Annotated in this window: 47 protein-coding genes and 2 pseudogenes (2 of these 49 running past the window's edge); 24 read left to right on the plus strand and 25 right to left on the minus strand. The window is 72.6% G+C overall.

Going from position 1 to position 56948, the window contains the following annotated elements; genetic code table 11:
- Window positions 1–693 carry the 3' portion of an alpha/beta hydrolase gene (locus tag AC07DW_RS07380; protein WP_478856637.1) on the plus strand. It extends 261 nt beyond the left edge of the window, so only the last 693 of its 954 coding nucleotides appear in the window; its start codon lies beyond the left edge, outside the window; the stop codon is at window positions 691–693.
- Window positions 694–729: 36 nt separating this feature from the next.
- On the opposite strand, the gene AC07DW_RS07385 is transcribed toward AC07DW_RS07380, so the two are convergent.
- Window positions 730–1380, minus strand: coding sequence for an HAD family hydrolase (locus AC07DW_RS07385; protein ID WP_478856638.1), 651 nt, complete (start codon window positions 1378–1380; stop codon window positions 730–732).
- Window positions 1381–1388: 8 nt separating this feature from the next.
- A complete protein-coding gene (locus tag AC07DW_RS07390; protein WP_478856639.1) occupies window positions 1389–2147 on the minus strand; it encodes a DeoR/GlpR family DNA-binding transcription regulator in 759 nt (252 codons plus the stop codon).
- Window positions 2148–2220: 73 nt separating this feature from the next.
- Here AC07DW_RS07390 and AC07DW_RS07395 point away from each other — a divergent pair, with 73 nt between their 5' ends.
- From AC07DW_RS07395 to AC07DW_RS07405, 3 genes are all read left to right on the plus strand, one after another.
- Window positions 2221–3510: an MFS transporter gene (locus AC07DW_RS07395; RefSeq protein WP_478856640.1), complete on the plus strand. Its 1290-nt coding sequence runs from the start codon at window positions 2221–2223 to the stop codon at window positions 3508–3510.
- Window positions 3511–3727: 217 nt separating this feature from the next.
- A complete protein-coding gene (locus AC07DW_RS07400) occupies window positions 3728–4027 on the plus strand; it encodes a hypothetical protein (protein WP_478856641.1) in 300 nt (99 codons plus the stop codon).
- 75 nt (window positions 4028–4102) lie between these two features.
- Window positions 4103–4996, plus strand: a complete 894-nt coding sequence (locus AC07DW_RS07405; protein WP_478856642.1) for a Crystal protein ET79 — start codon at window positions 4103–4105, stop codon at window positions 4994–4996.
- Here AC07DW_RS07405 and AC07DW_RS07410 read toward each other — a convergent pair.
- Together AC07DW_RS07410 and AC07DW_RS07415 are read right to left on the minus strand one after the other, a co-directional pair.
- Window positions 4983–7772, minus strand: a complete 2790-nt coding sequence (locus AC07DW_RS07410; protein ID WP_478856643.1) for an AAA family ATPase — start codon at window positions 7770–7772, stop codon at window positions 4983–4985. The genes AC07DW_RS07405 and AC07DW_RS07410 overlap by 14 nt on opposite strands.
- Before the next feature lie 204 nt (window positions 7773–7976).
- Window positions 7977–8798, minus strand: coding sequence for a DUF817 domain-containing protein (locus AC07DW_RS07415; RefSeq protein ID WP_478856725.1), 822 nt, complete (start codon window positions 8796–8798; stop codon window positions 7977–7979).
- A gap of 210 nt (window positions 8799–9008) precedes the next feature.
- Here AC07DW_RS07415 and AC07DW_RS07420 point away from each other — a divergent pair, with 210 nt between their 5' ends.
- The gene (locus AC07DW_RS07420) at window positions 9009–9503 is read left to right on the plus strand and encodes a peptidylprolyl isomerase (RefSeq protein ID WP_478856644.1); all 495 of its coding nucleotides are present in this window, start codon (window positions 9009–9011) and stop codon (window positions 9501–9503) included.
- Window positions 9504–9660: 157 nt separating this feature from the next.
- On the opposite strand, the gene AC07DW_RS07425 is transcribed toward AC07DW_RS07420, so the two are convergent.
- The gene (locus AC07DW_RS07425) at window positions 9661–10128 is read right to left on the minus strand and encodes a DUF6003 family protein (protein WP_478856645.1); all 468 of its coding nucleotides are present in this window, start codon (window positions 10126–10128) and stop codon (window positions 9661–9663) included.
- Between the two features lie 392 nt (window positions 10129–10520).
- Between AC07DW_RS07425 and AC07DW_RS07430 the strand changes: the two genes are divergently transcribed.
- The 3 genes from AC07DW_RS07430 (at window position 10521) to AC07DW_RS07440 (ending at window position 12966) form a co-directional block, all read left to right on the plus strand.
- The gene (locus AC07DW_RS07430) at window positions 10521–11120 is read left to right on the plus strand and encodes a hypothetical protein (protein ID WP_478856646.1); all 600 of its coding nucleotides are present in this window, start codon (window positions 10521–10523) and stop codon (window positions 11118–11120) included.
- Window positions 11121–11668: 548 nt separating this feature from the next.
- Window positions 11669–12418, plus strand: a complete 750-nt coding sequence (locus tag AC07DW_RS07435) for a ZIP family metal transporter (protein ID WP_478856647.1) — start codon at window positions 11669–11671, stop codon at window positions 12416–12418.
- A 155-nt stretch (window positions 12419–12573) separates the two neighbouring features.
- Complete coding sequence (locus AC07DW_RS07440; protein ID WP_478856726.1) at window positions 12574–12966, plus strand: hypothetical protein; 393 nt, start codon at window positions 12574–12576, stop codon at window positions 12964–12966.
- A gap of 71 nt (window positions 12967–13037) precedes the next feature.
- Here AC07DW_RS07440 and AC07DW_RS07445 read toward each other — a convergent pair whose 3' ends face one another.
- The gene (locus AC07DW_RS07445; RefSeq protein ID WP_478856648.1) at window positions 13038–13559 is read right to left on the minus strand and encodes an SRPBCC family protein; all 522 of its coding nucleotides are present in this window, start codon (window positions 13557–13559) and stop codon (window positions 13038–13040) included.
- A 776-nt stretch (window positions 13560–14335) separates the two neighbouring features.
- Here AC07DW_RS07445 and yicI point away from each other — a divergent pair.
- A complete protein-coding gene (gene yicI / locus AC07DW_RS07450; RefSeq protein WP_478856649.1) occupies window positions 14336–16621 on the plus strand; it encodes an alpha-xylosidase in 2286 nt (761 codons plus the stop codon).
- 112 nt (window positions 16622–16733) lie between these two features.
- On the opposite strand, the gene AC07DW_RS07455 is transcribed toward yicI, so the two are convergent.
- Window positions 16734–19565, minus strand: a complete 2832-nt coding sequence (locus AC07DW_RS07455) for a glycoside hydrolase family 3 C-terminal domain-containing protein (protein WP_478856650.1) — start codon at window positions 19563–19565, stop codon at window positions 16734–16736.
- A gap of 421 nt (window positions 19566–19986) precedes the next feature.
- Here AC07DW_RS07455 and AC07DW_RS07460 point away from each other — a divergent pair, with 421 nt between their 5' ends.
- The 6 genes from AC07DW_RS07460 to AC07DW_RS07485 all read left to right on the plus strand — a co-directional run bounded on the left by AC07DW_RS07460 (window position 19987) and on the right by AC07DW_RS07485 (window position 30770).
- Complete coding sequence (locus AC07DW_RS07460; RefSeq protein ID WP_478856651.1) at window positions 19987–21654, plus strand: extracellular solute-binding protein; 1668 nt, start codon at window positions 19987–19989, stop codon at window positions 21652–21654.
- A 33-nt stretch (window positions 21655–21687) separates the two neighbouring features.
- On the plus strand, window positions 21688–22926 hold the full coding sequence (locus tag AC07DW_RS07465; protein ID WP_478856652.1) for an ABC transporter permease: 1239 nt from the start codon (window positions 21688–21690) through the stop codon (window positions 22924–22926).
- The gene (locus tag AC07DW_RS07470) at window positions 22923–23855 is read left to right on the plus strand and encodes a carbohydrate ABC transporter permease (protein WP_478856653.1); all 933 of its coding nucleotides are present in this window, start codon (window positions 22923–22925) and stop codon (window positions 23853–23855) included. Before AC07DW_RS07465 ends, AC07DW_RS07470 begins: the two co-directional genes overlap by 4 nt.
- A 235-nt stretch (window positions 23856–24090) precedes the next feature.
- Window positions 24091–26337, plus strand: a complete 2247-nt coding sequence (locus AC07DW_RS07475) for a WD40/YVTN/BNR-like repeat-containing protein (protein WP_478856654.1) — start codon at window positions 24091–24093, stop codon at window positions 26335–26337.
- A gap of 45 nt (window positions 26338–26382) precedes the next feature.
- Entirely contained in the window at window positions 26383–28353 is a 1971-nt protein-coding gene (locus tag AC07DW_RS07480) for a beta-galactosidase (RefSeq protein ID WP_478856655.1), read from the plus strand.
- Window positions 28350–30770 carry a glycosyl hydrolase family 95 catalytic domain-containing protein gene (locus tag AC07DW_RS07485; RefSeq protein WP_478856656.1) on the plus strand — a complete coding sequence of 807 codons (2421 nt, stop codon included), beginning with the start codon at window positions 28350–28352 and terminating at the stop codon, window positions 30768–30770. Before AC07DW_RS07480 ends, AC07DW_RS07485 begins: the two co-directional genes overlap by 4 nt.
- A 22-nt stretch (window positions 30771–30792) precedes the next feature.
- Here the strand turns inward: AC07DW_RS07485 and AC07DW_RS07490 are convergent, their stop codons facing one another.
- Window positions 30793–31815: a LacI family DNA-binding transcriptional regulator gene (locus AC07DW_RS07490; protein ID WP_478856657.1), complete on the minus strand. Its 1023-nt coding sequence runs from the start codon at window positions 31813–31815 to the stop codon at window positions 30793–30795.
- 287 nt (window positions 31816–32102) lie between these two features.
- Here AC07DW_RS07490 and AC07DW_RS07495 point away from each other — a divergent pair, with 287 nt between their 5' ends.
- Window positions 32103–32762 carry a LysE family translocator gene (locus AC07DW_RS07495; RefSeq protein ID WP_478856658.1) on the plus strand — a complete coding sequence of 220 codons (660 nt, stop codon included), beginning with the start codon at window positions 32103–32105 and terminating at the stop codon, window positions 32760–32762.
- A 49-nt stretch (window positions 32763–32811) separates the two neighbouring features.
- Here AC07DW_RS07495 and thpR read toward each other — a convergent pair whose 3' ends face one another.
- The 3 genes from thpR to AC07DW_RS07510 all read right to left on the minus strand — a co-directional run bounded on the left by thpR (window position 32812) and on the right by AC07DW_RS07510 (window position 34374).
- Window positions 32812–33396 carry an RNA 2',3'-cyclic phosphodiesterase gene (gene thpR / locus AC07DW_RS07500; RefSeq protein ID WP_478856659.1) on the minus strand — a complete coding sequence of 195 codons (585 nt, stop codon included), beginning with the start codon at window positions 33394–33396 and terminating at the stop codon, window positions 32812–32814.
- 69 nt (window positions 33397–33465) lie between these two features.
- Window positions 33466–34002, minus strand: a complete 537-nt coding sequence (locus AC07DW_RS07505; RefSeq protein WP_478856660.1) for a 2'-5' RNA ligase family protein — start codon at window positions 34000–34002, stop codon at window positions 33466–33468.
- 42 nt (window positions 34003–34044) lie between these two features.
- Window positions 34045–34374: a hypothetical protein gene (locus AC07DW_RS07510; RefSeq protein WP_478856661.1), complete on the minus strand. Its 330-nt coding sequence runs from the start codon at window positions 34372–34374 to the stop codon at window positions 34045–34047.
- A gap of 515 nt (window positions 34375–34889) precedes the next feature.
- Between AC07DW_RS07510 and AC07DW_RS07515 the strand changes: the two genes are divergently transcribed.
- Window positions 34890–35636 carry a hypothetical protein gene (locus AC07DW_RS07515; RefSeq protein WP_478856662.1) on the plus strand — a complete coding sequence of 249 codons (747 nt, stop codon included), beginning with the start codon at window positions 34890–34892 and terminating at the stop codon, window positions 35634–35636.
- Window positions 35637–35709: 73 nt separating this feature from the next.
- Here AC07DW_RS07515 and AC07DW_RS07520 read toward each other — a convergent pair whose 3' ends face one another.
- A complete protein-coding gene (locus AC07DW_RS07520) occupies window positions 35710–36840 on the minus strand; it encodes a carboxylate-amine ligase (RefSeq protein ID WP_478856663.1) in 1131 nt (376 codons plus the stop codon).
- A 425-nt stretch (window positions 36841–37265) separates the two neighbouring features.
- Window positions 37266–37649, minus strand: a complete 384-nt coding sequence (locus AC07DW_RS07525; protein ID WP_478856664.1) for a VOC family protein — start codon at window positions 37647–37649, stop codon at window positions 37266–37268.
- Window positions 37650–38020: 371 nt separating this feature from the next.
- Here AC07DW_RS07525 and AC07DW_RS07530 point away from each other — a divergent pair, with 371 nt between their 5' ends.
- Window positions 38021–39097 (plus strand): hypothetical protein, encoded by a 1077-nt coding sequence (locus AC07DW_RS07530; protein ID WP_478856665.1) that lies wholly within the window; start codon window positions 38021–38023, stop codon window positions 39095–39097.
- A gap of 356 nt (window positions 39098–39453) precedes the next feature.
- On the opposite strand, the gene AC07DW_RS07535 is transcribed toward AC07DW_RS07530, so the two are convergent.
- The 3 genes from AC07DW_RS07535 to AC07DW_RS07545 form a co-directional block, all read right to left on the minus strand.
- Window positions 39454–39672 (minus strand): hypothetical protein, encoded by a 219-nt coding sequence (locus AC07DW_RS07535; RefSeq protein WP_478856666.1) that lies wholly within the window; start codon window positions 39670–39672, stop codon window positions 39454–39456.
- Between the two features lie 252 nt (window positions 39673–39924).
- The gene (locus tag AC07DW_RS07540) at window positions 39925–40965 is read right to left on the minus strand and encodes a vWA domain-containing protein (protein ID WP_478856667.1); all 1041 of its coding nucleotides are present in this window, start codon (window positions 40963–40965) and stop codon (window positions 39925–39927) included.
- 130 nt (window positions 40966–41095) lie between these two features.
- Window positions 41096–41890 (minus strand): alpha/beta fold hydrolase, encoded by a 795-nt coding sequence (locus tag AC07DW_RS07545; protein WP_478856668.1) that lies wholly within the window; start codon window positions 41888–41890, stop codon window positions 41096–41098.
- Window positions 41891–42299: 409 nt separating this feature from the next.
- Here AC07DW_RS07545 and AC07DW_RS07550 point away from each other — a divergent pair, with 409 nt between their 5' ends.
- Complete coding sequence (locus tag AC07DW_RS07550; RefSeq protein WP_478856669.1) at window positions 42300–42962, plus strand: NADPH-dependent FMN reductase; 663 nt, start codon at window positions 42300–42302, stop codon at window positions 42960–42962.
- A 262-nt stretch (window positions 42963–43224) separates the two neighbouring features.
- Here AC07DW_RS07550 and AC07DW_RS07555 read toward each other — a convergent pair whose 3' ends face one another.
- From AC07DW_RS07555 to AC07DW_RS07565, 3 genes and pseudogenes are all read right to left on the minus strand, one after another.
- Window positions 43225–44754, minus strand: a complete 1530-nt coding sequence (locus AC07DW_RS07555) for a non-reducing end alpha-L-arabinofuranosidase family hydrolase (protein WP_478856670.1) — start codon at window positions 44752–44754, stop codon at window positions 43225–43227.
- Between the two features lie 414 nt (window positions 44755–45168).
- The gene (locus AC07DW_RS07560) at window positions 45169–46134 is read right to left on the minus strand and encodes a glycoside hydrolase family 6 protein (protein WP_478856671.1); all 966 of its coding nucleotides are present in this window, start codon (window positions 46132–46134) and stop codon (window positions 45169–45171) included.
- A gap of 264 nt (window positions 46135–46398) precedes the next feature.
- Window positions 46399–47897, minus strand: a pseudogene (locus tag AC07DW_RS07565) (glycoside hydrolase family 43 protein).
- Window positions 47898–48215: 318 nt separating this feature from the next.
- On the opposite strand from AC07DW_RS07565, the gene AC07DW_RS07570 reads away from it, so the two are divergent.
- Together AC07DW_RS07570 and AC07DW_RS07575 are read left to right on the plus strand one after the other, a co-directional pair.
- Window positions 48216–48464, plus strand: coding sequence for a hypothetical protein (locus AC07DW_RS07570; RefSeq protein WP_478856672.1), 249 nt, complete (start codon window positions 48216–48218; stop codon window positions 48462–48464).
- Between the two features lie 243 nt (window positions 48465–48707).
- The gene (locus AC07DW_RS07575; RefSeq protein ID WP_478856673.1) at window positions 48708–49463 is read left to right on the plus strand and encodes a dienelactone hydrolase family protein; all 756 of its coding nucleotides are present in this window, start codon (window positions 48708–48710) and stop codon (window positions 49461–49463) included.
- Between the two features lie 154 nt (window positions 49464–49617).
- Here the strand turns inward: AC07DW_RS07575 and AC07DW_RS07580 are convergent, their stop codons facing one another.
- The 3 genes from AC07DW_RS07580 to AC07DW_RS07590 all read right to left on the minus strand — a co-directional run bounded on the left by AC07DW_RS07580 (window position 49618) and on the right by AC07DW_RS07590 (window position 51729).
- Window positions 49618–50037, minus strand: a complete 420-nt coding sequence (locus tag AC07DW_RS07580; protein WP_478856727.1) for a transposase — start codon at window positions 50035–50037, stop codon at window positions 49618–49620.
- A gap of 216 nt (window positions 50038–50253) precedes the next feature.
- Entirely contained in the window at window positions 50254–50769 is a 516-nt protein-coding gene (locus tag AC07DW_RS07585; protein ID WP_478856674.1) for a helix-turn-helix domain-containing protein, read from the minus strand.
- A gap of 51 nt (window positions 50770–50820) precedes the next feature.
- Complete coding sequence (locus AC07DW_RS07590; protein ID WP_478856675.1) at window positions 50821–51729, minus strand: aldo/keto reductase; 909 nt, start codon at window positions 51727–51729, stop codon at window positions 50821–50823.
- Window positions 51730–51796: 67 nt separating this feature from the next.
- Between AC07DW_RS07590 and AC07DW_RS07595 the strand changes: the two genes are divergently transcribed.
- Window positions 51797–52795, plus strand: coding sequence for an ArsR/SmtB family transcription factor (locus tag AC07DW_RS07595; RefSeq protein WP_478856676.1), 999 nt, complete (start codon window positions 51797–51799; stop codon window positions 52793–52795).
- A gap of 80 nt (window positions 52796–52875) precedes the next feature.
- Window positions 52876–53058 (plus strand): annotated as a pseudogene (locus AC07DW_RS07600) (ricin-type beta-trefoil lectin domain protein); the annotation flags it as partial.
- Window positions 53059–53250: 192 nt separating this feature from the next.
- On the opposite strand, the gene AC07DW_RS07605 reads toward AC07DW_RS07600, so the two are convergent.
- Both AC07DW_RS07605 and AC07DW_RS07610 read right to left on the minus strand, forming a co-directional pair.
- Window positions 53251–53466, minus strand: coding sequence for a ferredoxin (locus tag AC07DW_RS07605; RefSeq protein WP_478856677.1), 216 nt, complete (start codon window positions 53464–53466; stop codon window positions 53251–53253).
- A gap of 5 nt (window positions 53467–53471) precedes the next feature.
- Window positions 53472–54665: a cytochrome P450 gene (locus tag AC07DW_RS07610; protein WP_478856678.1), complete on the minus strand. Its 1194-nt coding sequence runs from the start codon at window positions 54663–54665 to the stop codon at window positions 53472–53474.
- Window positions 54666–54780: 115 nt separating this feature from the next.
- On the opposite strand from AC07DW_RS07610, the gene AC07DW_RS07615 reads away from it, so the two are divergent.
- Window positions 54781–55518, plus strand: a complete 738-nt coding sequence (locus tag AC07DW_RS07615) for a TetR/AcrR family transcriptional regulator (RefSeq protein WP_478856679.1) — start codon at window positions 54781–54783, stop codon at window positions 55516–55518.
- Between the two features lie 215 nt (window positions 55519–55733).
- Here the strand turns inward: AC07DW_RS07615 and AC07DW_RS07620 are convergent, their stop codons facing one another.
- Window positions 55734–56948, minus strand: the 3' portion of a protein-coding gene (locus AC07DW_RS07620) for a pectate lyase family protein (RefSeq protein WP_478856680.1). The gene runs 342 nt beyond the window's last position; the window shows 1215 of its 1557 coding nt (coding positions 343–1557); the start codon falls outside the window, past its right edge — the gene reads right to left on this strand; its stop codon occupies window positions 55734–55736.

Below are 56948 nucleotides of genomic sequence, written 5' to 3' on the forward strand. Positions count from 1 at the left end.
TGGACCCTGGGCAGCATCGAGACGAGTGACGCGATCTGCCGCAGCCTGACCAATGCCGCAGGCTGCCTCACCGTCGCGGTGGGATACCGCCTGGCCCCGGAGAACAAGTTCCCCGCCGCGGTCCAGGACTGCTTCACGGGTCTGCGCTGGGTCGCCGAGCACGCCGCCCGCCTGGGCGGTGACGCCTCGCGCATCGCCGTCGGCGGCGACAGCGCCGGAGGCAACCTCGCCGCCGCCACGACCCTCATGGCACGGGACGCGGGCGGCCCCGCCCTCCTCGCCCAACTGCTCGTCTATCCCAACACCGACTACTTCGCCGACACCCCGTCCCGCCGCGAGAACACCGATCCGCTGCTCTTCAACGACAAGTCCGTGCAGTGGTACTGGGACAACTACCTGTCGTCGCCCGAGGACGCGAAGAACCCCCTCGTGTCCCCGTTGCGCGCCTCCTCGCACGCGGATCTGCCACGCGCTCTCGTCATCACCGCCGAGCACGACCCGCTGCGCGACGAGGGCGAGGAGTACGCCCGGCGCCTGCGCGACAGCGGTGTGCCGGTCGAGTCGACGCGCTACCAGGGGGTTGCCCACGGCTTCTTCGCCATGGCCGGCACCCTCGACGCGGGCGGCCGCGCCATCGGGCAGGCGGCCGCCTTCCTGCGCGCCGCGTTCACCGGTGCTGCCGCCGGCACCTGACCGCCGCACGTGGGCGAAGGGCGGGCGCCCCGGAGGTCAGGCGCCGGCCCGGCCGCCGGGTTCGGTGACCACGCCGTACCGGTGGTCGCGCAGCGCCGCGCGCAGCCCGGCCGCGCCGGTGAACAGCAGCCCGCGCAGCCCGGCCGCGCGCGCCGCGACCACGTTCTCCTCACGGTCGTCCACGAAGAGGACGTCCGCCGGCTCCTCCGCGAGCGCCCGCAGACACCACGCGTACGCGCCGGGCTCGGGTTTGGCGTGGCCGATCCGGCAGGAGAACCCGCGCACCGCGAAGTGGCTCAACCAGGCCGCGTGCCGCGCCTCGTAATGTGCGGTCAGTTCCGGGGGGATGTTGGAGAGCAGGCCGAGGCGCCGGCCCGCCGCGGCGAGTTCGCCGACGAGCGTCACCATCTCCTCGTCGACCGCGCTCCAGCCCGCGACATCGGCCGCGATGAGCGCTTCGGTCCGCGCGGCGCCGAAGCGCGTGCCCAGTGCCGTACCCACCTCGCGCCAGTAGGCCGGCCCGGTCACGTCGCCCCGGTCGTACGCCGGCCGCAGTCGCCAGTAGGCGTCCCAGAAAGCGGGCGCGGGCACCCCGGCGGTCGCGACGAGCGTGGTGCTCGCCTCGGGGGACTGGTGCCGGGCGATGACGCCGAACAGGTCGAAGAGGACGGTGCCCCGGGATGCCATGGCTCGCCTCACACCTTCCGTACGGTGACGCCGGCCGCGGCCAGCGCCTCGGTCGCCTCGTCGGGGGCCGTCTCGTCGGTGACGACGGCGTCGAGCGCGGTGGGCGGCGCCACGAACGCCAGCGCGGTGCGGGAGAACTTGGCCGCCTCGGCCACGGCGATCGTGCGCCGGGCGGACGCCATCGCCGCGCGTTTGACGGCCGCGTCGGCGAGGTCGTAGGCGGTCAGGCCGTCGTCGGCGGTCAGGCCGCAGCAGCCGATGACGGCGGTGTCGAAGCGGACCGCCGCGAGGGACGCCTCCGCGAGGGGGCCGGTCATCGCCAGTTCGCCCGGCCTCGGCTCACCGCCGGGGAGAAGCAGCCGCACGGACGGGGCGCCGGCCAGCGCGTTGGCGGCGTGCAGCGACAGCGGCATGACGGTGACGCGGCGGTCGCGCAGGGCCCTGGCGACCTCCAGGCACGTCGTCCCGCTGTCGACGACGACGGACTCGCCGTCGGCGATCAGCGCGGCGACGTCCGCCGCGATCCTGCGCTTGACCTCCTCCCCCTCCCGTGCCCGCAACCCGAACGGCGGTTCCACGCCCCGCAGAAGCAGGGTGCGGGCACCGCCGCGGAACCGTTCGAGCACGCCCTGTCCGGCGAGGATCTCCAGGTCGCGGCGCACCGTCATCTCGGAGCAGCCGGTGAGTTCGGCCAGTTCGGCCACGCTCAGCTCGCGCGCCTCCCGGACCGCGGCGGTGATCCGGCGGTGTCGTTCCGTAGTTCCCATGAGCGCATTGCACAGGGATCATGTGCGAAAGTCAACCTATCAAACAGGTTTGTTGTTCATTATGCTCCTCGGCATGAACAAATCATTGCGAGCCGCCCGACTCGCCACGTTCGCCTTCTTCGCCCTGAACGGTTTCGTGATGGGCATGTGGATCGTGCACATTCCCGCGGTCGAGTCCCGCACGGGGATCAGCCACGCCGTACTGGGGTGGCTCCTCCTCCTGCTGGGCGGTGGCGCCTTCGCCGGGATGCAGTTGTGCGGCCGTCTCACCGATCGGCTCGGCGCCCGCCGGGTCGTGCCGGCGGGCGCCGTGCTGTGCAGTGCGGCGGTGGTGCCGCCGGCCTTCGCCGTCGACGCGCCGGGCCTGGGGGTCGCGCTGTTCCTGCTCGGCTTCGGCAACGGCTGTCTGGACGTCAGCATGAACACCCACGCCGTCCAGGTGGAACGCGGCTACGGCCGACCGGTGATGTCCGCGTTCCACGCGGTGTTCTCGCTGGGCGGCGTGCTCGCCGCGCTGGTGGGCGCGCGGCTCATCACCTGGGGCTGGGACCTCGGTGTGACCCTGACCGCCGTCGCCGCCGCCGGCGTCCTGGTCACCCTCGCCGCCACTCCCGCGCTGCTCGCCCCGCCGGGCGCGCGCTCCCGGACCCCGGCGCCCGACGCTCCGACGCCCGGCACCGGCACGATGCCCGGGGTCGGTACGGCGGCCGAGGGGTCACCGCCGGCCGGGCGGCGGCGGACGCCCCGGAAGGTCTGGGTCCTGGCCGTTCTCGCCCTGCTGCTCATGCTCTGCGAAGGCGTCGCCAACGACTGGAGCGTGCTGCACCTGGAGGACGTGCTCGGCGCGCCCGCCGCCACCGCGGCCTTCGCCTACGGCGCCTTCGCCACCGCCATGACGGTGGGCCGGCTGCTCACCGACCGGGTCGCCGCCCGCACCGGCCCGGTGTTCATCGTCCGCTACGGCGCCGCCGCCGCGGGCGCCGGTCTGGCCGTCGCCGCGCTGTCCCCGTGGGTGCTGCCCGCGCTGGTGGGCTGGGCCGTCTTCGGGCTCGGGCTGTCGGGCTGCGTACCGCAGTTCTTCAGCGCCGCCGGCCACACCGACGAGGACGCGGCCGGCGCCCATGTCTCCCGGGTCGCGGGGCTGGGCTACCTCGGCATGCTGGCCGGGCCCGCCGTCATCGGCCCCCTGACGCACCTCGTGCCGCTGAACCTCGCGCTGTTGCTGCCGGTGGCGCTCTGCGCGGTGGCGGCAGCGGCGGCCGGTGTCCTGCGGGCCGACCCGCCGCCCGCGCCCGGGCAGGCTCCCGGGCCGACGCGCGGCACCCGGCCCGCCGACCGGGCGGCCGACACGGGCGCGGTGTGAGACCGGGGTGCGGGCCCGCGCCGGCCGCCCCCGTCGACGCGCGCCGCGACGACCCGGCCCTCCGGCCGGTGAACGGCTCTCCCGCCGCCGACACGGCCGACGGCGCGGGGGGAGTGAGTTCGTGGATTTCCACGATGCCCGGCAGCCGCCGTACGCGACAGTCTGATGCCCGGGCGATCGCCCCGCACCTTCCTCTTCTCAGAGCCGGGAGCTCACCATGCGCGTCACCACCATCGCGGTCGTGTCAGCCCTCGCCGTGGCCGTCGTCGGCGGGCCGGCCACCGCGTACGCCGCCGAACCGGACACCGCCACCGCCGGTGCGACACAGGCGGCCACCGGCCTGCCCGCCGAGGCCGGCGCGCTCGCCGGCTGGCGGGAAGGCCCCTACAGCGACCCCGAGATCGCCGCGGCGGCCGCGCAACTCACCATCGGCATCGGCAGGGCGACCGCCTACTACCTGGTGCAGGTCTGGGACACCGTGCGGCAGACCACCAACTGGTGGATCAACTACACCTGACCTACCCGCCGCCCGCACCGGACCGGCGGCTTCGCCCCACCTCCCGTACGTCTCCCACCTGAGCGAAAGGCCACCGTGAACACCGACAAGCCCTCCCTCGCCCCCCGCGCCCCTCGCACGGCCGCGAGGGTGCTCCTCACCGCGCTGCTCGCCCTGGGCGGCACCGCGGCCCTCGCCGCCCCGGCCGCGGCGACCGTGCCGCGGGCGGAGGCCGAGGCCACCGCACCGCTCGGCCCGCAGGCCGCCCGCAGCACCCGGGTGGAGTTCGACAACCGGACCGCCGCCGGCATGCAGCGCGTTCAGGCGGAGCTCCAGCACGGCTGCTGGACCTCCTTCGTGCCCGAGTACGTCCCCGCGTACCAACAGCGGTCGTGGGAGAGCGAGTCCTGCGGCATGCTGACCGGGACGGAAGGGAGGGCGTCGTTCTCCGTGCCCGGCGGCGAGGTCGCCGTCCACTGGAACAACCCCTACGCCGGCAGCAACAGTTACCACTGCACGGCACCGAACGGGTACCACTGCGTCAAGGACTCCACCACCGGCGGCGGCAACAACGCGACGGTACGCTTCCGGCTGACCGGGTCGCCGGCGCTGACCACAGCGGTCACGGCCGGTCCGACGGCGGCACAGGCCGCCCGCAGCACGCACGTGACGTTCAACAACCACACCGACCGTCTCATGGTCCGCACCGACGCCCGCCTCTCCTGGGGCGTGTGGACGGCCAACCAGTACCCGCCGGAGGCCATCCCGCCGGGGAACACCCGCTCCTGGCAGAGCGAGTCCGAGGGGTTCGCGACCGGAACGCAGGGCGAGACGACCTTCGCGCTGCAGGGCGTGGGCGACGTCAAGGTCAAGTGGAACAACCCCTACGTGGGCAGCAACAGTTACGAGTGCTCCGCACCCGCCGGATACCAGTGCCGGCGGTCCGGCGGCAGCGGTGACAACGCCAGCCCGGTGTTCACCCTCTCCTGAACGCCCCGTGCCCTTCCCCTCGCCCCTCCGGCGTCCGGGGCGAGGGGAGGGGCGCGCCGGTCAGCTCCGCCTCCCCTGCCAGGACCGCCGCCAGCTGCGTACGCCGTGTGATGGCCAGCTTGCGGTAGGCGCTGGTCAGATGGGTCTCGACGGTACGGCGGGTGAGGTGCAGCGCCGCGGAGATGTGGGCGTTGGTGTGGCCCGAGGCCGCCAGTTCGACGACCCGCCGCTCGGCGGCGGTCAGCGCGGGACAGCCCGTCCTGGCCCGCGACCCGCCGCGCACCCGCCCCTCGCGCAGGGCCTCCTCCACCACGCCGAGCAGCCGGCCGGCACGCGGCGGGGCGCCGTCCCCGGGCGCCGGAGCGGGCACCGCCACCGCCAGCGCGACGGTGTGGGCCTCGCGCAGCGCGTCACGCCCCTTGCGGCCGTTGCCGGCCTCGATGCGGGCCCGGCCGAGATCGACCAGCGTCTCGGCGAGCTCCACGGGCGCGGGGCTCGGCCGGAGCAGCTCGGCGGCCTCGGTCAGCGAGTCCAGGGCCAGCCGCCCGCCCACCGCCGCGGCGTACGCCCGCAGGGCCCGGCCGACGGTACGGGCGGTTCCCCAGGTCCGGGCGTGCCGCAGCTCCTCCTCGGCGAACTCGCGGGCCTCCTGCCGCCGCCTCAGACGCACCAGGGCGAACGCCGCGCCCGAGCGCCACGGTGTGGCGACCGGAGCGACGAAGTCGCGGGCGCTCTGGCCGGCACCGCACGCCAGGTGGTCCTCCAGCGCCGCCTGCCAGTCGCCGTCCGCCGCGTGCAGCAGCGCCCGCGCGTGGCGCAGCTCGTTCCACTCCCAGGAGCTGTCGGCGCCTGACGGGCCGGGACCGGCCAGGACCTCCCACGCCTCGGCGCGCCGGCCGGTCTCGAGGAGGGTGGTCGCCACCATCGCCGTCAGGTGCGGCAGGCGGACGCCCTGCCCGGCGGACGCCTCCACCAGGGGCGCGTTCTCGGTGACGACACGGGGGAAGTCACCCGCCCACAGGGCCGCCTCGGCCCGGACGCTCAGCAGGCACTGCACGCCCGCGTCCGTCAGGTCCGGAGGTGCGGGCGCCGGGGGAAGGCAGGAGTCGGCCAGGTCGCGCGCCTCCCGCAGACGGTCCGCCCACTGCAGGAGGGTGGCCGCGCTGCCCAGCCAGGCGGTCCGCAGCCGGGGGTCCACCGGCGCCGCCAGGCGCGGCCGGACCCGCCCGAGCGCCTCGGCCGCCGAGCAGAGCCCGGCCCCGGCCTCGTACTCGGTGATCAGACCGCACACCAGCGGCTCGATGGTGCCCGGCGCGGTCGGCGCGAGAGCGTGCAGACGGGCCACCGCGCCGCGCCAGGCGACGGCGTCGTGCGAGGAGATGAGCGCCCCGAGGGTCTGGAGGACCTGCACCAGCTCGTCGTCGTCCGTGCCGCGGCCGGCCTGGCGCAGGACGCTCAACGCGGTGTCGGTACGCCGGCCCGCGACCAGCGCCGCACTGAGGGCGGGTGCCGCCGCCGCCCGGTCCCGGACGTCGGTGTGGAGCTCCAGCCCGGTGCGGAGCCTGCGGATACCGGCCGTCGCGCTGAGCGGGAGCTCCAGGGCACCGAGGCGCAGGGTCAGGCCGGCACGCCGGGTGGCGGGGAGCGGCCCGCTCAGGGCGTGGCGGAGGTACGCGGTGGCCTCGGCGACGCGACCGGCGCGGGCGGCCTCCTCCGCCGCCTCGGCAAGGGAGCGGGCCATCCACTCCTCGCCGGGCCGGTCGACGTGCAGGAGCCGGGAGGCCACCGTCGTCGCGGGTGCCCCGCCCTCGTCGAGCAGTCCGGCGATGCGCGCGTGCAGCGCGGCGGTCTCTCCCGGTTCGGCGGCGGCGAGGACGGCCTCCCGTGCGAGGGGGTGGCGCAGCAACCGGCCGAGACGGCGCACCGAGCGGGCGCTCGGGGGACGCTCGTGCGGGCAGAGGTCGGCGACCTGGGCGAGGAGGCGGGGCGCGGCGGGCGCCTCGCCCTGCGCCGCCACGGCCAGGGCGAGGCAGACGTGACGGGAACGCGGATCGGCCCGGTGCCTGAGCCAGCCGGTGATGGTGTCGCGGTAGCGGCTGTGCGCCGGGGCGGCCGGCGGGCGGGGGAGCGGCCCCTCGGCGAGGTCGGCGACGAGCGCCCGCACCAGGGCCGGATTGCCCGCGCCCGCGTCGACGCAGGTGGCGGCCTGCTCCGCGCCCAGCCCGGCGGCCCGGGCGATGCGGGTGACGGCGGACGCGCCCAGCGAACGCAGGGCGACGGCCGTGCCCGTGGCGGGCGGCAGCGGCGTGGGATCGCCCTGGTCGAGGCACTCGGTGAGCACCAGCAGGACGGGTAGGCCGGCGATGCGGCGCGCGAGGTAGCCGATCCAGCGCCGGGACGGCTCGTCGGCGTGGTGCAGGTCGTCCACCGCGAGCAGCACCGGGCGCTCGGCGGCGGACCGGGCCAGGCCGGTCACCAACCGGTGGAACACCCGCTGTTCGTCCGGCCCGGACGGCGCCGAGAAGGGTACGGTGGCGTCCTCCGGGAAGACCTGCCGGACGAGCCCGAACGGGAACGCGCTCTCCTCCGGTACGCAGCGCGCCCGTCCCACCCGCATGGCACCGTCGGCGGTGTGCCGCCGGACGATCGCGTCCAGCGCGACCGTCCGGCCCATGCCGGCCGCCGCCGCCAGAAGCATCCAGCGTCCGCTGCCGTCCCGGGCGGCAGCCGCTGCCGCCGCGGCCGTGCCGAACACCTCGTCGCGCTCCAGCAACACCTGTCCACGTCCCCCTTCGTCCCATGCCGGTGCCCCGGGGGCACCACTCGTCCGCTGGTCGGGCGGACGAGTTCCCGAGAGCCAGCATGGCGGACGAGCGGCGATCGGGAAGCGGGGGCTTCGGCCAGATCATCCGGCCGGTGCCCGGTTCCGGCCACGCCGGTTCCGGGCACGCCGCCCCGGCGTCCCCGGGGCCGCCGGCCGTCAGGCCGGCGCCGCTCCCGGCGTCTCCGGGCCCCGGGCGCCCCGGCCCGGCAACCGCTCCTCCGCCCGCCCCTTCACCCGCTCCGCCAGGACGAAGGTGACGCTGATGAGCAGCGCCCAGGCGCCGAACTTGGTGAGCGCCACCGGCTGCCATCCGTCCAGTTGGTGGGGGTAGCTCCAGGCGCCGACATAGGTGGCGGCGTTCTCGGCCACCCACAGGAAGAACCCGATCAGGACGAAGGAGAGGGCCAACGGCATGCGGTAGCGGCGCGGGCCGACGGTGAATCCGACCCACGCCCCCGCCGTCACGCCCACCATCGCCACGGCGAGCGGCCAGCGCAGGTCCGGCAGCCAGTGGTGGGTGAAGAAGTTGGCGTACACCGCCGCGGCGACCAGGGCGGTCGCGGCGGCGCGGTACCCGGTGAAGCGCAGCGCGAACAGGTGCCAGGCCCGGCAGATGTAGCTCGCCACCGCGGCGTACATGAATCCGCCGTACAACGGCACACCGGCGATCTTCGTCACCGCGTCCTCCGGATAGCTCCACGATCCGAGGCGCACCTTGACGAGCTCGAACAGCAGCCCCACGACATGGCACGCCGCGATCACCAGCGTGTCGCGCCGGCTCTCCCACCCCATCCGCCGCGCGCCCAGCGTCAGCAGCACCCCGTAGACGAACACCAGGTCGTACCGCGCCACCGGCAGTTCGGGCATCGCCCGCGACGCGGCGATTCCGCCGAGGAGCGCCACCGCGAACACGCAGCACCGCACCTGCAGAAGGGTGAACCGGGCCAGCTGAGCGACGCCGCCGAGAAATCCGTGCATGCGGTCGAGGACGCCCCAGGTCACCCGCTGGTTCAATCCGCCCCGCGCACCACCGGCGGGACGGCGGACGGACACGGTGGGCGCGGCACGGCCGCAGGCCGGGCGCGGGCGGCGCGACCCGGAGGAGAGCCCACCGGGGCGGCCGCCGGGAGGACCGCCGGGGGAGGGGCCGTTTCGACTTGTCGCCACCCGTCGGGAAGAATCAGGCCCATGAGCGAAAATGTCTTCTTCAACGTCTCTGCCAACGGCGAGAACCTCGGCCGCATCGTCTTCCGGCTGTTCGACGATGTGGTCCCCAAGACCGCCCGCAACTTCCGCGAGCTGGCCACCGGCCAGAACGGCTACGGCTACAAGGGTTCGCCCTTCCACCGGGTCATCCCCGAGTTCATGCTCCAGGGCGGCGACTTCACCAACGGCAACGGCACCGGTGGCAAGAGCATCTACGGCGAGACCTTCGCCGACGAGAACTTCCAGCTCAAGCACGACCGGCCGTACCTGCTGAGCATGGCCAACGCGGGCCCCGGCACGAACGGCTCGCAGTTCTTCGTCACGACCGTGGTCACCCCGTGGCTGGACGGCAAGCACGTCGTCTTCGGTGAGGTCGTCGAGGGCCAGGACGTCGTCAGGACGATCGAGGCCCTCGGCAGCCGCTCGGGCGCCACCGCCAAGAAGATCGTCGTCGACGACTGCGGCGTCGTCGCCTAGGGAGTGTCCGGAAAGGGTCGGCGCCCGCCCGAATCGAGGGGCGGCGTACGTCCGCGTACGCCGCCCCCCGCACTCCTCGGCGCGTGGCCGTCGGGGCCCGCGCCGCGCTTCGCCCGACCGGGCATCGCGCGCGGGCGTGGCGCCCGGGCCAGGACGTTCAGCGACGGCTCCCCGCCGGGCCGGACGCCGCCCCGGGCGAGGAACCGGCCGCCACGGAGGCGACGGTCGCCGGGTCCTCCCCGGTCAGTTCCACGATCCGGTGCTGCGGCACCCCCGCGAGCACGGCCCTCGACAGGAGCGCGTCCCGCTCGCCCGCGCACTCGCGGTAGGCCAGCAGCTCCTCCTCCACCCGGGTGACGGCGCCGGGCGCCAGGACGTGGCGCAGCCGCAGCAGCTCCTCTTCGCCGAGGGGAACCGGGAGCTTCTCCGTCCCCTCCGGGATGCGCCCCGTCTCCTCGGGAGGCGACAGCCGCAGTGCGGTGGAGGCCGCCGTGACCCCGTGGGCGTCGAGCCAGGCCCGTACGGCGGGAGTCTCCAGGCACGCGAGGTCGCCCACGGCGGCGAGCGGAGCACCCAGCTGTGCGGCCGTGCCGTCGGCGAGGAACAGGTAGGCGTCGTCGGTCATGCTCGTCTCCTTGGCGGAAGCGATGGTCGTGTGCTGTCGCCCCACTACCCCGTAACGCGCGGTACACCGCCCGATCGTCGCGACGGCCACCCCTGAAGGTGCCAACACGCGCCCGGTCGGCGGAAGTTGGCGTGGCGCACCAGGGCCCTGGGGGAAACCGGGGTAATGGGAACGGCGGGGACCGGGGGCGCGATGCCGGCCAGGAGCGCCCGGGCGGCGGCCGGCGCGGGTGACCCCGCCCGAGCCCTCCCGCCGGCGCCCATCACACCCCCGCCCCTCGTCCCCGTCCTCCGTTCGCAGCAACCGCGATGGCCCGAGCCGCTGTCATGGGCGAGGGTGAGCAGGGCGCCGACCTCCGCCGGTGCCTTCCGCCTGGGCAAGGGAGCCAGAGCATGTCCGAACGCAACACCGTCCTGCGCAGCCTGCACGACGTGGGCCTGGCCGCCTGGTTCGGCGGCTCCCTGATGGGAGCGGTCGGCCTGAACGGGGCGGCCCGTGACGAGGGCGGCACCTGGGCGTCGACCGCCCGGATCGCCAGCTCCGGCTGGGCGAAGTGGACACCCGTCAACGCCGCCGCCATCGCCACGCACCTGTTCGGCGCCGGGGGCCTGCTGGCGGTGAACGCACCCCGTGTCGCCACCCAGCAGGGCGTCGCCGCCTCCACCCTCGCCAAGACCGTCCTGACCGGCGCCGCGCTCGCGGCCACCGCCTACAGCAGGGTGCTCGGCAAGAAGATCGAGCTCGCCGCCTCCTCGGACCCCGAGGACGCCGAGAAGGCCGCCAAGCACCCGATCGACACCGACAAGGCGCAGCGGCAGCTGTCCTGCATGCAGTGGACCATCCCGGCCCTGACCGGCGGCCTGCTGATCCTCAGCGCCCTGCACGGCGAGCAGCAGCGCCCGGCCGAACAGGCCCAGGGCATGTGGGAGCGCGCCAGGACCATGACGCCCTCCATGCTGGCGTCGGTCCCGCACTGGCACGCGACGCACTGACGGCTCCGCGCCCCCGGCCGCCCACCGTCGGCCGGGAGCGGGGCACGGCACACCCAGGGCCCGGTGACCGCCTCCGGCGCACCGGGCCCTGGCGTGCCGAAGAGCCGAAGAGCGGGTGTACGACCGGCACCGCGGACGGGTGCGGTGTCGGCCCGCTCCGCATCCTCTGCGCCCGGGGCGGAAAGCCGCTCCGGGCGCGCGCGTGCGGCCGCGCCGCCCCGCCCACCGCGCCGGCCCCGCCGACGAACACCGCGGTCACCGCCGCGGGCCGGCTGCCCCCCTGCGCCACGCGGCGCCCGAGCAGCCATGGACGTGACGCCGACGCCGTGCGCGATCACGACGTCCGGAAGTAGAGGACTCTTCCACCGTGCCGCCGCTGTCCCGGGGGTGGACGCCGTACGACTCGCCCGGCTCGTACGGCCGTTCGCGGTTCAGGCCCCGGCCGGCCGCGCGGACGCAACCCGCTGACCGGCGCCGTCGCCGGTGGGTGCGCGAGCCGATGCGGGGCAGGCGAATCGGATCGATGCCGAGGAGACGGAGGAATGGGCATGGCGGACGCTCTGGTGGCGGGTGGATGGGGGCTGTTCGCGGGGGCGGCCCTGCTGGTGGGCGCCGTCGCCGGCGCGTTCTTCTCCGTGCCGGCCCGGTGGGTGGCCCTGATCATGGCGTTCGGCAGCGGGGTGCTCATCTCGGCCGTCTCCTTCGACCTGGTGGCCGAGGCCCACGAGCAGGGCGGCCTCGCCCCCACGGCGGCCGGCGCGGTGGCGGGGGCGACGCTGTACTCGCTGGCCAACGTGCTCCTGGCCCGGCGCGGCGCCCGCCATCGCAAGCGTTCCGGCGACCAGCAGCCCTCCGAGCGGGAACAGCCGGGCTCCGGCAGCGCGATCGCGGTGGGAGCGCTGCTGGACGGCGTCCCCGAGTCGGTCGTCATCGGTACCAGCCTCTTCGGTGGCGGGCACGTGGGCACGGCCACCGTGGCCGCCGTCTTCCTGAGCAACCTGCCCGAGGGGCTGGCCAGCGCCACCGGTATGCAGCGGGCCGGCCGGAGCCGCGCGTACGTCTTCACCCTGTGGTCGGCCATCGCGGCCGTCAGCGGGCTCGCGGCACTGGCCGGCTACACCCTCCTCGAAGGGGCCTCTGGTACGACGATGGCCGCGATCACCGCCCTGGCGGCGGGGGCGATCCTCGCCATGATCGCCGACACGATGATCCCGGAAGCCTTCGAAGAGGCACACCTGCTCACCGGCTTCACCACGGTGCTGGGTTTCCTGACCGCCTTCGTGCTGTCCCACGGCTGACGCCCGGACCGGCCGCTTCGGGCGCGCGCCCGCTCCGCGCCCGTTTCGGCAATGCGAGTGACAAGGTCATGAGCGCGGGGTCCCAGGGGCATACGACCACCGTGAACGACGAACTGATCGACGGGCCGGACGCCGCGCACCGGCGCCCGGACGGTATGAGCGACACGACGGTCGAGGCCCTCGGCTCGCTGTCGAAGGCACTGGAGACCACGGAGCGGGCCCGCGGCCACCTCTACTCGTTCCACCAGCTCACCGGCACGGCCGACCTGGAGCTCGACAACGCGGTCCGGCTGCTGCGCGAGGCCGGGCACGGGGAGGCGGCCGATCTGGTCGAGCGGGAGATCCTGGGGCGCAACGTGATCCCGGGGCACTGGACGTTCCAGATCGTCGAGGCCTACAACCGCACCTACTACCGGCCCTTCGCGGACATCGAGCAACAGCTCGTGCGCGAGCTCGCGGACGGCCGCGACCATCTGTACGAGGCGGAGATGAAGGAAGCCCGCCGCACGCGCCGGCACCCCGACCACACCGCGCTGCCGCCGGGCTGACCCGGCGTGCCGGCCGGGGCGCCGGTCGGCTGGGTGACCCCGGGTGGCCGGTCGGTCCCCGGGTGGCCGGTTCAGCCCGCGACGGGCTCTTCACCGGCCTCCAGGACCTGCTTCAGTCGCTCCAGCGTGGTGCGGATGTTGCCCCGCTGAAAGTCCGCGAACGTCCGCCCCCGCGTGGCGATCCGGTCGAACGCGTTCGCCACGGCGTCGGGCCAGGCCCTCCGGTCGTCGGTCCACGTCTCCGTGACCCGGGTCGCGCCCCCGTCGACCGCCTCGAAGCGGTACTCCCAGGTGGCGATCGGGCCCCGCAGCCGCGGGCGCCGCACCCCGATCGCGTGCACGCGGAAGGCGAAGCGCTCACCGGGGTCGGCGGCGACGACCGTGCACCGCGTCACCCAGGTGAGGGGGCCGCGCTTGTTGCGGCCCTCGAAGACCATGCCGACGTACGCCCCACGGCGATCCCCGAGCACGGTGGCCCCCTGGTTCTCCGGACTCCAGCGGCCCATGGCGGTGGGGTCGCTGAGCCGTTCGTACACGCTCGCGGGGTCGGTCCGGATGACGATGTGGTCCGACACGGACAGGGTGCGGGGCATGGCGCGGCCTCCTGGTCCACGGCTGCCCGGTACAGCCGAACGTCCCCACACCCTACTCGTGGGTAATCCGTTCGGGACTCGGCAGCCCCCGATTACTGCCTTGGCGAAGCGCTTCGACTCAGCGTGCGCCGGGAGCATCATTCCGCTACGCAATTGTCAGGCAGCAGTCTCTCGGGCAAGGTCTGCGAGTCCCAAATCCCTTGACACTCCCGGGCATAGCTGCCAGGGTGTCCGAGCTTCGCTCTCTGTGCGCCGATCGTCGAAGCGATTCGATATCTGGAGGGGTTCAGTGCGGTACATCGGTGACCGTTCCTCGCGATGGCGGTGGAGATGCCCGGGGACGGACCGGTCGGCCCCGCGGCCGGGCGCGCGGACGACTCCGGCGGTTCCCCGGCGGGGCGCGGTGAGCCCCGCCCCGCCGTCGGCCATCGCCTCCGTGCGCGCCGTTCGCGGGCTCCGCGGCGTCCCGGGCCGGCCGGCGTGACGGGCGGGCGCCCGCCGACCGAGGGGTCGTGTCACCGCGTCCACCGCTCCGAGCTCGCGGACGGGTGGCGTCCGGTCCTCGACCCGGCGCCGTCGGCCGACGCTCCCGCGCTCCCGCGTGAGCGGCATCCGCTGCGCACGGAGGCGCTCTTCCACCGCCTCGAGGCCGCCCGGGGCGTGCACGTTCCCTCGATGCCGGGACGCCGCCGCGACCGCTCGCGGGGCCCGGCCGCCGCCCGCCGGGCCCCGATCCCGATCCACGTACCGCCTACATCAAGGAACACGGGAACCCGATGAAGTTCACGGACGGCTTCTGGCTCATGCGCGACGGCGTCCGCGCCTCGTACGCCACCGAAGTGCGCGACCTCCACGTCAGCGACGACCGCGTCACCGCCTACGCGGCCGTCACCCGCGTGCGGGATCGGGGGGCCACCCTCAACACGGCCCTGATCACCGTCGAGGCCTTCTCGCCCGCGGAAGGGATCATCGGCGTACGCGTCACGCACCACGCGGGCAAGGTCCACCCCGGGCCCGACTTCGACCTGCCGGGGGCGGACGCCGGGGCCGGACCCGGCCCGGCCCGTACCCGGCGCGAGGGCGACCTCGTCGAACTGTCCAGCGGGCCGCTCACCCTGCGGCTGGACACCTCACGGCCGTGGACCCTGGAGTTCCTGGGCGACGACGGGCACCGGCTGACCGCCGCCGAACGCAAGGGCACCTCCTTCGTCACGACCCCCGACGGCGCCCACCACATGGCCGCCCAGCTCGCCCTCGGCGTCGGCGAGCAGATCTACGGCCTCGGCGAGCGCTTCACCCCCTTCGTCAAGAACGGCCAGACCGTCGACATCTGGCAGGCCGACGGCGGCACCAGCAGCGAACAGGCGTACAAGAACGTCCCGTTCTACCTGTCCTCACGCGGCTACGGGGTCTTCGTCAACCATCCCGGCAAGGTGTCCTTCGAAGTGGGCTCGGAATCCGTCGGCCAGGTCCAGTTCAGTGTCGAGGACCAGACCCTCGAGTACTACGTGATCGCGGGACCCACCCCCAAGGACGTGCTCACCCGTTACACCGCTCTCACCGGCCGCCCCGCGCTCCCGCCGGCCTGGTCCTTCGGGCTGTGGCTGACGACGTCCTTCTGCACCGTCTACGACGAGAGGACCGTCACGTCCTTCGTGGACGGCATGGCGGAGCGGGACATCCCGCTCTCGGTGTTCCACTTCGACTGTTTCTGGATGCGCGAGTACCAGTGGTCGGACTTCCGGTGGGACCCCGAGGCCTTCCCCGACCCCGCGGGCATGCTGGCCCGGCTCAAGGAGCGCGGGCTGAGGATCAGCGTGTGGATCAACCCGTACATCGCGCAGAAGTCGGCGCTGTTCGCCGAGGGCGCGGCCCGCGGCTACCTGGTGCGGCGCACGAACGGCGACATCTGGCAGTGGGACCTGTGGCAGCCGGGCATGGCGCTGGTGGACTTCACCAACCCGGAGGCCCGCACGTGGTTCCAGGACCGGTTGCGGCCCCTGCTCGACCAGGGCGTCGACTGCTTCAAGACCGACTTCGGCGAGCGGGTGCCCACCGACGTCGTCTGGTTCGACGGCTCCGACCCGGAGCGGATGCACAACTACTACACCCAGCTGTACAACCGGACCGTCTTCGAACTCCTGGAGAAGGAGCGCGGCGTCGGTGAGGCCGTGCTCTTCGCCCGCTCCGCCACCGCCGGCGGCCAGCAGTTCCCCGTCCACTGGGGTGGTGACTGCTTCGCCTCCTTCGAGGCCATGGCCGAGTCGCTGCGCGGGGGGCTCTCGCTCTCGCTGAGCGGCTTCGGCTTCTGGAGCCACGACATCGGCGGCTTCGAGGGCACGCCCGACCCGCACGTGTTCAAGCGGTGGCTCGCCTTCGGCCTGCTCTCCTCGCACAGCCGGCTGCACGGCAACGTCTCCTACCGGGTGCCGTGGGAGTTCGGCGAGGAGGCTGTCGACGTCACGCGACGGTTCACCCGGCTCAAGCACCGGCTCATGCCGTACCTGTACGGAGCCGCCGCCGCGGCCCACCGCACAGGGGTGCCCGTCATGCGGCCCATGCTCCTGGAGTTCCCCGGGGACCCGGCCTGCCGCACCCTGGACCGGCAGTACATGCTCGGCCCCGACCTGCTGGTCGCCCCGGTCTTCACCGCCGACGGCGAGGTGGAGTACTACGTGCCGGGAGGGACCTGGACGCTCCTGCTGACCGGCGAGACCGTGACCGGCCCGGTGTGGCGCCACGAGCGGCACGGCTTCGACAGTCTGCCACTGCTGGTGCGCCCCGGAGCCGCGCTGCCGCTCGGCGCCGACGACCGGCGGCCGGACTCCGACTGGCTCGACGGGCTGACCCTGCGTGTCCACCCGGCCCCCGGGGAAACGCCATGGACGCGCACGGTCGAGGTGCCGGACCGCGCCGGCCGGACGGCGGCCGTCTTCCACGTCACCGGGGACGGCGACCGCCTGCACGTGCGGGCCGAGGGGACGGACCGTCCCTACCGGGTGGAGGTCGCCGGCGGGGCGTGCGGGGAGGGCGCGGGCGAGGTGGTCGTGACCCTCCGCTGACGGACGCGGTGGGTGCCCGCGCGACCGCGCCGGAGCCCCGATGGCGGTGTGACGCAGGAGCCCGGCACCGGGGATCCCCGGTGCCGGGCTCCTGCCGTACGTGCCGGGCCCCTCAGCCGGTGAAGGAGATCCGCGCCAGCCGTACCGGGCCGCGCAGCCGCACATGCAGGTCGTGCACCCCGGAGAGCGGCACGGCGACTCCGGCCGTGACGTAGTCGTACGGACCACCCGTGGCGGCCGGCGCGTACGACGCCAGCAACGTCCCGTCGGGCAATCGCAGTTCGACCGAGGCCGGGCCGGACGCCGACATCTCCGGCGACGCGGTCACCACACCGGCGGCGCCGAAGTCGCAGCGGCGGAAGACCAGCTCACCGGGGCCGTCGCCCGCGACCGTCACCGCGTCGCCGGACACCTTGGTCCGGTCGACGATCACGGTGCCGTACTGCTCGTCGTAGTCGGCGGCTTCGAGGCCGTTCTCCCGTACGGCGCGCGGGAGGGGCTCCTCCCCGTCGACGGGGAGGTCGGCCGTCAGCCGGATGTCCGCACTGGAGGCGCCCACCAGGAAGGTGTACCGCCCCGTGTCGACCGTCCACCGCCCCCGGGCGACGTCCCAGAAGCCGAGGGCCGCGACGGGCACCTCGAACTCCGGCCGCAGCTCCGCCCCAGGGGCCAGGCGCATCCGGCGGTGGGCGACGAGCTGCCGGAGGGGACGGGGCACCCCGGACGTGGCGGCCCGGACGTAGACCTGCGCGACCTCGTCCGCCTCGATCGCGCCGCCGTTGCCGACGGTGAAGGACACGCGGACGGTGTCGGCCGTGCGCACGACCGACAGGCCCGCGTAGGTGAAGGCCGAGTAGGACAGACCGTGGCCGAACGGATAGAGCGGGGTGCCGTCGTCGTACAGATAGGTCTGGCGGCTGCCGATGATGTCGTAGTCCAGCAGGCCCGGCAGGTCGGCGTCGGAGGCGTACCAGGTCTGCGGCAGCCGCCCCGCCGGCGAGACGTCGCCGGCCAGCACACGGGCGAGCGCCGTTCCGGCGGCCTGTCCTCCGTGGGCGGTCCACAGCAGGGCGGGCAGGGCGGCGTCCGCGTCGGCCACGGCGTACGGGTACGACGAGACCAGGACGAGCGCCGTACGCGGGTTCGCGGCGCGGGCCGCGCGCCACAGCCGCACCTGATGCTCCGGCAGGCGCAGCGTGGTGCGGTCCTCCGTCTCGCGGCCGTTGATGTGGGGGTCGTTGCCCGCGACGACGATCACCACGTCGGCGGCCGCGGCGGCGTCCGCCACGTCGTCCGTGCCGCGGCCGGTGACGACGATCTCGAAAACGTCGCCGTCCTCGGCAACCTCCAGGACCCCGGCGGCGACCGAGAGGTAGCGGCCGGTACCCACGTGCGCCAGGAGGTGGCCTGAACCGTGTTCCTCCAGCCGGAACGTCTCCCGCACCACCCAGCCCCCGGGCTGGTCTGCGGAGGCGCGCACCAGGCCGTCCTCCGCGACCGACAGGTACATGCCGTCGGGGGCGCGGAAGGTGACCAGCCCGTCACCCCACTCCACCATGGCGAACTCGGTGGGATCACCGCCGGCGGTCAGCGGCGGCAGGTCGGTGCGTCCCCCGAGCAGCGCGGGGTCGAGCGTCCCCTGCGCCCCCCGCACCGTGGCGGTGCCGGACGAGGAGGGCACGCGCACCCAGCCGGCCGCCGTCCGCAGCCGCACGCGGTCCACACCCTCGGCGTGGCAGACGTTCCCGGCGCCGAAGCGCTCGCGCAGCCCGTCCAGGGGAGTGGAGCGGCGGATCAGTGTCCCGCTGTACCAGTCGAGCTTGCACTCGTCGGCGAGCAGTCCGACGACCGCGATCCGGGCGTCCTCGGCCAGCGGCAGCAGGCCGTCGTTCCTGAGCAGCACGACCGCCTGCTCCGCGGCCTCCCGCGCGAGCGCCCGGTGTTCCGGGGTGTCGAACGCCCCGGCACCGGCGTACGGGTCGAGTTCGGGGTCGAACTCGCCGAGGCGGAACCGCATCAGCAGGATCCGGCGCACGGCGTCGTCGACGGTCCCCTCGTCGACCAGCCCCTTGTCGAGTGCTCCCCGTACGCGGTCGACGATCGGGGAGGAGTCCTGGCCGTGGTCGGTGAAGCTGTCCACTCCGGCGCGCAGGGCGGCCGCGGTGGCCTCCTCGTGGGTGTCGTAGTAGTGCTCGGAGTCCACCAGGTTGGAGGGCGCGCCGGCGTCCGAGCACACCACCAGGGACTGGTCCGTCCACGTCCGCAACTGGGTGCGCAGCAGGGGCGAGAGGTGGTTCGGCCGGCCGTTGACGAGGTTGTAGGAGGGCATCACTCCGGCGACCGCGCCCGCCTCCACCGCGGGGCGGAAGGCCCGCAGGTCGTACTCGTGCAGGACGCGCGGGCGGACCGACGAGGAGCAGGTGTCCCGGTCGGTCTCGTTGTTGTGGGCCAGCCAGTGCTTCAGCACCGGCGCGGTACGCCAGTGGACGGGGTGACCGCCGCGCAGGCCGCGGGTGTAGGCGACGGCGATGGCGGAGGTCAGCTGGGGGTCCTCGGCGTACCCCTCCTCGTTGCGGCCCCACAGAGGATGGCGCAGGAGGTTGACGGTGGGCGCCCAGACGTTGAGGCCGACGCGCGGATCGGCGGCCCGCATGGCGCGGGTCTCCTCGCCGACGGCCTCTCCCACCCGCCGTACGAGGTCCTCGTTCCAGGTGGCGCCCAGCCCCACCGCCTGCGGGAAGACCGTGGCGGGGCCCATCCACGCGACGCCGTGCAGGGCCTCCTGGCCGGTACGGAACGCACCGACGCCCAGGCGCTCGACGGCGGGCGCGAACTGGTGGAGCATCGCGATCCGTTCGTCGCGGGTGAGCCGCGCGAGCAGGTCCTCGACCCGCTCGTCGAAGGAGAGCGTTGCGTCGCGGAAGGGCGGCGGGATGTCGGTCACAGGGTTCCCCAAGGGTGAGCGTCGCGAGCTGCCACACGGATTCGACAGGTGCACGGGTGCGACAGGTACGACCGATGCGACAGGTTCGCAGCGCGGTCGGCATGCTGTTCGAAGCGCTTCGATGCTGTAGTCGGCCGTGCGGAGGTGTCAAGACGCACCGGCCGCCACGCCGGCCTTTCCGGCGTGCTCTCGACGGCCCTGCGGGCCCCACAACTGAGGCTAACCGAAAGAATTTTCGCAGCGACCCTTGAACGGCCTGCCGTCGTCACTTAACCTCGCTGCAACATCGAAGCGCTTCGACTAAAGCGCTCGGGCATCGCCACTGCTCCATGTGTCCCACGCTCGCCACACCCGCCGACCCGCATGCGTACGGCCACTCCCGCGCGCCCTTGGCTGACCGCATGAAGAAAGGGGCAACGCCATGCCCGTAGCCAAGGCTCCGACCAGGAGAACGTTCCTCGGCTCCACCGCGGTCGCCGCCATCGCCGTCACCGGCGGTGCGCCGCTGCTCAGCGCGTGCAGCGGTTCGCCGGGTGACAACCGCACCGAGGGCGCCACCACCGGAAGGAAACTCCAGGGCATCCTCCCGGCGTTCGTCGCCTCCGACGTCGTGAAGCCGGACCTGCCGAGCAAGAACGGTTCGGCTCTCGGCTTCACCACCGCCCCGCCGGCCTCGCAGCTCGCCGTCTCCGTGCCCACCAGGCTCGGCAGGGGCGGCACCGTCACGATCATGGCCCCGCTCTGGGGCACCTCGCCCAAGGCCGGCAACCCGTACTGGACGGCCATGGACGAGGCCATCGGCGTGAAGGTGAACTGGCAGAACCAGGACGGCAACACCTACGGACAGAAACTCGGAGCCGTCCTCGCCTCCGGTTCCCTGCCGGACGTCGTGGTGATCCCCGCCTGGGAACTGGGCGGCAAGATACCCAGCGCCATCAGCAACAAGTTCGCCGACCTCGGCCCGTACCTCTCGGGAGACAAGGTCGAGCAGTACCCGAACCTGGCGGCGATCCCGAGCAACGCCTGGCAGCGGGCGGTCTTCGGCGGCAAGCTCCGCGGCCTGCCGATGCCGGCCTGCGACATACCCAACATCGCGCCCTTCTACCGGTCGGACCTGTTCAAGGCCAAGGGCTACCGGCCGCCCACCACCGCCCAGGAGTTCTTCGACCTGGCCAAGGAGATCACCTCGGCCAGGAACAAGGTGTGGGGCTGCGGCGACATGACGTGGGCCGCGTACAAGATCTTCGGCGTCCTCGACGAGAAGCCCACCTGCTGGCGGCTCGTCGACGACAAGCTGGTCCACCGCATCGAGACCGACGAGTACCTCGAAGCCCTCGAGTGGTCCCGCTCCCTGTACTCCGCCGGTCTGGTGCACCCGGACGCGAAGGCGGAGAGCGGGGACACCGGCAACCTCTTCACCTCCGGCCGGGTGTGGATGTACAACGCGGACATCTCCGACTGGTACGGCAAGAGCGTCGTCCAGCGGGGCGACCATCCCGGCTTCTCCATGGCCGCGATGGACTACTTCCACCACGACGGGGGCAAGCCCCGCCTCTTCGCTGGCTCGCCTTCCAACATCTGGGCCTTCGTCAACAAACAGGCCGACGAGAGGACGGTCCGCGAGGTCCTCGCCATCGCCAACTTCACCGCGGCCCCCTACGGCACCAAGGAGCAGCGGCTGAAGGCCTACGGTGTCGAGGGGATCCACCACACCGTCAAGGGCGACGCGATCACCAGGACCGAGGCCGGCAACAACGAGGTCTTCGCCACCTACGAGTACGTCGCCAGCCCCCAGCAGTTCTTCGCCTATCCCAACCACCCGGACGTCGCCGAGGGGTTGGTCCGCTGGCAGCAGCGCATGGGCGCGTTCGTCACCAGGCCGCTGTTCTACGGCATGCAGGTCCAGGAGCCGAACCGCTGGGCCGAGCTCAGCAGCCAGTTCGAGGACCTGGAGAAGGACGTCGTGCGGGGCCGCAAGAAGATCGGCGACGTGCAGCAGGCCGTGTCCGACTGGCGCTCCCGTGGCGGTGACCGACTCCGCGACTGGTACCGGAAGCTGCTCGACGAGACCGGCGGTCAGGCGTCCTGACCGGCCGGTCGAGGGGGAGCGAGGAGAGAGAACGTGTCGCAGAGCAGGGTGGCGGGGCAGGAGCCGGCCGCCGACGACAGCGCGACGCCGGCCGACGACGGCACGGCGGCGGACGGCACGGCACCGGGCGTCGGCACGGCGGCGACGACCGACGCGGCGGCGGACGGCACGACCGCGGCGACGGACGGTGCGGCGGCGACCGGGGGCACGACCGCCGGCGGCGCTGCGACGGCGACCGACGGCACCGACGCCGCGGCCCCGCCCGGCGCGCGGACGGCCGCCGGACCCGCGGGGCGGAGGGGCGGACCCGCGGGGCGGAGGGGCGCCCGCTCCCCGGCGCCCGCGAGCGCCACCTGGAGGGCCAGGCTGCGCCGCGACCGCACGCTCATCCTGATGACGCTGCCCGCGATCCTCCTGGTCCTGGTCTTCAACTACGTACCCCTGCTGGGCAACATCGTCGCCTTCCAGGACTACGACCCCTACCTCGGCGCAAACGCCTGGCAGGCCGTCGCCGAAAGCCCCTGGGCGGGGACCGAGCACTTCGGCCGCATGGTGGAGGACCGGCTCTTCTGGCAGGCGCTGCGCAACACGCTGGCCATCTTCCTCGTACAGCTCACGCTGTTCTTCCCCGTGCCGATCCTGCTCGCGCTCCTCATCAACAGCTTCGTCCGGCCCCGGGTGCGCGCCGTGGCGCAGGCGGTGCTGTACCTGCCGCACTTCTTCTCCTGGGTCCTGGTCGTCACCATCTTCCAGCAGATGTTCGGCGGCGCCGGCATGCTGGCCCAGACCCTGCGCGAACACGGTCACGAGGGCGTCGACCTGATGACGAACCCCGACCTGTTCGCCTTCCTCGTCACCTTCGAGATGGTGTGGAAGGACGCGGGCTGGGGCGTCATCGTCTTCCTCGCCGCGCTGTCGGCCGTCAGCCCCGACCTGTACGAGGCGGCGGCCATGGACGGCGCCGGACGGTGGCGGCGGATGTGGCACGTGACGCTGCCGGCGCTGAGGCCCGTGGTGGCCCTGCTGCTCGTGCTCCAGGTGGGCAACGCGCTGACCGTCGGCTTCGAGCAGATCCTCCTCCAGCGCACCGCCGTCGGCTCGACCGCCGCGGAGGTCCTCGACACCTACGTCTGGAACGTCGGCATCCAGTTCGGGGACTTCAGCTACGCGGCAGCCGTCGGGATCGTCAAGGGAATCTTCGGCCTCTGCCTCGTGCTGGCGGCCAACAAGGTCGCCCACCTGATGGGCGAGCAGGGGGTGTACAAGCGATGAGCGCCGTGTGGGGCACCACCACCCGCCGCGGGGGGACCCGCGGCCGGCTGCGACCGGCGTGGGAGGAGGAGCCGAGCCGGACGGGCCTCGCGGCGAAGGGCACGGCCCTCGCGCTTGCCTGCGCGGCGGTCCTGTTCCCCCTGTGGATCGTGGTCGTCACCAGCCTGTCGTCGGTGAAGACCATCACGGCGGCCGGTGGGCTCGTCGTCGTCCCCCGGGGGATCACGTTCGTCGCCTACGAGGAACTGCTCGGCGGGGGACAGGTCACCCGGGCGGCGCTGGTGAGTCTGGGGGTCACGACCGCCGGGACGCTGTTCAGCATGACCGTGTCCGTCCTGTGCGCGTACGGGCTGTCCCGCAGCGGATCGCTGCTGCACCGGCCGCTGCTGATGGTCCTGCTGGCCACCATGTTCTTCGGCGCCGGCCTCATCCCCACCTATCTGCTGGTGCAGGGCCTCGGACTGACCGACACCTACCTGTCCCTGATCCTCCCCAGCGCGGTGAACGTCTTCAACATCCTCGTCCTGCGGTCGTTCTTCATGAGTGTGGCTCCCGAACTCATCGACAGTGCCCGGATCGACGGCGCCGGTGACCTCCGCATCCTGTGGAAGATCGTCATGCCGCTGTCCCGCGCGGTGATCGCGGTGATCGCGCTCTTCTACGCCGTCGGCTACTGGAGCGCCTGGTTCAACGCGTCGATCTACCTGAGCGACCAGGAGATGATGCCGCTGCAGAACGTGATGATGCAGCTGGTCCTCAAGCAGGAACGTCCCACCGGACTCGCGCAGGCCATCAACACCGGCCACCTGTCGCCCCTGTCGATCCAGATGGCCGTCATGGTGCTCGCCCTGCTGCCGGTGGCCGTGCTGTCGCCGTTCGTCCAGCGCCACTTCAAGAAGGGCATGCTCACGGGAGCGGTGAAGGGCTGACACGCCGAGGGCCGGCCCCACCGGCGCGCGCTTGCCGTCCCCGTCATGGGAGCCGGCCCTACGCCTCCCCTTCCGCGCCGCCGCCCATCGCGCCGCCGCCCATCGCGCCGCCGCCCGTCGTGCCGACGTGCCGCGCGCCCCGACCGCCGCCGTGTCCGCCCGTACCTGACACCGGGTGGACACGGCGGCCACCACCCCGCCGCCGCACCAGGACCCACGAAGGAAGGCATCCGACATGCCCAGGCCCCCGAACCAGCCGGACAGGCGCGCGGTCCTCGCCGCAGGCGTCCTCACCGGGCTCACGGCAGTCCCCGCGCTGGCCGCGGGCAGCGCCGCCGCCGCCCCCGGCCCCCGTCCGGCCCCCGCGCAACCCTCGCCGGCGGCGGACGGCGCCGCCCAGCGGCACCGCTGGCGCACCGCCGTCATCGGGGGCACCGGCTTCATCACCGGCGTCCTGTTCCACCCCCGGGTCAAGGGACTGGCCTACGCCCGCACCGACATCGGCGGCGCCTACCGCCGGGACGGCCGCACACAGGTCTGGACGCCCCTCACCGACCACCTCGGCTGGGACGACTGGAACCTGCTCGGTGTGGAGGCCATGGCCGTCGACCCCCACCATCCGGACCGCCTCTACCTGGCCCTGGGGACGTACGCCCAGAGCTGGTCGGGCAACGGGGCCGTGCTGCGATCGGAGGACCGGGGCGCCACCTGGTCGCGCACCGACCTGCCGGTCAAACTCGGCGCGAACGAGGACGGACGCGGCACCGGCGAGCGCCTGCTCGTCGACCCCCGCGACAGCGAGACCCTCTGGCTCGGCACCCGCCACGACGGCCTGTGGAGGTCCACCGACCGCGGCGCCACCTGGGCACGGGCCGAGTTCGCCCCCGAGCCGTCGCCGGCCGGCCAGGGGGTCACCCTCCTCGTCGCCGCCGGGCGGACCCTGTACGCCGGCTGGGCCGACGGCGGCCCCGCGCTGTACCGCAGCGGCCCCGGCACCGCCTGGGAGCCCGTGCCCGGACAGCCGGAGGGCGCGTCGGCCCGCGTACCCGTCCGGGCCGCGCACGACGCCGCGACCCGCGTCCTGTACGTCAGCTACGCCGACGCCCCGGGACCCAACGGCCAGAGCGACGGCGGCGTCCACGCGCTGGACACCGCCACCGGCGCCTGGACCGACATCACCCCCGTCCGCCCCGGCGGCACCGCGTCCGACGGATCGCGCGACACCTTCGGCTACGGCGGCCTCGCCGTCGACGCCCGCAGTCCGGGCACCCTGGTGGTGACGACCAACAACCGCTGGGCCGCCGTCGACACGGTCTTCCGCTCCACCGACGGGGGACGCACCTGGACGTCCCTCAAGGACCGCGCCGTCCTGGACGTCTCCGCGACGCCGTACCTCCGCTGGGGCGAGGAGCGGCCCAAGTTCGGCTGGTGGATGCAGACCGCGGCCATCGACCCCTTCGACTCCCGCCACATCGTCCACGGCACCGGCGCCACCCTCTACGGCACGCGCGACCTGGTCCACTGGTCTCCGGAGATCCGGGGACTGGAGGAGAGCGCCGTACGGCAGCTGATCTCCCCTCCCGCCGGCACCGCGCACCTGATCAGCGGACTGGGCGACATCGGCGTCATGTACCACGACTCGCTCACCGCCTCGCCCTCCCGCGGCATGGCGACCGACCCGGTCTTCAGATCCGCCACCGGACTGGCCATGGCGGCCCGGAAGCCCTCGTACGTCGTGCGCACCGGCTGGGCCTCGGAGCGCAACGGCGCCTGGTCCGGCGACGGCGGCAGGACCTGGCAGCCCTTCTCGAGCCAGCCGTCCATCGCCGGCACGGCTCCCGGCCCGATCGCGGCCGGCGCCGACAGCCGGGTCCTGCTCTGGTCGTTCGTCCACTGGGACGGCTCCACGCACGCCACCCACCGCTCCACCGACAACGGGGCCACCTGGACGGAGGTCCCCTCCTTCCCCCGGGGCGCCACTCCGGTCGCCGACCCCGTCGACCCCCGGCGCTTCTACGCCTACGACACGGTGACCGGCACGGTCCTGCGGTCCACCGACGCCGGACTGACCTTCACCCCCGCCGCCACCGGACTGCCCTCGGGCGACCCGCAGTTCCGCCTCGCCGCCGCGCCCGGCAGGACCGGCCACCTCTGGCTCTCCACCAAGGGGAACGGCCTGTACCGGTCCACCGACGGCGGTCGCGTCTTCACCAGGTCCGACACCTGCCGGGCCTCCTACACCCTCGGGTTCGGCAAGGCCGCCCCCGGCGCGCGCTACCCGGCCGTCTTCCAGGTCGGCGCCACCGGGCGGACCACCGCCGTGCTGCGCTCCGACGACGAGGGCGCCAGCTGGATCCGCATCAACGACGACGCCCACCAGTGGGGCTGGATCGGCGAGACCATCACCGGCGATCCACGCGTCCACGGGCGCGTCTACCTCGGTACCAACGGCCGGGGCATCCAGTACGCCGACCCCGTCTGACCCCACCCACGCGCACCCGCCCTCCGTGACGAAGCGAGCCCCCGCATGCCCTCCCTCCACGACGCCACCGGCCCCCGGGTCCTGTTCGGCGGCGACTACAACCCCGAGCAGTGGCCCGAGGAGACGTGGCCCGACGACGTACGGCTGATGAAGGAGGCGGGGGTCACGTCCGTCACCGTCGGAGTGTTCTCCTGGGCGAGAATCGAACCCCGCCCGGGGGAGCGGGACTTCGGCTGGCTGGACCGGGTCATGGACCTGATGCACCGTCACGGAATAGGCGTCGTCCTCGCCACCCCCACCGCCTCGCCGCCGGCCTGGCTGGGGTCCCTGCACCCCGAGACCCTGCCGCGCGCCGAGGACGGCTCGGTCGTCTGGTACGGATCGCGCCAGCACTTCTGCCCCAGCTCACCCGTCTACCGGAGGTACGCGGCGGCGATCACGAAGGACCTCGCCGCCCGCTACGGCGACCACCCCGCCCTCCTGATGTGGCACGTCAACAACGAGTACTGCACCTTCTGCTGGTGCGACGGGACGGCACGGCACTTCCGCCGCTGGCTGCGCGACAAGTACACGACGGTCGACGCGCTCAACGACGCGTGGGGCACGGCGTTCTGGAGCCAGCGCTACGACACCTGGGAGGAGATCATCCCGCCGCGCAAGGCCCAGTACCTGCGCAACCCCACCTGCACGCTCGACTTCCGGCGCTTCACCTCCGACGCCCTCCTGGAGTGCTACACCGCCGAACGCGACATCGTCACCGCACGCGCCCGCCGCCTGCCGGTCACCACCAACTTCATGCCCTTCTGGATCGGACAGGACGCCTGGACCTGGGCGCGGGAGGAGGACGTCGTCTCCGTCGACATCTACCCGGACCCCGCCGACCCGCACGCGGGACAGTACGGAGCGATGATCCAGGACATGACGCGCTCCCAGGCGCGCGGCCCGTGGATGGTGATGGAGCAGGCGGCCGGCGCGGTGAACTTCCGCCGTGTCAACGTCCCCAAGCCGCGCGGACTCGGCCGCCTCTGGTCCCTCCAGTCCGTCGCCCGCGGCGCGGACGCCGTCTGCCACTTCCAGTGGCGGCAGTCGCGACAGGGCGCGGAGAAGTTCCACTCGGCCATGCTCCCGCACGCGGGTGAACACGGCCGCACCCACCAGGAGATCAAGCGCATCGGCGCCGACCTGGCCCGGCTCGGCCCCCGCGTCGCGGGCACCTCCGTCACCTCCGACATCGCGATCCTCCACGACTGGAACTCCTGGTGGGCCGACGAGCAGGAGGGACGGCCCTCCGCCGAGGTGCACTACCCCACCGTCGTACGGGCCTGGCACCGGGCCCTGTGGGAGGCGGGCGTCACCACCGACTTCGCCCACCCCGAACACGACCTGAGCCGCTACCGCGTGGTCACCGTCCCGCACCTGTACCTGCTGGGCGACACCGCCGTCGACAACCTCGTCGCCTACGTACGCGGCGGAGGCACGCTCGTCTCCGGCTTCCTCACCGGCGCGGCGGACGAGGACGACCGTATCCGCCCCGGCGGCATGGACGAACGCCTGCGGGACCTGTTCGGCATCCGCCTCGTCCACGAGTGGTGGCCGCTGCCGGCGGGGGAGGGGCAGGCGTGCGACGGCCCCCGGCCCTTCCGGGCGACCCTGTGGGCCGAGGAGCTGGAGACGTCCACCGCGCGGACCGTCGCCACCTACCGCGGCGGCGAACTCGACGGCATGCCCGCCGTGCTGCGCAACGGCCGGGCGTGGTACGTGTCCACCCTCCCCGAACCGGCCGCCCTGCGCGAGCTCCTCGCGCGGGCCGCGGACGAGGCGGGCGTACGGCCCGTCCTGGAGGACCAGCCGCCCGGTCTGGAGGCGGTACGCCGAGGGGATTTGCTCTTCCTGCTCAACCACGCCGATCGGCCGCTCACCGTCACGGTGCCCGGCCGGCACCGCGAACTGCTCACCGGCGCCCCGGTCGACGGCCCGCTCCACCTGGAACGCCACGGCGTGGCGGTCCTGGCGTGAGGCACGGAACGTGGGAGCCGTGCCCCGCCGGCCGGTGGGAGGACGCCTTCCTCAGCGGCAACGGCCGGCACGGCGCCATGGTGTTCGGCGACCCGGCCGACGAGCGCGTCGTCGTCAACCACCACACGCTGGTCCGCCCCAACGGCAGCGAAGCCGCCGGGCCGCCCGCCCTCGCCGCCGGGCTCCCCGCCCTGCGGGCCGCGCTGCTGGCCGGTGACACCACGGCGGCGGAGGACTTCGGCGCGGACCACCCACACATGTGGGTGCAGCCCTTCCACCCCGCCTTCCAGGTCCGGATACGCCGCGCCGGGGCGGCCGGGACCGGCCAGGGCTACCGCAGGCACGTGGACTTCACCACCGGGGTGGTGAGCGCGGTGAACGGCGACTGGCGCGGCGACGTCTTCGTCTCGCGCGCCGACGACGTGATCGTCCACCGGATGGCCGGGCCCCCCGGTGGCCTGAGCGCCGACATCCGCCTCGACGAACAACTGCCAGGACTGCCCGAGGGCCTGCGCCTTTCCCGGTCGGCCGCGCCGGGGGACGACCGTCACGGCCCCACCACCGCCGCCCTGAGCCTGCGCACCGACTACGCGAACGGACGCACCGCCTTCACGGGCACGACGCTGGTGGCCGTCACCGACGGCCGCACGGAGACGACCGGCGACGGCGTGCGGGTGACCGGTGCCTCAGCGGTCCTGCTGCTGACCCGAGTGGAACGGCACCCCGCCCGGGCCGACCCCGCGGCGGACCAGGCCGCCGCGCTGCGCGCCCTGCTCGGCCCCGCCCCCGGCCACCCGGGCGACCCCGACCGCCCCGGCCAGGCGGACGATTCTGGCCGGGCGGACGACCCCGGCCAGGCGGGCCGCCCGGATCGCCCGCACCACCCGGGCGGCCCCGGCCGGCTGGACCACCCGGGCCACGCCGACCACCCGGGCGGCCCCGGCCGGCCGGCCGCTCCCGGCCCGCAGGACAGCACCGCCGCGCTGTACGCCCGGCTTCTCGGCCGGCACCTGCCCGTCCACCGCGATGCCTACCTCCGCGCCGAACTGACCCTCACCGCCGACCCGGCGGACCGGGAGCTGCCGGGCAGCGCGCTGCTCCGGCGCCCGGACAGCCCCGCCCTCGTCGAACGGCTCTTCGCCGCCGGCCGCTACCACCTGCTGTCGTCCAGCGGCATGCTGCCACCCCGCCTCACCGGCCTGTGGACGGGCGACTGGGACACCGCCTGGTCCGGCGCCTTCACCACCAACGCCAACCTCAACCTCCAGGTCTCCTCCGCCGCCGCCGGGGCGCTGCCCGAAGTGTCCCGCGCCCACGCAGAACTGGTCCGCGGCCAGCTGGCCGACTGGCGCGACAACGCCCGTGAGATCTTCGGTACGCGCGGGGTCGTCGCCCCGTCCCACACCGACGGGGAGAGCGGCCACACCCGTCACTTCACACGTGCCTATCCGCTGCACCTGTGGACCGCCGGCGCCGACTGGCTGCTCCACCCCCTCGTGGACGAGGTCCTCGTCGGCGGCCGGCTGCCCGAACCCTGGCTGCTGTCCGCCCTCGCCGAAGTGGCGACGTTCTACGAGGACTTCCTCGTCAGCGCCCACCCGGGCGGCCCGGTCACGCTCGTCCCCTCGTACTCGCCCGAGAACCGGCCCGCCAACGCCGGCTGGGTCACCGTGGACGCCACCATGGACATCGCCGCCGCCGGGCACGCCCTGACCACCGCCGCCGCGTTCCACCCCCACCACCCGCGCGCCCGGCACTGGCGCGCCCTGGCCACCCGGCTCCCCGCCTACCGCGTCAACGAGGACGGCGCCCTGGCCGAATGGGCCCGGCCCGGGCTGCGGGACACCTACGACCACCGGCACCTCAGCCACCTGTACCCGGTGTGGCCGCTGGACGACATCAACCCGTACGACACCCCCGCCCTGGCGGCGGCCGCGCACCGCGCCCTCGAACTGCGCGGCAGCGAGAACGGCTCGGCGCACGGCCATCTCCACACCGCCCTGGTCGCCGCCCGGCTGCGGGACGGACGCCTCGCGGGCAGGGCCCTCGACCAGGTGCTGCGGGGCGACTTCTTCCATGACTCCCTGATGAGCGCCCACTACCCCGGCCGGGACGTGTACAACGCGGACGCCGCCCACACCCTCCCCGCCGTGATCATCGAGTGCCTGGTGCAGTCAACCGTCGACCGGCTGGTCCTGCTGCCCTCGGTGCCCGGCGGGTACGCCGAAGGCACCCTGCGCGGCGTACGGACGCGCTTCGGGGCGCAGCTCGACCTCACCTGGTCCGAGCGGCACGGCACCGCCGTACTGAGACCGTCCGCCGACCGCACGATCGACGTGGTCGCGGGCGGCGACCACTACCGCGTGGCTCTGGTCGCCGGCGAGAGGCACGTCCTCACCGTCCCCAGGAGAGCGTGATCCCCGCCCCGCCCGGCCACCCTCACCCGCCGGGTCCTCGGGCCGGTGCCGGCCCGCTGCTCGCGCGGGTGACGAGTTCCGGGTCGAGCAGGACGACCTCGTCGTCGGCCCTGCCGTCGATCTTGGCGATGAGGTGGTCGACGGCCCGCCGGGCCATCTCGCGCGCCGGGATGGTGACGGAGGTCAGCCGCACCGAGCCCTGGAGGGCCACCTGTTCCGGGCAGACGGCGACCACCGAGACGTCCTCGGGTACCGCACGCCTGTCCTGGCGCAACAGGCCGAGCAGCGGCTCCACGGCCTGTTCGTTCTGGACGACGAAGCCCGTGATGCCGGGGCGCTCGGTGAAGATCTGCCCCAGCGCGCCGGCCATCGCCGCGTAGGTGCCCTCGCACGGGCGGTGCAGTACCCGCAGTCCCAACTCCCGTGCACGGGACCGCAGTCCGTCCACGGTCCGCTCGGCGAACCCGGTCCTGCGCTCGTACACGGCCGGCGCCTCGCCGATCATGGCGATCTCGCGGTGCCCCAACCCGGCCAGATGCTCCGCGCACAGGGAACCGGCCCCCGCGAAGTCCAGGTCGACACAGGTGAACCCGGTGGTCTGCGCCGGCAACCCGATGAGCACCGCCGGCCGACCGCTCTCCCGCAACAGGGGCAGTCGCGCGTCGTCCAGCTCCACGTCCATCAGGATGACGGCATCGGCCAGACCGCTGCCGACCACCCGCCGCACCGCCGATGGCCCCTCCTCGCCGGTGAGCATCAGGACGTCGAACCCGTGCTCCCGGGCGCTGGTGGCGATCGCGACGGCGATCTCCATCATCACCGGCACGTACATGTCCGTGCGCAGCGGCATCATCAGCGCGATGATGTTGGACCTGCTGCTCGCCAGGGCCCTGGCGCCGGCGTTCGGAAGGTAGCCGAGTTCCCTGATGCTGTGCTCGACACGTTGCTTGGTGACCTCGGAGATGGTCCTCTTGCCACTGAGGACGTAGCTGACCGTGCTGGCGGAGACTCCGGCATGCTGCGCCACGTCGGCAAGGGTGACCATCGGGATCTCCAGGTTGAGAAGCGCTTCGACAGCGGGTATTCCCCGCACAGTAATGCGATCAACGAGGGCCTGTCCAGAGCGGGTAATCGAAGCGCTTCGACGAGTCGCCGAGCCCGACGAGCGAGCCCATGAAACGCCGCAAAGTCACCGATCCGGAAGTGCGGTGCGACGACCCACCGCGATCGTCGCGACACCCCCCGCCTGTCCCGTCCCCCAGCGGGTACCCGACCGCGAACCGGCTCCCGGGAGCGGACAGGCGTTGGGGCGGGCGGACGAACGGAGAGCACATGTCGGTCGACCTCGTCGGCTTCCTCGGCGTGGTGCTGGTGGCGTACGTGGTCCCCGGCCCCGACTTCCTGGTGGTGGTCAGATCGGCCGCCGAACACCCCTCGAAGGGACGAGCCGCGGCGCTGGGCGCGCAGGCGGGGCTGTGCGCCCACATGCTCGCCGCCGCCGTCGGGCTGTCGGTGGTCGCCGCCCGCTCGCCCGTGGTGTTCGACGCGATCAAGCTGCTGGGGGCGGCCTACCTGGGGTACCTCGGCGTACGTGCGGTGCTCGCCGCCCGGCGGGCCGCCCGCGAACGGCGGCACCAGGCCGAGGAAGCGGCCGGGCACCCGTTCACGGGTGCCGATCGCGGCCCGGCCCGGAGCCACTGGCGGTCCGGCTTCACCCAGGGCTTCCTGACGAACGTACTCAACCCTAAGGCCGCGCTGTTCTTCCTCAGCATCCTGCCTCAGTTCGTCGACGGCGCCGGTTCGCTCACCCGGCAGATCTTCTTCCTCGGCACCCTGGACGTCCTCATCGGCGTCGTCTACTGGTTCGCCCTCGTCCTCGTCGCCGCCCGCCTGCGCGCCCTGCTCGCCCGGTCCGAGGTCCGCCGGCGCTGGGAACTGACCACCGGCTGGCTCTTCATCGCCATCGGCATCGGAGTCGCCACCGTCGCCTGACCCCGGACCGTGGCGCGGAACGACCCCTGCGGGCGGCTGCCCGCAGGGGTCATTCCGCGCCGGCGAAGGGCCAGGCGTCGATGTCGCGGTAGCGGATCAGCCCGGGGCCGCGGCCGTGGTTGCTGCCGACCAGGTGCAGCCGTTCGGCCTGCCAGGTACGGCCAGTGAAGCCGGAGAGCCCCGCGGCGGCCCGTACCACGCTCGCGTCGTCGTCCCGCCGCGAACGGGCGAGTGTCAGGTGGGGGTTCAGCGGCCGCTCCGGGAAGGCGATGCCGTGCTCCCTCACCAGCGCACGCACCTCTCCGGCGAGCAGCCGCAGACCTTCGAGGTCCCCGCCGACCCCGCTCCACAGCACACGCTCGTCGAAGTGCCCGCTGCCGCACAGGCTCAGACTCAGAGGGCGGCGCCGCGCCGCGAGTTCCGCGAGCGGCGGCCCGAGGAGCGAGACGGACGGCCTCGGCAGCTCACCGAGGAACGCCAGCGTGATGTGCCAGTCCTCGATGCGGTTCCACCTCATGCGCGGGTGGGCGGCATGGGCGGGCCGCAGCGCCCGCGCCAGCTCCTCCTTGGCGCCGTCGGGCGGAGCGAGGGCTATGAAGACGCGGACGGTCGCGGCGTGGTTCTTCTCATGCATGAGGGACTTCGTACACCACCGGCGCCGGCCGCCGCCGCGCGCGGTCGTCGGCCCGGTCCCTCCCCCGCCTCACGCGACCGGGCCGAGACGCGCGGTGGTGCGGGTTGCCGCATCGTACGTTCGGCCGCCGACCCACCACCCCGCGAGGCGGCCGGACGGCTCGTCGAACAGCGCGCTGTCCGGAACGCGCCAGGCGGCGTCGCGCCCGCGCCCCAAGGTGACGTGCGGGTTCCAGCGCACCGGCTCGTGCAGGGGGTTGAGCCGTCCGCAGGCGGATGCGCTCCGCAGGACGCGCCACACGGTCTCGTGCAGGCGCAGCAGTGCGGGGTCCCGCACGACCGCCCAGGCGATCACGTGGGTCCGTCCGGTGAATCGGACGCTGCCCCGGAGGACCAGCGGGACCGGCAGGGCGGCCGTGAGCGCCTCGTCCACACGTGCGCGGGCCTCGGGTGGCAGGGCGTCCGCGGTGGCGAGGGTGAGGTGCGGACGGTTCGTCGGGTGGGGGTGCGTGGCCTGGCTGGGCAGCCCCGCCTGCCGCAGGCGGCTCCAGACGTCGCGGACGGCCCGTTCGGTCGCCTCGTCGGGCAGCAGCTCCACACTCTGCACCGGGTCAGCGTACGGCTGCCCGCTGCCCGCCGCACCCGCAGTTCAGGTGCCGGGCGTCCCGTCGTCGAGCGCCGCCAGCCCTTCGTTCCACCGGGTGCGCCGCTCCGCGTCCGGCTGTTCCCACCAGGGCGTGCCGCGCTCGCCGAGGGCGACCTTCGCCGTGTGCACACGGGCCCGGGCGGCGCGTTCGGCCTCGGCGTCCTGGGCGCGCCGGGCGGCGCCGACCGCGCGGCGCGCCGCCATCAGATGGTGCCGCAGCCGAGCCGCCGTGTCCTCGGGGATGTCCGGGTCGGTCGCCCGCCAGCGCCTCCCGGCGACGATGATGTACCGCCCGTCGGGAGTGCGGTCGGGCTGCCGCGCGTCGGCTGTCACCGTACAAGCGTGCCAGACAAGCCGGTGGTGCGACGCGGGCCGTCCACTGCGCGGCGAGGCGTCACGGGCCGCACGCCCACAGGCGCTGTTCGACCGGGGCGCGTGCGCCCCGGCGGAAGGCGGCGAAGCCCGGCGCCCTCACCCGTCGCGGACCCAGGAAACAGGACCGGCTCGTCGTGCCCGGCGAAGAGGCGTCCGCCGCCCGGGACGCCGGTCCGCCCCATGCGGGTCCCAGCCCGTCGGGAAGCTCCCGCACCTGTGGCGGACCCTCCGCGCCCAGCTGCCCGAGAACCGCCGTGCCCGCCTCCAGCGGACACCACCATCCGTGGCCTTCCTCCCGCACAGGTGCCGCGAGCCCGGTCGGTCTCCCCGGCCGGACGGCGGGGAGACACCGCTCGGCGGAGCCCCCCGAGCGGCGCTGTGCGCGGCTCCGGATGGAGGAGACCCGGTGGCGGGGCGCCGCGGAAGGACGGACGGTGTTCACGACACGTCGCCGGAGCCCGGAAGGCGCACCCATGCCGTCGTACGAGGGAATCCTCAGCTCGATCTTCTGCCAGTCGCCGCGCTCGAACCACAACATCCCCGGTGTGCCGGAACTCGACGTGGTCACCCTGCGGTGGAACGGCCAAACGGTCGCCCAGCGCGAAATGGAGACGGGACAGACCTGGTCCGTGGGGATCACCCGGCCGCTGCCCGGCCCGGCAACCGTCGAGGTCGTGGTCCGGCCCAACGAGGCCGGCGGTGTGGAGGACGTCATCGGCACCGTACAGCTCAGCGAAGCCGACGTGGGCACGGGCATCCCCGGCACCGACTTCCACGAGACCCTCTTCGACGAGGCCGGCGCTCAGTACGAGCTGACGTACAAGGTCCGCCGGATCGACGACGCTCCCGGACCGGGCCCCGCTCCCGGTCCCGCGCCCGATGACGGCATTCTCAGCTGGATCTTCTGCGAGTCGCCGCGCTCGAACCACAACATCCCCGGTGTGCCGGAACTCGACGTGGTCACCCTGCGGTGGAACGGCGAGCAAGTCGCACGGAGGGAGATGGAGCAGGGGGAGACCTGGGTGCTGGACGTGACCCGGCCCCTGACGGCTCCCGCGACGGTCGACGTGGTGGTGCGGCCCAACGAGGACGGCGGTGCGGAGGACGTCATCGGATCGGTGCGACTGGACACGTCCCTCGCGGGCGCCGGTTTCCAGGTGGCCCGTTTCGACGATGCCGGTGCCCGCTACGAGTTGACGTACAAGGTGCAGGCGGGGTGAACCCTCCAAGCCGGCCGGACACTCGGGGCGGCGACGACGCCATCGGGGCCGCCGGTGCTGCCTGCGGCTCGCCTCACGCGTGCTCGGCGGTCATGGCATGGACGAGGTGGTCGACGGTGTCGGCGAGGCGACGGCGCTGACGGTAGGCCGCCCTCTGTCGGTCGGCGCCGTTGCCCCGGGCACGGAGCCGGACGCGTGCGTCGTGGACGAGTGCGAGGTCGCCGGTGTCGAGGAAGCCTCGCGTGGTGTTCCAGAGGCGTTCGATGAGCATGGTGGCGGGTTCGAGCCTGCCGGTACGCAGGTCGACGGCGTCACCGGCCACACCGTCGCGGGCAGCGCGCCAGCAGGCGGCCCGCAGCATCTCCGGCTGCGGGCGCGGGGCGGGCTCCGAGCCGCGGATGGCCGCGAGCGCGAAGGTGGTGAGCGCCTTGACCGCGCCGGCGAGGAGCACCGTGTCCTCGACCGTGGGCAGGGCGTCGGCGACCCGGACCTCCAGGGTGGGTACGTGGTGGGAGGGCCGGATGTCCCAGTACAGGCCGCCTCGGTCCAGGATGGTGCCCGAGGTGATGAGGCCCTCGACCAGATCCCGGAAATGAGCGGGGGAGGTGAGGTAGGGGGGTGGGCCGGCCGCGGGCCAGCGCCCCCACGTCATGGTGCGCCAGCTGGCGTACCCGGTGTCACGCCCCTCCCAGTAGGGTGAGTTGGCCGCCAGGGCGATGAACGCGGGAAGCCAGGGACGCAGGTGATTGCTCAGTCGAACGGCGGTGGTCTCGTCGGGGACGCCGACGTGGACGTGGCAGGCGCATGCGCTCTGCTCGTCGTCCAGAGCGCCGAACGTGGCGACGCTCCGGGCATAGCGTTCACCGGGGGTGAAGGGGGGCGGGGTGCGCGGGCCGAGCACGGGGGCGCCGCTGGAGACGACGCGCAGGCCGAGTTGGGCGGCCGCGTCGGAGACGACGGCGCGTGTGGAACGTAACTCGTCGCGCAGACCGGCCAGACTGGTGTGGGGATCGGTGCGGATCTCGACCTGATAGCGCGTGAGCTCGGTGGTGACACGGCCGCCGAGCCGCACCGCGGCCTGCGTCACGACCTTCTCGGCCGCCGGGCTCACCTCCCGGGAAACCGGATCCACCAGCAGGTATTCCTCCTCCACCCCGACCGTCACCGGGATCCCCGCAGACTGTGCCGACTTCCCGCTCTTCATGGCGACCGTCCTGTCGTCTGGCCTATGGGGTACGGATTTTCCCGCACCGGTCCACCGACGGCGAGCCCACCACCGGCCGCGTGCCGGCCCCCCCCCCGCCCCGGCCGCTCGTAATTCTCCGGCTGCCCGCCGCGCCCGGGCCGTGGCGACGACGGTGGCGGTCACCCCGGCGGGCGCCGCGATGCATGTCGGCACCGGAGCGGGGCGAGGCGCCCGCGAACTCCGGCAACCGACGGAGCCGGATGTGCCGCCGTCCCATGCCCCGCTGCTGCGGACGGCAGGGCCCTGCCCCGCCAAACGACGTCTGTGACGTCTGTGACGGCTTGATCCGCGCGGGACGACGGTCGAGGAAGCGCCTCCTGACCAGCACCCCCAACCCCCCGGCCTCACCTCGCCGGGCCGGCAGCCCGCCCGCCCACACTCCGTCAGAGGGGCTGGAGCCGACTGCGCAGAAGGCAGAACTCGTTGCCCTCCGGGTCGGCCAGGACGTGCCAGCTCTCGCTGCCCGTCTGGCCGACGTCGGCGGGCCTGGCGCCGAGTGCGAGCAGCCGCTCCAGCTCGGCGTCCTGGTTCCGGTCGGTGGCGTTGACGTCGAAGTGCAACCGGAGCTTCCCGGTACGCGGGGCGCTGCTGGGGCTGAGGACGATGGTGGGTCGCGGGCTGCCGGGGCCGGCGTCGGGCGGCCCGATCTCGATGCTGCCGTCGTCCTCCCGGCCGAGTTCGACGTAGCCGAGGACGTCGCTCCAGAACGCGGCGAGCCGGTCGGGGTCGGCGGCGTCGATGACCAGCTCACTGATGCGGCATGCCATGCCGGCCAGTGTACGCGTGGCCCTCGCGGGCGCGGGCGCCGCGACGAACCTCGTACTCCTCGCCGCGTCCACGAGCGGGACACCATGAAGTCCCGTGTGGCAGTAGGAAGTTGGACGATTCTCGGCTCATCCGGGAGCAGCGCCGCCTTCGCCTGGTCCGTGAAGCGCGAGCCGGCGGAGTCCAACTTGACGGGTGGTCCACCACGTCCCGCCGGCGCACACTGGCAGCGGCGGAGCCGAGGTACGACAGGCGCCCGCACAGGCGGGCGTGTCGTCACCGTGGCCGGGTCGGTGGGCGTTGCAGCCGGTTGAGCGCTGACGCCGGTTGAGGCGGCAGGGCACTGTCGGTGGCTGGTGGCAGGATGACCGGCATGGTTTTCGTACGTACGACTCCGCCGCGGCCTGTCGAGGTGACCACGGTCTTTCCTGAGCTGGCTCCGTTGGCGCGTCCTGCGGTCCGGCTGCATCCCCGTCCCGGGTCACCTTCGATAAGGGAGAGCTCGGTCGGGGGGCCGTTGCTGTGGCCGGCTGAGGAGCCGTGGCCGCACTGCGAGGACTCGCACCTGCACCGCGACAGCGGGTTCCGCCGGTCGCCCGCAGAAGTGCGGCTGGACAGGCGCGGGCGGGCCCGGCTGCTCCGTGATCCTCACGGTCCCGCGTTCACGCCCGAGGAGGAGGCGATCAAGGAACAGAATGCCGCGAGGCTCGCCGAGCGCCTCGCGGCCGGTCCTCCCGGGCCCGCGGAGTGCCCGGTCCCCCTGTTGCCCGTGGCCCAGCTGTATCTGCGCGACATACCTCTGCTGCAGCCGCCCGGCCAGGCCGATCTGCTCCAGGTTCTCTGGTGTCCCTACGACCACGATCCTGATGGCAAGCCCGCGACCGCGCTGTTCTGGCGGTCCGCCGCCGCGGTCACCGATGTTCTCGCCTCACCGCCGGAACCGTATGAGGTGGACTGGCCGGGCTATGTGCCGGAGCCGTGTCTGCTGGCGCCGGAAGCGATCACCGAGTACCCCAACAGCCTCGATCTGAGCCCGGAGATGCGACTGGCTGTGGGGGACTGGAACAGATGGCTGGCAGCCGGCGCCGGCGTGGACAGCTCGTACGCGAAGTACCCGGAGGAGTGCTATGACGGCCATCTGGCCGACGCTCCCGGCTGGAAGGTCGGGGGCTGGCCGCCGTGGGGCCGCACCGACCCGTACCGCCGATACTGCACTGTCTGCGACGCTCAGATGGTCCCGCTGCTGACCGTCGCCTCCTTCGAATGGGACGGTGGTTCGCGACGTGGCTGGGCGCCGTGCGAAGACCGAGCCGCCGCCTACGCCGCCGGTCATGGCGCGGGTCAGGACCCGGCGCAGCCGACCGCGGTGGAAGTAGGCAGCACGGACAACATGCAGCTCTACATTTGCCCGAACTCTCCCGAGCATCCACACACCGACCTCATCCAGTGAGCTGTCGGGCCTGTCATACAGCCCCGTAGCCGGTGGCAGAAGTGCTGCCAAGCCGGAGTGTGTGACAAGCCGCCTGCCTCGCCGGAGCCATGAGCCTGCTTTGACCGAAGCAGCTCACCACGTCGTCCAGCCGACCTGGTGACAGCGGGGCGGCTTCCTTTCCATCATGCGGAACTGCGGCTGCCGGTGAGCCGGACCGGGTGAGGCGAAGAGCCAACGGGAGGTACCGGGAAGGACCTTGTCATCGAACTGCGGCCGCGGAGTCCTGGCCTCCAGGACTGCACCTACCCACAACCGAGACAGCCCGCCATACGGCTCAGATCCGGGCCCGCCCCCTTGATCGCCAGGACACTCCCTCAGGCGCGGTATGCCTGACGGAGCAGCGCGCCGAATTCGTCGGGGTGGGTGGTGAGACCGGTGTGTCCGCCGGGGAAGTGCTGGAACCGTATGCCGTGACGCTCGGCCAGGAAGGCGGCCGGACGGTACGGCAGTTCGCCGCGTGAGTGGTGGCCGCAGGCCGGTACAAGCCGGTCCGACAGCGCCTCCAGCCGGCGCGTGTCCGGGGCGTAGGCCATGAAGCGGGGGACGATGCGCGCCCACGGAGTACGGCAGGTTGGCCAGGGTTCGCTCCGCCCGCGCCGCGGCCTGCGGCGGCAGGGTGATCTCGGCCTCCGGCGCGATGGCGCCATCGTCCGTGCCGCCGCCGTCACCGTCGGCGGATACCGCTGCTCCACCACCGCGCTCCGTGCCGGTGCGTGGCACTGCTCGCCGCCGGTGGCCGCCGCCGCGCGGCGGCGAACAGGGGGACGCGGCCGGCACCCACGCCGTCAGCGCATGAGCAGGAGCCGCGTGTTCGGGACCAGCTTCCTGTTCACGCTGGTGCTCTGCACGAATATGGTGAAGTCGTCGTTGTGATCCGGCTTGACGCGGACCTCCACGTCCGGCAGGCCGAGCAGGGCCCGGGCCTCGGGCCCTGAGTACACCCGGTCCGTCTTCTTCTCCAGCACCGCGATCTGCTTCCTCGCCTGGATCTTCTCCGACTTGCTCAGCTGGTAGAACGCACCACCGGTGCGGTAGGTGTGCCCGCACTCGACGACCCACTCCCGGATCGCCGCGTCCCGAGTCACCGGGATCAGCTGGTACGCCGCCTGATCCACCGGGGTGAGGCCGGCCGCCTCGATGGTGTCCTTGTTGATCGCCTCCGCGCCCGTGGAGAACACCGCCCGCGACCCCCGGATGCCCCGGGTGCGGCCCACCATGAACTTCTCGGTGGCCTCCTGGATGACCTGCCCGGCCTCCTGCAGACCCTGCGTGCTCGTGGCGTCCCAGATGGCGATGTTGTCCTTCGGGAAGCCGCACCGCATCGCCTCGCGCTTGCCCATCTGGTCCGGCACAAGGACGGCCAGCGTCCAGTTGTCCTGCTGCGTCGCGATCATCTCGGCCACGGCCTCGACCAGCGCACGCGGCTTCCTGGAAGGGGCGCCCGGGCAGCGGTGGCTCGCGTTCTCCTGCCCATCGGTGAGCACGAACGTCAGAAAGCTGTGGTCGCCGTACAATTGGGCGGTCTGTGCCAGTTCCCGCTGCGACTTCAGCGCGGCCGCCAGCAGAGCCGTCATTCCACCTGCCCGGTACAGCTGCTTCAGCGACGGCATGCGCAGCACGTCCTTGTCGTAGATGACGCACTCCACCGTGTCCGCGAAGACGTACACCGTCACGCGGGTCTCCTGGTCCAGTTCCTCCGACCGGCGGGCGAGATACGCGATCTGCTGGTCCGCCACTTCGACGACCTTGCCGCTCAGGTGCGACATGGACGAACTGGCGTCCAGCACCAGGGCGACGTGGTTGATGTAGTTCTGGGTTCCGGACATGAAAGCTCCCCCTGTTTCCGCATCGATGGTCCTACCGTCTCACCCACCACTGACAGTCGACCTCGGCCGCCGACCGGGGTGAGCGGGAGAGGGGAGAGAGGGGGAGAGGGGAGAGAGGCCGCGACGCCGGTCAGTGCGCGGAGCCGGATTTCGCGGGTGTGACCGAGAGGGCCTCCGCAGTCGCTCGTACGAACGCTTCGGGGTTGTCGAGCATGATGTTGTGTCCGCAGTCGGGGACGGGGACGACGGAGACACCGGCCGCGGCGAGCGTCCCGGCGCCGGTCAGCGGGCCGTCCGCCTCCGGGAACAGGTAGGTGCGCGGGATGTCGAGGTGGATCAGCAACTCCCGCATGGTGGGCGTGGTGCCGCGGGCCAGGTGGGTGGCGCTGCGGTACAGCGCCTCGCGGCCGGTCAGGCGCATGGTGGCCCACCAGTGGGCCCCGGCCCGGTCGCGCACGGTCTCCCAGCCGTGGTCCAGGAACTCCTGTTCGCCGTACGCGGCGATGCCGCTGCTGCCGATGGCGGCGGCGTCCGGCGCGATGGGGTCGAGGTTGGAGTCGATGAGGACGAGCCGCGAGACCAGGCCGGGGTGACGGGAGGCCAGCACGATGGCCACCGATCCGCCCATGCTGTGGGCGATCAGCTCGGCGTTGCCTACGGCTGCGGACCGCAGGGCGGCGGCGAGCGCGTCGGCGTGGGACTCCAGGGTGTAGTCGAAGTCGGTGGGCCGGTCGCTGTGGCCGTGGCCGAGCATGTCGATCAGCAGGGAGCGGTGGCCTCCGAGGCGGGGATCGACGGCGACCTCGGTGAAGTACGCCGGTGATGTGGCGCCCAGACCGTGGACGTACACGCGGGCCGGTTCGCGGCCGGGCAGCTCGACCCAGCGTATGCGGTCGTTCCCGGCGGTCACTGTGGCACTGCGCATGGTGGTCTTTCTCCTTGGTGGAAGGGCAGCGGTCAGCGACCATAACCTCTGGCGCGTCGTCACCGCCCCCGCCGGCCCCCGATCTCCTCGCCGCGTAGGCAGCCGGTCGGGTGCGCGCCTGGTGGGAGAAGGCCCCGCCGCTCGGGGGGGTGAGGGGCGGGGCCGGCGTACTCGGCGGCGGTCGGGGGTGAGCCGCCGAGCTCGGGTCAGCGTCCTGTTGCCCCGGAAACGACGAGGCATGCGCCGGGGGCGGATTCCCGTTCCTCATGAGGTGCGTTCCTGCCCAACAGCACCTCCACCGTCCGGCGGCCCACCCGGAGGGGCGAACCCGTGTCGCGGGACGGCCGCGCCGACAGCAGACTGGCCGGGCAGTCGCGCGCTGCACGCCGTACGCCGGAAGGATGTGCCCATGGCCAGGAACGACCCGCGTCCCGGTCCGCTGAGGGTGCTGGTCTTCGGAGCGGCGCTGCGGCGCGAATCGGTCAACGGTCGTCTGGCGGCGTTGGTGGCCCGCGTGCTGTCCGCAGCCGGTGCCGAGGTCGACCTGGCAGACATGCGGGACTTCGACATGCCGCTGTACGACGGCGATCTGGAGACCGAACTGGGACCCCCCGAGGGCGCTCTCGCACTGCGCGGCCGCCTCGAAGTGAGCGACGCGTTCGTGATCTCCTCTCCGGAGTACAACGCGTCCATCCCCGGCGTCCTGAAGAACGCCGTCGACTGGGTGTCCCGGATCCGCCCGCAGCCGTTCAAGACCAAGCATGCCCTGCTGGTGTCCGCCTCGCCGTCCCTGGTGGGCGGCAACCGCGGGCTGTGGGCGCTGCGGGTGCCCCTCGAGCACCTGGGGACCCGCGTCTACCCGGACATGTTCAGCCTGGCGGGAGCACATCGGGCTTTCGCCGGGGACGGCACGCTGACCGACGCGGGACTGCAGCAACGGCTGGAGGAGACCGTGACCGGGTTCCTTGGGCTCGTCGAGGCGGACACCCGGTACGTATGCCTCCAGCGCCGCTGGTACGAGTTCCTCGGCGACCGCACGGAGGCGCCCGTCACCCAGCGGGCGGAGGACTGACGGACCGCTGTCGGGCGAAGGCCGCGGCCTGCCGTCCCTCCTCCCGGCGGCCCGCGTCCTCCTCGTACGCGGGCACTCGCCCGATCGGCACCCGTCCCCTGGGCGGATCGGCACCCGCGCCCCCGGCGCGGCCGAAGAGCCCGCTGTGAGGGGGTGCCGCCGCGGCCGGCCGCACGGGGGCTGGGGCACCGCCCGTACGACCTCCGGCCGCGGCAGACACCGCAGGTGCCGTTCGCGGGCTGACGGCGGGGGACGGGGTCCGTCAGCAGGTGGAGTTGGTCTGGGTGAGCAGGCCCATGCGCCAGGGCAGGCGGAGGTAGTCGCCGCCGGCGCCGGGGTCCATGCCCTGGTAGACGTACTGGAGGCGGCAGGGATCGACGGTCAGGGTCTGGTCGTTGGAGGCACGGACGAGTTCGCCGTGGCTGATGTCCTGGGTCCAGGCGCCGCCGGGGAAGGTGACGTTGGCCCGGCCCGCGAAGGGTTCGTTCTCCGTGGCGGCGAGGGGGGTCCAGGTGCCGGTGAGGCTGGTGGAGGTGTAGGAGCGGAAGTAGCGCCGGCCGGTGGAGCCGATGGCCTCCTGGATGAGCAGGTACTGGTTGCCGCCTGCCACCTTGTAGACGTTGGTCGCCTCGAACAGGTTGAACTTGGTGTCCGACAGCACCATCTGCGTGTTGCCGAAGCCGTTGGGGAAATCGGCCAGGCTGGTCCGGGCACGGTAGACGTGGCCGTTGTCGTCGCTGAAGAACAGGTGGCAGTCGGCAGTGTCGCAGATGACCCAGAAGTCGATCCAGGTGCCGTCGCCCTTGTTCTGGGTGACGATGGGCGGCTCCTGGGAGATGAAGGTGCGCGGCGCGGACCAGGAGCGCGGATCGGCGGGGTTGGTGCTGGTGGAGTAGGTGGGCGGACCGGTCTGGTAGACCATGTACCACAGGTTCCGCGGCGCGAAGTAGAACACCTGCGGGGCGGCCCGGTAGCCGGGGCCGATGGCCGAGGCGGTGTCGAGGTAGGTGTGCGGCGCGGAGGCGGCCTGCGACCAGTCGGAGAAGTTGAACTGGACCAGGCCCCAGCCGGCGGGGCTGGCGGTCGTCGCGTACGTCAGCCACTGGTTGTTGTGCCGCACGACCGAGAAGTCCTTGATCGCCAGTGCCTGCGGATGTTGGGCGTCCGGCTTGGGACCGGCCAGGACACCGCTGGACGACCAGCGGAACGCCGAGGGCAGCGTGCCGCCGCCGGAACCGCTGCCGACGCGGACCAGCCGCCACTGCTGGTTGGCCCCGCCCCAGTCGGCGTACTGCACGACCTTGGCGCCGTCGGCGGTGGAGGCGCCCTGCACCTCGACGGCCTTCCCGCTGTTGCGGTTGACCAGCCGGACATGGCCGTCCGGTGAGTCCGCCAGCCGGAACTGCTGGTTGGTGCCGTTGAGGTCGCTCCACTGCACGATGTCCGCGCCGTCGGCGGTGGAGTAGTTGTAGACGTCCAGCGCCTTGCCGGAGTGCTGTGCCCTGAGCCGGTAGAAGCCGCCGCCCGAGTCGACGAACTGGAACCGCTGGTTGGCGCTGTCGGTACGGGTCCACTGTTGGACCGCCGCGCCGTTGCCGGTGTCCGAGCCGGAGACGTCGAGTGCCTTGCCGCTGCCGCGGTTGACCAGCACGTACCACGCGGTCGGGTCCACGGTGGCCGCCCGTGCCGTCCCGGTGGCACCGAGCGCGGACAGGAGCGCCGCGAGCAAGGCGGTCACGGTGGTCAGCACCGCTGTGCTTCGGCCGCGCCGCCTCGCGCGACGTTGTGCCATGGATATGACCTTCACTGGGGAACTCTCCTTCACTGCGTGCGGTCGGATCAGCGGTCGAACGTCATGCGCGGTACCGCGTCGCGGGCCGGCGTGTAAACCTGCTCGGGCCACCAGGCACCGGCCGGCGGTGTGCGATGTCGTCGTTCCACAGGCCCACGAGAGCCTGCTTCGCGGCCTTGCCGTGCGGGTCCGCGCAGAACCGCGTGGCCGGGGTGATCACGTCCTGGGTGGGAGTGGCCCGTGCCTGCGTCGTGGTGAGGGCGGCGCGGGTGGCGAGGTCCGCGACGACCGCGGTCGCGCGGCGCCGGGGGGCTGCGTGGAGTCATGGCTGCTTTCCGGTGGGTGAGAGGGGTGGGGGAGCGCACGCCGCCCGGCGGCCCGCCGATCGCCCGGGCGGGCGGCGGGAGTCCCCGATCAGTAGCCGTAGATCATCTTGTAGGCGACCTCGGGGAGGAACTGGCCGGCCGTGGAGCCGGCTCCGACGCCGCAGTTGCCGTCCGACTCTCCCGGGGTCTTGATCCACAGGAGCATCTCGGCGCCTCCGCCCGTCCGGGTGGGCGTGCCGGTGCGGCGGCCCGAAGGGTTGCACCACTGTCCGTTGGACCCGTTGCCGTTGCGGCTGGTGTCCACGACGAACGGCTTGGTGTAGCCGTAGCGGGCGTTGAGCTGGCTGTTGACGGCGTTGCCGTAGGCGGTGTTCTCGGCGGTGGTGAAGTAGTTGGAGACGTTGAGCGAGAAGCCGCGTGCCTGACGGAGGCCGGCTTCGTGCAGGCGCCGGGCCATGGTCGCCGCGTCGGCCCAGCCCGGGTTGCCGGCGTCCAGGTAGACCCAGGTGTGGGGGGCCTGGCGGCTGAACTGGGCGAGGGCACCGGTGAGCATGGCCTCGCGTTCGTCGATCTGGGCCTGGGTCATGCAGCCGTAGTCCCCGAGGGAGTCCGGCTCGAGGATCACGACGGCCGGACGGCCCGCGATCCCGCCGGCGAACTGGGCGATCCAGTTGGCGTAGGCGGACGGCGAAGCGGCTCCGCCCGCGGAGTGCCCGCCGCAGTAGTCGCGGTTGTAGACGTTGTAGGCGACGAGGACGGGAAGCTTGTCCCGGTTGTCCGCCGCCCCGACGTAGGCACCCGTTGCGGTGCCGATGGCGCCGCTCCAGGAGCCGAACCAGCGGGCCATCGGGATGTCGGCGATGGAGGAGTCGATCGCGGCGGCCCGGCCGTCCCGGGGGTTGGCGGCCACCCACCTCTTCGCGCTGGAGTCGGGGTCCACGTAGAACCCGCTGGTCATGGTGGTCGGGTCGGCCGCGTGGGCGGACGGTGCGGCGGCGAGCGTCAGCGGCAGGATGGAAAGCGCTGCGCCCAGCGCACGGAGTTGGCGGCGCATGACTGAACCTCGATTTCCTGGAAGGGATGCGACGCACGCTCTCGTCCGAGCATGCGCGCAGGGTCGTCGCGATGGTCGACGGGCAGGACCCCACCCCGGTGGTCGCTACCCGCCCGGTCGTCCGTCCCAGCGCCTGACGGCCCCGGCCCGGGCTCGGTCGTCACCGCTACCGGGCCCGGCTGTCGGCGAAGGCAGTACCGCTCGGGAGGGTTCACGGGTCTCCTCGCATGGCGGGGAGTCGGACGGGGAGTTCGGCGGACCGGTTCAGGGCGTGGACAGTTCGAAGCGGGTGACACGGACCGCGCCGCCGAGTGCCTTCGTGGCGTGGTTGAAGAGGGCGAATCGGTGGCCCATGAAGAACCGCCAGTCGTTGCCCATGGAGAAGACGGGCCGAGGCGGGTGAAGGTGGTGCCGTCGGTGCGGTAGGAGAAGGTCCCCGGGCGTGCCGCGCCGGGGCGGATGTCCGCGTTCGCGCGCAGCCGGATCCGGCCGCCGGAGACGGTCGCGCTCGCGGCCTCGGTGCCCGTGCCGGTGGTGTTCCGGTTGCCGTCCATGGGCAGTCCGCCGACCATCACCACCCGCGTCGTGCCGCCCTCGCGCTTGACGCCGATCCAGGCGGAGGAGTCACGCAGCAGCGCGAGTCCGGCCCGGTCGCCGTCCCGTATCGCGGAGTGGTCGAGCCGGACCGTGGCGGTGGAGGTGGGCCCCTGAACGCGGTGTGTGAGGGTGTTGCGGGCCCAGTGGAGGTCATTGGTGACGGTCGCGGCCCGCAGGGTCAGGCCGTCGCCGGCCGACCACTTGGTGTCGTCCGGCTTGTGGTTCCACTCCCGCCTCGGATCGAGGAGGGTGCCGTCGAAGGTGTCGACGCCGGTCAGGGGAGTGACCTGGCGGGGCGGAGGCGGCACGACCGGGCTGGGGTACGAGGTGCCCCATGCGCCGTTGACCAGGTGTACGACGGGCCAGCCGTCCGCCGTCCAGGTGCCGGGGATCGGTCCGCGCACGTCGAGGAGTACCTGCCGCATCGTGTACGGGCCGAAGGGACCGCCCGACGACTTCAGGATGTACTGGCCGTTCGCGGGGCGGGTCAGAAAGATGTAGTACTGCCCGTTGATCTGGTAGAAGCGGGCGCCCTCCAGGGTGCCGACACTCGACGGTGTCGTGAACACCTGCTGGGTACGGACCTGGCCGCGGGCGTCGGGGGAGAGCTGGGCCACGCTGATGGTGGTGTTCCCGTACGCCACGTACAGGGAGTCGTCGCTGTCGACGAGCAGTTCCGCGTCGTAGTACGGCGTGCTGCTCGTCGCGAGCCGGCTCCACGGCCCTGCGGCGGCGGTCGCGGTGTAGACGTACGTCCTGGCGAAGTCGATCTGACCGAGCCAGTAGAAGGTCCGGTTGCTCGGGCGGTAGGCCAGCGAGGAGGCCCAGACGCCCCGGACGTAGCCACGGGCACCGTTGAGGTCGTACTTGGCGCCGAAGTCCAGGACGGGCACCGAGTGACCGGCGATCTCCCGGTTCACCAGGTCGTACGAGCGCAGGACGGGCGCGCCCGGCGAATAGCGCATGGTCGAGGCGGAGGCGTAGTGGGTGTGCCCGACGCGGATGACGTCGATGTCCGCGAAGTCCTGCCAGATCACCGGGTTCGGGTACTGCGCGGCGACCGCGCGGGCGGGTCCGTTGGGACGGAAGGCTCCGACGGCCAGGCCGGTGGTCGCCGCCAGCGCACGGCGACGGGTGAAGCATTGATGGTGCCATGACAGGTCCATACAGGGTGATCTCCCCGGCTTCTTCGGTGGGAGCGGCGGCTGCATATGTTCGGAATATCGAACATGGATCGACTAGTCGAGCAACTGGGATGATAGGGGACCGGTGAGCCCCGTCAATACCTCACGCAGCTTTCGGTGTTACTCACGAAACATTCGGGGTGGCTCATGGTGCGCACCTGCGGGTGGGCGTTGGCCGGCCCGCAGGTCACCCGCCTCGTGGCCTCGCCGACCGTGCACCGATCCGACATGCGGCCGGTGCTGACAGGGCGGGTCGCCTCCGTGGTATCCGTAAAGCGCCTAAAGTTTCTGACTCACTCCGTGGCGCCGGCCGCGCCCGGCTGGCTGCTGCCGAGACCCTGGAGTTCACCGCGTCCAGCGAGGACAGCCAGGTGTTGGACGCTGTCGCGCACGCCCAGCGTCACCGGCCGGCCCTCGGCGGCGGCTGGAACAGGGGACGCCCACGAACTCGGCATCCAGCCCGACGCCTACGACCCGGAACTCGACGTCGACTTCACTCCACTGCGCGAGCAGGACCTGACCGCCGCCGGTCTCCGCCAAGCCGCCTGAACCGTGAGGTGAACCAGCTGGTGACGCCGTTCACGGGGCCGGGCCGGTATACGTCTGAATCCTGCTGCGAGGGTCAGCCTCCAACACCCTGGAACGGACGGTGATCCGGTGGCGCTGGCATGGGGACGGGGCCTGTGACGGTTCTTGTGAGCCCCCGCCGCATTTCAGAGGGATACCCGCGCTGCTCTGCCAGCGGCAGAACAGCGGCCGGACCGGGCTCGACGCTCACTACAGTCCAGTCTCATGACGACGATTACGACGCGTTCGGTCGAGTACCCGGCCGACGGTCTGACGATGATCGGGCACCTCGCACTCCCGGCCGGCGTCGACCGCCGGCCCGCGGTGCTGCTCGGGCCAGAGGGCATGGGGCTCAGCGACGTCGAGCGCCGCCGGGCCGATGCTCTCGCCGAGCTGGGATATGTAGCGCTGGCCTTCGACCTTCACGGCGGGCGCTATGTGGGTGACCCCGAGGAGATGCTGGCCCGTTGCATGCCGCTGCTCGCCGATCCCGACCGGATGCGAGGCATCGGTCATGCGGCCCTCGACGTGTTGCGCGCCGAACCGCGGACCGACCCCGACCGGATCGCCGCCGTCGGTTACGGCACCGGGGGCGCCGTCGCGCTGGAACTCGGGCGGGATGGCGTCGACCTGCGCGCGATCGGGACAGTCAACGCAACGACCACGGGCCGGCCGGGCGAGGCGGCGCGCATTCGCTGCCCGGTGTGGGCCGGGGTCGGGTCGGAGGACCCGATCATGTCGCCCGCGCAGCGGGACGCGTTCACCGCCGAGATGCAGGCCGCGGGCGTCGACTGGCGCCTCGTGGTCTACGGCGGCGCCCTGCACGGCTTCCACCACCCGCCTGTCGACCACCCTGTGGTCCCCGGCGTCGGCTACCACCCACAGCACGCGCAGCGCGCCTGGCACGACGTCATCGACCTGCTCGCCGAGTGCCTGCCCGTGACGGATGATCTGGTCAGTCCAAGCTCTGACACCCGCTGACCAGCGCATACCGGTTGCTACGGCACATTTCTGGCGTGTTCGGTCCCGTCCATCCTTCAACGCCGCGGGACGCCGACGACGCGCTCTCTGTCCAAGACCGGCGGGGCCTCCACGCCACCTTAGTGGTCGGCTCCGTAAGTCCTTCGGGGGTTGATCACGCTGCCAGGGCGACGGAGGATTCCTGGTGTCGGTCGAGCCGGGCCAGCAGATCGTCCAGGTCGGAGGTGGTGAACCTCCACTGGAACGGCTGTGCCTTGGTGTTGTAGCGGTCTTCGAACTTTCGGAGCCGGTCCCTGACCTCGGCGAGGTCGGTGAAATCGTTGGGTGCCACGACCTTGCGTCGCACGATGGAGAAGAAGGTCTCCATCTGGTTCAACCAGGAGGCGTGGACCGGGATGTGCACCAGGACGGCGTTCGGGAACCTGGCGGCAAGGCGGTCGATGGATCTCTGACCGCGGTGCGAGGAGCCGTTGTCGACGACCCAGAAGACGCGTTTCGCACTGGCATAGGGCTCGCGGTCATGACCTGCTCGACGAGGTTCACGACCGGCACGATGCCGGTGGCCGCCTCGCAGCGCCCGAAGACCTCGGCGTGGTGGACGTCATAGGCGGCCAGGTAGGCCAGCGCGCCGCCGCGGCCATACTCGTGGTTGACCCGCATCGCGCGGGCCTGGCCGGGGGCCAGGGTCGGGTGGCAGCGGCAGCGGGCCTGCACGGAGGTCTTCTCGTCACTGGAGATGACGTACTCGTCTGCGCCCAGCGCGACGCCGTCGAAAGTGCGGGCACACAGGTCAAGAACCCGCTGGGCTTTGGCGCGGAAGGCGGGGTCGCGGATGAAGATCCAGGATCGGTACTGCCAGGGCTTGAGTGCGTCCTGGCGTAGCCAACGGCGCACGGTGGACGCCGAGATGCTGTCGGTGATCCCGCGCGCTGTCAGCTCGGCGGCCAGGTCCGGGCAGGACCAGTGTGACAGCGGCAGCCCGCTCTCGGCCGGGAGTTGGCAGGCCAGTGCTTTGGCCTCGGCGACCTGCACGAGGGTGAAGCGGGCCGGGGCGCCCGCTGCGTCTGCGGTCGGCCAGGGCCGGCAAGCCGCCGTCGGCGAACCGGCCCCGCCAGGTGCGCACGGTGTCCACGTGCACACCCACCTCGACAGCGATCCGCGCGTTGGACCTGCCCCGAGTCGCCAGGAGCGCGATCTGTGACCGGACCCTGGCCTGGTGCGGAGTCTTGTGGCCGTAGGCCGCCTTCTTCAATCGTTGCCGCTCGGCGGCCGTCAGGGCTATGGGACGGGCGGCAGGAACAGGCAAGGCAGACGGGCCGATCAGCAGGAGTGGATCACAACGCCTTGGGGGTCCTGCTCATGCCGTCTCGTGGTGGAGGGGGTCCAGGGCGGTGAGTTCTTCCACTGACAGGCGCAGGGAGCCGACGGCGACGTTCTGGGCGAGGTGGTCGAGGTCGCCGGTGCCGGGGATGGCCAGGACGTGAGGGCCCTGGTGGAGTGTCCACGCCAGCCGGATCTGGGCTGCGCTCACGCCATGGGCGCGGGCGATGGCGTGCACCTCCGGGCTGTGCTCGGTGGTCGCGCCCCCATCGCGTCCGGTGCCGGCGATCGAGTAGAACGGCACGAACGCGATGCCCTGCTCACCACAGATGCCCATGAACTCCTTCTGCTCGGGCGATGCGCCGATGCCGTACATGTTCTGGACGCAGACCACCGGTGCGATGGTCTGAGCCTCGGCGAGGTGGTGGGGGCGGATGTTGGACAGGCCCAGGTGCCGGATGAGGCCGGCCTCGCGCAGTTCGGCAAGTGCGCCGAAGCGTTCGGCGATGGAGTCGGTGCCGACGATGCGCAGGTTCACCACGTCGAGGTGGTCGCGGCCGAGTTGGCGCAGGTTTTCCTCGACCTGTCCGCGCAGCTGCTCGGGGGTGGCGTGCGGCATCCACTGCCCCGAGGGATCGCGGGCCGGTCCGACCTTGGTGGTGATGACGAGGTCGTCCGGGTAGGGGGCCAGTGCCCGGTTGATGAGCTCGTTGGCACAGCGCAGCGACGAGAAGTAGAACGCGGCGGTGTCGATGTGGTTCACGCCGAGCTCGACCGCGCGGCGCAGCACACTGATTGCCTGGTCGCGGTCGCGTGGGATGGCATCGGCCGCGAATGCCTCGCCGTGCTGTGTCAGGCGCATCGCGCCGAAACCGATCCGGTTGACCGTCAGGTCGCCGAGCTTCCAGGTGCCCGATGCCGCCGCGGTGATCGTTTGTGAGGTCATGGCGGGATGATCTCCGCACGGTAGGCTGGCCCGCCATTGATTCATGCATGCCTGAATCTATTGAGGAGTGGTTGTCCTGGCAGAGCTGGCGTTCTCGACGAGCGATCTGGCGCAGCTACGGTTCGCCGTCTCACCGATGTGGGAGGTCGCACCCAGCTTCCGACTGCTGACGTCCGCCGCTGCACATCCGATCCACCGGCCCTGGGCCGACCAGGTACGCCCGCGTATGGTGGGCGCCGGGCTGGACCGGGGCTGGCTCTGCGAGCTGATCCCGCCCACCGGCGGCTACGTCCCGGACTTCCTCAACCCGGCCCCCGCCGGACCAGCCCCCGCCCCGGCGGCAGAGCGGGACGCGATCCGGGTCTCGCCCGCCGGCCGGGTACGCCAGGACCTCGACCACCTCGCCCGCCACCAGGGGAACCTCGGCCCCCGGCTGCGAGCCCTGCACAACGACCCACAGGGCCTCCTGGCCAAAGTCGCAGAAGAGCTCGAAACGTACTGGGAGCTGGTACTCGCCCCCTACTGGGCACGAATCCGGGCAGTCCTGGACGCAGACATCCTCTACCGGGCCCGCCTGGCCGCCGAGCACGGCGCCGGCCACCTCCTCAACGACTTGCACACGTCCTTGAGTTGGGACGACAACGCGCTCCGGATGTCCCGCCGAAAGCAGCCGCTGACCCGAACGACGGCAGGCACGGGACTGCTGCTGATCCCCTCAGCCTTCACCGGACCAGGGTTGCGCACCCGAACGACGCCGCCGGACCCGCCCCAACTCGCCTATCCGGCGCGCGGTGTTGGCTCACTATGGACAAAGCGCCCCGTGCCCCGGACCGACACCCTCGCCGCCGTACTCGGCCGCTCGCGGACCCTGCTGCTAACGGAGTTGGAGATCCCGGCCTCCACCACACAGCTGGCCCACCGCACCGGACTCTCCCCCGCGGGGGTATCCCAATACCTCACCGCGCTCCGCAACGCGGGCCTGGTCAGCGCCCACCGCGCAGGCCGCTCCGTCCTCTACGCCCGCACCGCCGCAGCCGAAGCCCTTCTCCAAGCCGCCTCCGCCTGACCCCACGTCAACCCCCGAAGGATTTACGGGGCCGACCACTTAGGGGTGACGAAAGGGGGCCGGCCCACTTGGCGGAGAAGGCCGCCACCGCCACGGTCCTGATCCGGGACTGCCCCACCGCCGCCAACCAGTGGACCACGTGGGCCGGCGGCGAGACCCGCGTCTTCGGCGACACGTGCCTGGACGGCGAAGACCAGGGCACCACCAACGGCACCCGTGTCATCACCTGGCCCTGCAACGGCCAGGCCGGCCAGAAGTGGACCCGCGCGTGAGGATCCGGCGGTGTCCACCGGGGAACAAGCCGCGGGCAGGGTGGAGAAACCGGTGGTGATCCCGTTGCCGGCCCCGCGCACGGCCCGCAAGCGGCCGCAGCGGGCTCAATCACCGACCGAGCACCGTCAGCATCGTCCCCGCCCCACACCCGGGCCCACGACCCAGTGAGCGAAGGGCACTTTCTAAGGCCGGGGCCCGATGACGCGCCCCCCGTCGCGTACCGTGATGGCCGACGCGGGGCAGGAGTCGGCGGCGTCCAGGGCGCGCTCGTCCGCGCCGATCTCCTCCCGCACCGGTTCGGCGCGCTCACCCTCCAGGCGGTACAGCTCGGGGGCGAGAGCTGCGCACATGCCCGAGCCCAGACACTGGTCCTGATCGATCCGGGTCGTCCAGGACATCCGGGTCACCATCCCACCGGCATCTCGCGCGGCCCGCGCACCAGCATCTGGTTCTTCCACACCACGTCACCGGTGATGTGGAGCGTCGGGAAACGGGTGATGAGGGCGCGCAACGCCTCCTGCAGCTCCAGCCGCGCCAGGGGTGCGCCGAGGCAGTGGTGGACGCCGTGACCGAATCCGAGGTGCTGCACGCCGGTGCGGGTGACGTCGAGCGTGCCGGGCTCGCCGAACCTCAGCGCGTCGCGATTGGCGGCTCCGACGGCGACGAGGACCGGTTCCCCGGCGCGTACGAGCGTGCCGCCCACCTCGACGTCCTCCTTCGCGTACCGCGGGAAGGCCGCCGCGCTGCCCAGCGGCACGAAGCGCAGCAGCTCCTCGACCGCGCCCGCGATGAGTTCCGGCCGCTCGCGCAGCAGGGCCAGCTGGTCGGGGTGGTCGAGGAGGGCGTACACGAAGTTCGGGATCTGGCTCGCCGTGGTCTCGTGTCCGGCGACGAGGATGCCGACGCACAGGTCGACCAGTTCCAGCTCGGTCAGACGGTCACCGGTGTCACGGGCCTCGATCAGACCGGTCATCAGGTCGGGACGGGGACGGTCGCGGTGATCCTTGATCAACGCGGCCATGTAGGCGCGGAGCTCCTCGCGGTTGCGGGTCGCTTCCTCGGCGCTCAGGGAGCTGGTCGACAGGGCGGCGTCGCTCCAGACCCGGAACTTGGGGCGGTCCTCCTCCGGCACGCCCAGCATCCGGCAGATCACGGCCACGGGGATGGGCAGCGCGTAGTGCTCCACGAGGTCGACCGGCGGTCCCATGGCCTCCATCCGGTCGAGGAAGCCGTTCGCCAGTTCCCGCACCTGCGGTCGCTGCTTCTCCACCTGGTGCACGGTGAAGGCCTTCGCCACGAGCGTGCGCAGCCGGGTGTGCTCGGGCGGGTCCATGCTGAGGATGCCCGCGTCCTGCTGCCCCTCGGACTGGCGGGGCTCGTCGTGCTCCAGCGCCTCGGCCCGGCTGAAGCGCCGGTCACCGAGGACGAGCCGGGCGTCGGCGTACCGCGTGGCCAGCCATGCGGGCTCGCCGTAGGCCATGCGTACGCGTAAGAGCCCGGGACGCTCCAGCGCCTCGGCGTAGGCGTCGGCGAGCCCGAGCCCCTCGGGTTCGTTGAACGGATAGGTCAGCGGCTCCGGTTCGTGCGTGGCGGTCACGGAAAACCTCCCTGTGTAAGCAGCTGCTTACCAACCTAGAGTGGGGCTTCCGGGCGGTCAACGGCGCCTCACGCGGTCTCGTGCGCGGTGCGCCGGACGAACAGGGGGGTGGCGGGTGGTGGCCAGCAAGGCGGACGCCGAAGCGGTGTCGTCGCGCGGGGAACCGCGGACACGGCCGGCATCGGAACCCGCACCCGCTCCAACACCCAGGCAGGCGCCCGCACCTGTTCCGACGCCGGTAGCGGCCCGGGAGAGCGAGGGTGTACGGGACGGAGCCTCGACCCGGGAACGGCTGCTCGACGCCGCGTCCGCCCTGTTCGCCGAACGCGGCTACGAACGGGCCACCGTACGGGACATCTCCGCCCGCGCCCGGGTCAACCAGGCGCTCCTCTTCCGCCACTTCGGCTCGAAGCGGGCCCTGTTCGGGGAGGTGGTGTCACGCGACGGTACGGAGCAACTGCGCAGCACCCCGCCGGAACGGCTCGTGGAAACGGTACTGGCGAGCATGCTCGCCCCGCCTCCGGTCGACAGCGGCAGTGCCGGCTCCAGCCGCTCCCTGGAGACCCTGCTCCGGTCGGTGGGGGCGGGGGACGAGGTGTCCGCGGCGGTCACCGAGCTCGGTGACGACTACGCCCGGGCGCTGGCCACCCTGAGCGACGCCGACGACCGCGGCCTGCGCGCCGACCTGGCCCTGGCCTGGCTCGTCGGCATCGGGCTCATGCGCGTGGTCGTCGGCAAGCAGCCCCTGGCGGACGCGGACGCCGACGAGGTGAGCCGCCTGGTGGTGGGCGCACTCGGCCACCTGCTGGACGGTATGGCGCCGCACCACGACCGGGGCGCCGGCCACGGCTGAGTCACCCCGCGGCCGCCGCACCGCCCCGCGGCCGCCGCACCGCCCCGCGGCCGCCGCACGGCCGCTCTCGGCAGCGCCCCTCTTCGCGCTGTGCGGCGGCGGGCACCGGCAGCCGGCGTCCGGGAACACCGGTGTCCGGGAACACCGGTGTCCGGGAACACCGGTGTCCGGATCCGGTGGAGATGGATCCGGACGGTGGGTGGGGGAGCGGGCCGCTACCCGGCGTAGGTCTCGTACTCGGCGATCCGCGGCGTGCCGGTGGAACTGGTGATCTCGAAGGTGATCTTCTGGAGGGAGGTGCGGGGGAAGGAGATGACGCCTGCTCCGCTGCCGGAGGTCAGAACGGCACCGGTGTCGGCGTTGACGAGCCTCCAGGAACCGATACCGCCCTCGGAGCCGGTCGCCTCCCGGATGTTGACGCGGGACACCGCGGTCGGGGCGCCCCACTTGATCGAGACGCTGCCGGTCGAGCCGGCCGGCGACCAGTAGGTGCTCGGATTGCCGTCCCGGACGTTGCCGTAGCTGGTGCCGTCGGCCTTGCTCGAACCGTCGGAGCCCGCACCGATGCTGAGGTTGGTGCCGCTGGGCGGGGTGGGCGTCGGGGTGGGCGTGGTCGGAGTCGGCGTGGGCGTGGGCGTGGGCGGGGTGGGCGTCGGGTCCGGCGTCTGGGGTGTGCAATTGCCGTCCGACACCTTCAGCCCCGTGTTGGCGCCTGCCGTACGGCTCACGACGTCCGGTACGCAGCCGGCGGCGTCCAGGCCGTAGGCGTACGGGATGCCGACGGTGGTGTTGGACTGGGGGTTGGGCCCGGCGGGGTTGTGGTCGCCGTCGCGGGCCGACCAGGTCACGTTGTCGAAGATGTTGCCGCTGACCTGCCAGTAGCCGGCCGCGTCGGTGTAGAACGTTCCGAGGACGTCCTTGGAGTCCTCGAAGTAGTTGTTGTCGACCTTGGCGCGCGCCCCGGCCCGGGAGTTGATGCCCGACTCGTTGAGGCTCTTGTAGTGGTTGTTGTAGATGTGGGCGATGCCGCCGCGCAGCAGCGGAGCACGGGAGTCGATGTTCTCGTACAGGTTATGGTGGAACGTGACGTAGCCGTTGGAGGTGTCGGACTCGCTGGAGCCGATGAGGCCACCGCGGCCGGAGTTGCGCAGGGTGCTGTAGGACAGCGTGACGTACTGCGTGTTGTCCTTCATGTCGAAGAGGCCGTCGTAGCCCGCCGACTCGCCGCCCGACGCCTCCAGGGTGGTGTGGTCGACCCAGACGTTGCGGACGTTGCTCTCCATACCAATGGCGTCGCCGCCGTTGGACGTGGGGGAGCCCGACTTCTTGACGTTCCGGATCGTCACGTTCTGGATGATGATGTTGCGTGAGTCGCGGATGTGGATGCCCACTTGATCGAAGACGGCTCCGCCGCCGACCCCGACGATGGT

The sequence above is a fragment of the Streptomyces sp. NPDC045701 genome (assembly GCF_056432045.1).

What these genes read in the sequence shown, in the direction of transcription:
- AC07DW_RS07605 (WP_478856677.1), bottom strand. Translation starts at nt 53,466, where the DNA reads ATGTCCTGGACGACCCGGATCGATCAGGACCAGTGTCTGGGCTCGGGC.
- AC07DW_RS07535 (WP_478856666.1), bottom strand. Translation starts at nt 39,672, where the DNA reads ATGGCCTACGCCCCGGACACGCGCCGGCTGGAGGCGCTGTCGGACCGG.
- AC07DW_RS07440 (WP_478856726.1), top strand. Translation starts at nt 12,574, where the DNA reads ATGAGCGACACGACGGTCGAGGCCCTCGGCTCGCTGTCGAAGGCACTG.
- AC07DW_RS07550 (WP_478856669.1), top strand. Translation starts at nt 42,300, where the DNA reads ATGGCCAGGAACGACCCGCGTCCCGGTCCGCTGAGGGTGCTGGTCTTC.
- AC07DW_RS07515 (WP_478856662.1), top strand. Translation starts at nt 34,890, where the DNA reads ATGCCGTCGTACGAGGGAATCCTCAGCTCGATCTTCTGCCAGTCGCCG.
- AC07DW_RS07540 (WP_478856667.1), bottom strand. Translation starts at nt 40,965, where the DNA reads ATGTCCGGAACCCAGAACTACATCAACCACGTCGCCCTGGTGCTGGAC.
- AC07DW_RS07545 (WP_478856668.1), bottom strand. Translation starts at nt 41,890, where the DNA reads ATGCGCAGTGCCACAGTGACCGCCGGGAACGACCGCATACGCTGGGTC.
- AC07DW_RS07435 (WP_478856647.1), top strand. Translation starts at nt 11,669, where the DNA reads ATGGCGGACGCTCTGGTGGCGGGTGGATGGGGGCTGTTCGCGGGGGCG.
- thpR (WP_478856659.1), bottom strand. Translation starts at nt 33,396, where the DNA reads ATGCATGAGAAGAACCACGCCGCGACCGTCCGCGTCTTCATAGCCCTC.
- AC07DW_RS07525 (WP_478856664.1), bottom strand. Translation starts at nt 37,649, where the DNA reads ATGGCATGCCGCATCAGTGAGCTGGTCATCGACGCCGCCGACCCCGAC.
- AC07DW_RS07390 (WP_478856639.1), bottom strand. Translation starts at nt 2,147, where the DNA reads ATGGGAACTACGGAACGACACCGCCGGATCACCGCCGCGGTCCGGGAG.
- AC07DW_RS07470 (WP_478856653.1), top strand. Translation starts at nt 22,923, where the DNA reads ATGAGCGCCGTGTGGGGCACCACCACCCGCCGCGGGGGGACCCGCGGC.
- AC07DW_RS07460 (WP_478856651.1), top strand. Translation starts at nt 19,987, where the DNA reads ATGCCCGTAGCCAAGGCTCCGACCAGGAGAACGTTCCTCGGCTCCACC.
- AC07DW_RS07520 (WP_478856663.1), bottom strand. Translation starts at nt 36,840, where the DNA reads ATGAAGAGCGGGAAGTCGGCACAGTCTGCGGGGATCCCGGTGACGGTC.
- yicI (WP_478856649.1), top strand. Translation starts at nt 14,336, where the DNA reads ATGAAGTTCACGGACGGCTTCTGGCTCATGCGCGACGGCGTCCGCGCC.
- AC07DW_RS07560 (WP_478856671.1), bottom strand. Translation starts at nt 46,134, where the DNA reads ATGCGCCGCCAACTCCGTGCGCTGGGCGCAGCGCTTTCCATCCTGCCG.
- AC07DW_RS07415 (WP_478856725.1), bottom strand. Translation starts at nt 8,798, where the DNA reads ATGCACGGATTTCTCGGCGGCGTCGCTCAGCTGGCCCGGTTCACCCTT.
- AC07DW_RS07590 (WP_478856675.1), bottom strand. Translation starts at nt 51,729, where the DNA reads ATGACCTCACAAACGATCACCGCGGCGGCATCGGGCACCTGGAAGCTC.
- AC07DW_RS07490 (WP_478856657.1), bottom strand. Translation starts at nt 31,815, where the DNA reads ATGGTCACCCTTGCCGACGTGGCGCAGCATGCCGGAGTCTCCGCCAGC.
- AC07DW_RS07385 (WP_478856638.1), bottom strand. Translation starts at nt 1,380, where the DNA reads ATGGCATCCCGGGGCACCGTCCTCTTCGACCTGTTCGGCGTCATCGCC.
- AC07DW_RS07480 (WP_478856655.1), top strand. Translation starts at nt 26,383, where the DNA reads ATGCCCTCCCTCCACGACGCCACCGGCCCCCGGGTCCTGTTCGGCGGC.
- AC07DW_RS07475 (WP_478856654.1), top strand. Translation starts at nt 24,091, where the DNA reads ATGCCCAGGCCCCCGAACCAGCCGGACAGGCGCGCGGTCCTCGCCGCA.
- AC07DW_RS07420 (WP_478856644.1), top strand. Translation starts at nt 9,009, where the DNA reads ATGAGCGAAAATGTCTTCTTCAACGTCTCTGCCAACGGCGAGAACCTC.
- AC07DW_RS07555 (WP_478856670.1), bottom strand. Translation starts at nt 44,754, where the DNA reads ATGGCACAACGTCGCGCGAGGCGGCGCGGCCGAAGCACAGCGGTGCTG.
- AC07DW_RS07445 (WP_478856648.1), bottom strand. Translation starts at nt 13,559, where the DNA reads ATGCCCCGCACCCTGTCCGTGTCGGACCACATCGTCATCCGGACCGAC.
- AC07DW_RS07495 (WP_478856658.1), top strand. Translation starts at nt 32,103, where the DNA reads ATGTCGGTCGACCTCGTCGGCTTCCTCGGCGTGGTGCTGGTGGCGTAC.
- AC07DW_RS07400 (WP_478856641.1), top strand. Translation starts at nt 3,728, where the DNA reads ATGCGCGTCACCACCATCGCGGTCGTGTCAGCCCTCGCCGTGGCCGTC.
- AC07DW_RS07395 (WP_478856640.1), top strand. Translation starts at nt 2,221, where the DNA reads ATGAACAAATCATTGCGAGCCGCCCGACTCGCCACGTTCGCCTTCTTC.
- AC07DW_RS07575 (WP_478856673.1), top strand. Translation starts at nt 48,708, where the DNA reads ATGACGACGATTACGACGCGTTCGGTCGAGTACCCGGCCGACGGTCTG.
- AC07DW_RS07425 (WP_478856645.1), bottom strand. Translation starts at nt 10,128, where the DNA reads ATGACCGACGACGCCTACCTGTTCCTCGCCGACGGCACGGCCGCACAG.
- AC07DW_RS07430 (WP_478856646.1), top strand. Translation starts at nt 10,521, where the DNA reads ATGTCCGAACGCAACACCGTCCTGCGCAGCCTGCACGACGTGGGCCTG.
- AC07DW_RS07530 (WP_478856665.1), top strand. Translation starts at nt 38,021, where the DNA reads ATGGTTTTCGTACGTACGACTCCGCCGCGGCCTGTCGAGGTGACCACG.